This is a genomic window from Pseudomonas sp. PNPG3 (assembly GCF_023093815.1).
In the GTDB taxonomy this organism is placed as follows: Bacteria; Pseudomonadota; Gammaproteobacteria; order Pseudomonadales; family Pseudomonadaceae; genus Aquipseudomonas; species Aquipseudomonas asiatica.
On sequence record NZ_JALLKV010000028.1, the window covers coordinates 1 to 57671 of the forward strand.

Here is a 57671-nt window from a genome sequence, read left to right on the forward strand (position 1 = left end):
AAATATCCGACCCGAAAATGAAAATGCCAGTCAGCTTAACTGACTGGCATTAACCTCGGGGTCGGCTTTTTGCTGCTTGACCAATAGCTGTAGGCTTGCGGCGAACTTGTAGGAGCAGCCTTGTGCTGCGAAAGGGCCGGTCTGGCAAAACACTCTCGTTGCCAGTGATGGCCTCTTCGCAGCACAAGGCTGCTCCTACAGGTACATTGGTTGCCCTGAAGCTTGTACTTATCTCTTCTGCTTAGGCACCCGCACCAGCTGGCTTTCCGAATAGATGTCATGCCAGCCCCTCTGGCGCTTGTCGATCAACGCCCAGAAAAAACCCAGCCCCAGGCACAGCCACGAGGCAATCGACACCACGAAGCGCAGCAGCGCCTGCCACAGGCTGATGGCCGTGCCATCGGCGTTCTGTACCCGCACGCCCCACACCTGCATGCCCAGGGTCTGCCCGCCATGGGTCCAGAACTTGGCAAAGAAACCGAAAAGGACGAACAGCAGCACCGTCGACAGCAGCGGGTCGCCGTCCAGAGCGCCAGCCTCGGTCAGCTCGCGCATGCGGGCTTCGCCGATGATCGCCATCTGGATCATCTTGTAGGCACCTGCGGTCACGATCAGCAACGCCGTGCACAGCAGGAAGTCGTAGAACATTGCCGCCAGGCGCCGGCCCAGGCCGACCGGAGGAAAATCACCCTGGGGTGTGAGCAGAGGCTTGGACATGCAAAACGGCTCCAGAAGACGAAGCCGCTATTCTACGGGCAAAAAAAAGCCCCTGCACTTGGCAGGGGCTTTTCTCGAAGTCGGGTTCGGCTTAGCCGGCGACCTGAACTTTGTCAGCCTGCATGCCTTTCTGGCCCTGGACTGCTTCGAAGGTGACCTTCTGGCCTTCTTTCAGGCTCTTGAAGCCGTTACCTTCGATAGCGCGGAAGTGCACGAACAGATCCGGACCGCTTTCTGGGGTGATGAAGCCGTAACCTTTTTCGTCATTGAACCACTTGACGGTACCGTTCTGACGCTCAGCCATTGTCTTATTTCCTATGAAGCTTGAATTTTGATGACAGTTTCTTTTGCAATAAAGGAAGCAAAAGATTACTGGGCTGGGTTGCAGGAAAGTAAGAGACGTCGAACGGGTTGTAGCAGATTGCGGCTACTGGCCCAGGTCACGAACTGTTGCGACCCATGCAAACACAGTGCAGTGACTCTACGCCAACTCCCGAGCGAAAAACAAGCCCTTGGTCGTATGGAAAATCGGCCGTTTGCCGATAACCGACCGATTTGTCGGAAACGGCATGGCGCCTGGCCTGGCGCCATGTTCAAAAGTTATTGGACAGGTTCGAAAACGAATATGTCGAACCTGCCCGTAACCTTCACAAAACGGCTTCAGCCCCGGTAGTAACGTTGTGCCACAAAAGGCATTTTGCTGACCTTCAAGGCAACCTTCTTGCCACGCACCACGGCAAACAGTGGGGTGTCGATAGCGGTATGTTCACTATCGATATAACCCATTGCTACAGGAGCACCGAGTGTCGGGCCAAAGCCGCCGCTGCACACTTTGCCTACAGGTTTATCGTTTGCATCGACAATATCCGCGCCTTCACGTACTGGGGTACGCTCCTGCGGCAACAGGCCCACACGTTTGCGCGCCACACCATCTCGCTGATGGGCGAAGATGGCTTCGGCACCCGGGAAGCCGGCGGCACGCGCGCCATCGGCACGGCGAACCTTGGAAATAGCCCACAGCAGGCTGGCTTCCACCGGCGTGGTTTCGGTATTCATGTCGTGGCCATACAGGCACAGGCCGGCTTCCAGGCGCAGCGAGTCACGCGCACCCAGACCGATCGGTTGCACTTCGGGCTCTGCCAGCAGGCGGCGGGCCAGGGCTTCGGCGGCATGCGCCGGTACCGAAATTTCGTAGCCGTCTTCGCCGGTGTAGCCTGAGCGGCTGACGAAGCAGTCTTCACCCAGCAGTTTCACCGGGCGGAACTGCATGAAGGTCATGCCGGCCACTTCCGGGGCCAGGCGTTCCAGCACCTTGACTGCCGCCGGGCCTTGCAAGGCCAGCAGGGCGCGCTGCTCGAACAGTGGCTGTACCTCGCAACGGCTGCCGATGTGCGCTTGCAGGTGGGCCAGGTCCTGATCCTTGCAGGCGGCGTTGACCACAAGGAACAGCGTGTCGTCGCCCAGGTTGGCAACCATCAAGTCATCGAGGATGCCGCCTTGCTCATTGGTGAACATGGCATAGCGCTGCATGCCCACCGGCAGGTCGATGATATCCACCGGCACCAGGCTTTCCAGGGCCTTGGCGGCATCGCTGCCGCGCAGGGTGATCTGGCCCATGTGCGAGACATCGAACAGGCCGGCCTGCTCGCGTGTGTGCAGGTGTTCCTTGAGCACGCCCAACGGGTACTGCACCGGCATGTCATAGCCGGCGAACGGCACCATGCGCGCACCCAGTTCCAGGTGCAGGGCGTGCAGTGGGGTCTTGAGCAGTGTTTCGGACATCGGTGACTCCTTGCTGTTGTTGTCGGGTCAACATTCGATGATGTTGACGGCCAGGCCGCCACGGGCGGTCTCTTTGTATTTGCTTTTCATGTCGGCGCCGGTCTGGCGCATGGTGCGGATGACCTTGTCGAGCGACACGTAGTGCTGCCCGTCGCCGCGCAAGGCCATGCGCACCGCGTTGATCGCCTTCACCGAGCCCATGGCGTTGCGCTCGATGCAAGGCACCTGGACCAGCCCGCCAATCGGGTCGCAGGTCAGGCCCAGGTTGTGTTCCATGCCGATTTCGGCAGCGTTTTCCACCTGTTGCACGCTGCCACCCATCACCTCGCACAGCGCCCCGGCGGCCATCGAACAGGCCACGCCGACCTCGCCCTGGCAGCCTACTTCGGCACCGGAGATGGAGGCGTTTTCCTTGTACAGGATGCCGATGGCCGCGGCGGTGAGCAGAAACCGCACCACCCCGTCCTCGTTGGCTCCCGGTACGAAGCGCATGTAGTAATGCAGCACCGCCGGGACAATGCCCGCCGCGCCGTTGGTCGGCGCGGTGACCACGCGCCCGCCGTAGGCGTTCTCCTCGTTCACTGCCAGTGCATAGAGGTTGACCCAGTCGAGCACCGACAGGGCATCGCGCAGGCTGGCTTCAGGGTTGCGGCTCAGCTGGCGGTACAACGCCGGTGCCCGGCGCTTGACCTTGAGCCCGCCCGGCAGGATGCCTTCATGCTGGCAACCGGCTTCGACACAGTCCTGCATCACCTGCCAGATGCGCAACAGCCCGGCACGGGTTTCCGCCTCGGGGCGCCAAGCCGCCTCGTTGGCCAGCATTACCTGGCTGATCGACAGGTTTTGCCCGGTGCAATGACCGAGCAGCTCCTTGGCGGTCTTGAACGGGTAGGTCAGCGGTGTGCTGTCCTCGACGATGCGGTCGTGGCCGGCAGCGTCCTGGTCGACCACGAAACCGCCGCCCACCGAGTAGTACTCGCGGCTGCGGATTTGCAGGCCGGCCTCGTCGAAGGCGCGGAAGATCATGCCGTTGGGGTGATAGTCCAGCGGCTTGCGGATCATCGCCAGGTGCTGCTTTTCGATGAACGCGATGCTGTGCTCGCCGAGCAGGTTCAGCCGACCGCTGTCGCGGATGGCCTGCAGGCGGGCAGGGATGGTGTCGGTGTCGATGACGTCGGGGTGTTCGCCTTCAAGGCCCAGCAGCACGGCCTTGTCGCTGCCGTGGCCCTTGCCGGTGGCGCCGAGCGAGCCATACAGTTCGGCCTTGACGCTGACCGTGCCGGCAAGCAGGCCATCACGACGCAGCCCTTCGGCGAAGCGCGCGGCGGCGCGCATCGGGCCGACCGTGTGCGAGCTGGAGGGGCCGATGCCGATCTTGAACAGGTCGAAGACGCTCAAAGACATGGTGGACCTCCAGCCAGGATATTGGGCAAACGGTGAACTCTGTGGGAACGGGCGTGCCCGCGAATGCGTGGTTGAAGCCAACATCGCATTCGCGGGCACGCCCGCTCCCACAGCGGACCACACCTTGAGTCAGGTGGTGGGCCCGAGGGCTATCAGGCGTCCTGATAACTCTCGATCGACGGGCAGGCGCACACCAGGTTGCGGTCGCCGAACACGTTGTCGACCCGGCCGACCGGCGGCCAGTACTTGCCTTCCACCAGGCTTGGCAGCGGGTACACCGCCTGCTCGCGGCTGTAGCCATGGGCCCATTCGCCAACCAGCTCGGCCGCAGTGTGCGGGGCGTTCTTCAGCGGGTTGTCGTCCTTGTCCAGGCTACCGTTCTCGACCGCGCGAATTTCTTCGCGGATCTGGATCATCGCGTCGCAGAAGCGGTCCAGTTCTTCCTTGGACTCGCTTTCGGTCGGTTCGATCATCAGCGTGCCCGCCACCGGGAAGGACATGGTCGGGGCGTGGAAGCCAAAGTCGATCAGGCGCTTGGCCACGTCGTCGACGCTGATACCGCTGGTGTCCTTCAGCGGGCGCAGGTCGAGGATGCACTCGTGGGCCACCAGGCCATTGCCGCCGGTATACAGAACAGGATAGTGCTCTTCCAGGCGACGGGCGATGTAGTTGGCGTTGAGGATTGCCATCTGCGAGGCACGCTTGAGGCCGGCACCGCCCATCATGCGGATGTACATCCAGGTGATCGGCAGGATGCTGGCGCTGCCGAACGGCGCGGCACAAACCGCGCCCTCGGTGTTTTCCAGCTGCGCGTGGCCGGGCAGGAACGGCGCCAGGTGCGACTTGACGCCGATCGGGCCGACGCCCGGGCCGCCACCGCCGTGCGGGATGCAGAAGGTCTTGTGCAGGTTCAGGTGGGAAACGTCGCCGCCGAACTTGCCCGGGGCGCACAGGCCGACCATGGCGTTCATGTTGGCGCCGTCGATGTACACCTGGCCACCGTTGTCGTGAATGATCGCGCAGATTTCGCCGATCGCTTCCTCGAACACGCCGTGGGTCGACGGGTAGGTGATCATGATCGCGGCCAGGCGCTCGCGGTGCTCGATCGCCTTGGCGCGCAGGTCCTCGACATCGACGTTGCCGCGGGCATCACAGGCGGTGACCACCACGCGCATGCCGGCCATGTGCGCGGTTGCCGGGTTGGTGCCGTGGGCCGACGACGGGATCAGGCAGATGTCGCGGTGGCCTTCGCCACGGCTGCGGTGGTAGGCGCGGATGGCCAGCAGGCCTGCGTACTCGCCCTGGGAACCGGCGTTGGGCTGCAGCGACACGGCGTCGTAGCCGGTGGCGGCGCAGAGCATGGCTTCCAGCTCGGTGGTCATCTGCAGGTAGCCCTGGCTCTGCTCGGCCGGGGCGAACGGGTGCAGGTTGCCGAACTCGGCCCAGGTGACCGGGATCATTTCGCTGGCGGCGTTCAGCTTCATGGTGCACGAGCCCAGCGGGATCATGCTGCGGTCCAGCGCCAGGTCCTTGTCGGCAAGGCGGCGCAGGTAGCGCATCAGCTCGGTTTCGCTGTGGTAGCGGTTGAATACCGGGTGCGAGAGGATGGCCGACTGGCGCAGCAAGGCGGCAGGCAGCAGCGAGCCGGTGCTGGCGGCCAGCGCGTTGAAGTCCGGCTGGGCCTGGTCGCCACCGATCAGTTGCCACAGGGTCTCGACATCGGCCTGGCTAGTGGTTTCGTCCAGCGACAGGCCCACGTGGGTGGCGTCGATCTGGCGCAGGTTGATGCCCTGGGCGCGGGCCTTGTCATGGAGGCTGGCAGTGGCGCTGCCGGTGGCCAGGGTCAGGGTGTCGAAGGCGCTGGCGCCCACTACCTGCACGCCCAGCGTCTTCAGGCCGGCGGCCAGGATCGCGGTCAGGGCATGGGTACGTTCGGCGATGCGCTTGAGGCCGGCCGGGCCGTGGTACACGGCGAACATGCTGGCGATGTTGGCCAGCAGCACCTGGGCGGTGCAGATGTTGCTGGTGGCCTTTTCGCGGCGGATGTGCTGTTCGCGGGTCTGCATGGCCAGGCGCAGGGCGGTCTTGCCGAAGCGGTCGATCGACACGCCGACCAGGCGGCCTGGCATGTCGCGCTTGAATGCGTCACGGGTGGAGAAGTAGGCCGCGTGCGGGCCACCAAAGCCCAGCGGCACACCGAAGCGCTGGGCGCTGCCGATGGCCACGTCGGCGCCAAACTCGCCCGGCGGGGTCAGCAGGGTCAGGGCCAGCAGGTCGGCAGCAACGGCGACCAGGGCGTTGGCGGCGTGGAGGCGCTCGACCACTTCGCGGTAGTCGAACACTTCACCGTTGCTGGCCGGGTACTGCAGCAGGGCGCCGAAGAAAGCGCTGACATCGCCCAGCTCGCGCTCGTCGCCGACCACGATCTCGATGCCCAGCGGCTCGGCACGGGTGCGCAGCACGTCGAGGGTTTGCGGGTGGCAGTGCACGGAGGCGAAGAAGGCGTGGCTGGCCTTGTTCTTCGACAGGCGCTTGCAGAAGGTCATGGCCTCGGCCGCAGCGGTGGCTTCGTCGAGCAGGGAGGCGTTGGCGATCGGCAGGCCGGTCAGGTCGCTGATCAGGGTCTGGAAGTTCAGCAGCGCTTCCAGGCGGCCCTGGGAAATTTCTGGCTGGTACGGGGTATAGGCGGTGTACCAGGCCGGGTTTTCCAGCAGGTTGCGCAGGATCGGTGCCGGAGTGTGGGTGTTGTAGTAGCCCTGGCCGATGTAGCTCTTGAACAGCTGGTTCTTGCCGGCGATGGCCTTGAGCGCGGCAAGCGCGTCGGCTTCGCTCTGGCCGTTGTGTGAGCCGAGCACGCTGGTGCCTTTGATGCTGTCGGGAATGACCGCGGCGGTCATGGCTTCCAGCGAGTCGAAGCCGAGGGCGGCCAGCATGGCTTGCTCGTCAGCGGCGCGCGGGCCGATGTGGCGGGCGATGAATTCGTTGGCGGTGCCGAGGTTGATGGTCATGGCGGGGTTCCTCAGGCGTCGTCGTTGGCTTTGATCAGGCGGTCGTAGGCGTCCTGGTCGAGCAGGGCGGCCACGGCGCTGGCGTCGGCGGGAATGAAGCGGAAGAACCAGCCTTCGCCCATCGGGTCTTCGTTGACCAGTTCCGGCCTGTCTTCGAGCTGGTCGTTGATCTGGACCACTTCGCCGGTCAGGGGCATGTACACACCGCTGGCGGCCTTGACCGACTCGACGGTGGACGCTTCGCTGCCTTTCTCATACTGCTGCAACTCTGGCAGTTGCACGAAAACCACATCGCCAAGGGCATTCTGGGCGTAGGCGGTGATGCCCACGGTAATGCTGCCATCGGCTTCGACGCGCAGCCATTCGTGATCTTCAGTGAAACGCAACTCGCTCATGGGGAATCCTCGGGAAGCAGGGCGTTAGGCGCAGTGGCTCCGCGCTCTTGGGGTTGGGATTCCCTTAGCAAAAATGCGGCCAATCGTTAAAAATCGTTATAAATCAATATGTTAATTATTTTTCGTATTCAGTTTGTCATTCTTTTGGAATGAAAACGCTACAGCGGCAGGGGGATGGAAAAGGGTTTGGGGATCAAACCCTTGCACTGCCGAATCTGTATGGGTGTGTATTGATTTCAATACGATGTACTGAAATCAATACAATCCTCCTGCAGGGCGCGAGTTTCAGCCGTCAGTTCTTCAGGCGGCCCTTCTTGCGATGCCCGTTCTACGTAGTTCTACGTAGATCGCGCCCGTAGTACTGCGAATTTTCTTGTGGACCCGGCATGGCGAAAGTGTCGCCGTCCTTATCCGGACACATACAACAACAAAAGCCGTCGCAGGTTTACCACCCGCGACAGGAGAAAATTCGATGACCACACTGGCTACCCGAATTGCCTGGTTTGCCGTTGCCTTGCTTGGTGCGTTCGCGCTGGGCACCCTTGCACTACGCAGAGGCGAAGCCATCAACGCCCTCTGGATCGTGACTGCAGCAGTCGCCATCTATCTCATTGCCTACCGTTACTACAGCCTGTTCATCGCCAACAAGGTGATGCAACTGGACGCCACACGCGCCACGCCCGCCGTACTCAACAACGACGGCCTGGACTACGTACCGACCAACAAGCACATTCTCTTCGGGCACCACTTTGCTGCCATTGCCGGCGCGGGCCCTCTGGTTGGCCCGGTGCTTGCCGCGCAAATGGGCTACCTGCCCGGAACACTCTGGCTGATCGCCGGTGTGGTCCTGGCGGGCGCTGTCCAGGACTTCATGGTGCTGTTCATCTCCACCCGTCGCAATGGTCGCTCCCTGGGCGAACTGGTACGCGAAGAAATGGGTTCCATTCCCGGTACCATTGCCTTGTTCGGTGCCTTCCTGATCATGATCATCATCCTCGCGGTGTTGTCTCTGATCGTGGTCAAGGCGCTGGCGGAGAGCCCCTGGGGCATGTTCACGGTAATGGCCACGTTGCCGATTGCAGTGTTCATGGGCGTCTACATGCGCTACCTGCGCCCAGGGCGTATCGGTGAGATCTCTGTGATCGGCGTGGTCCTGCTGCTGGCGTCCATCTGGTGCGGTGGACTGGTCGCCGCCGACCCAGTCTGGGGGCCTGCGTTCACCTTCACCGGGTTGCAGATTACCTGGATGCTCATCGGCTATGGCTTCGTTGCCGCGGTACTGCCCGTCTGGCTGATCCTGGCGCCACGGGACTACCTTTCGACCTTCCTCAAGATCGGGACCATCGTCGCCCTGGCAATCGGCATCCTGGTCATCGCCCCCGACCTGAAAATGCCAGCCGTTACCCACTTCATCGATGGTACGGGCCCGGTCTGGAAGGGCGCCCTGTTCCCCTTCCTGTTCATCACCGTGGCATGCGGCGCGGTGTCTGGCTTCCACGCGTTGATCAGTTCGGGTACCACACCCAAGCTGTTGGCCAATGAACGTCATGCCCGTTACATCGGCTACGGCGCGATGCTGATGGAGTCCTTCGTCGCGATCATGGCCATTGTCGCGGCATCGGTCATCGAACCTGGGATCTACTTCGCCATGAACAGCCCGGCCGCTGTGGTGGGTGGCGATGTCGCGACCGTGGCGGCTACCGTGAGCAGCTGGGGTTTCACCATAACACCGGAAATCCTGCAACAGACTGCCACCGACATTGGCGAGCACACCATCCTGGCTCGCGCCGGCGGAGCGCCGACCTTGGCCGTGGGGATTGCCCAGATCCTCCACCAGGCGCTGCCAGGCGAGAACACCATGGCGTTCTGGTACCACTTTGCAATTCTCTTCGAGGCACTGTTCATCCTCACCGCCGTCGATGCCGGCACCCGTGCAGGGCGCTTCATGCTGCAGGATCTGCTCGGCAATTTCGTGCCGGCACTGAAGAAGACCGACTCCTGGACGGCGAACCTGATCGCTACCGCAGGTTGCGTGGCCATGTGGGGCTGGCTGCTGTACCAAGGGGTGATCGACCCGCTGGGTGGCATCAACACCCTGTGGCCGCTGTTCGGCATCTCCAACCAGATGCTGGCCGGGATCGCGCTCATGCTCGGCTGTGTGGTGCTTATTCGCATGAAGCGTCAGCGATACGTCTGGGTTACCTTGATTCCAGCCGTCTGGCTGCTGATCTGCACCACTACGGCCGGTCTTATCAAGCTGCTGGACAAGGACCCCTCGATGGGCTTCCTGGCGCTTGCCAAGAAGTACAGTGATGCTGCCGCTGCAGGCCAGGTGCTGGCGCCTGCGAAGGATCTGATGCAAATGCAGCACGTTGTGTTCAATGCCTATACCAACGCGACGCTGACAGCATTGTTCCTGTTGGTGGTCCTTAGCATTCTTTGCTTTGCCGTGAAGGTGGGGCGCCGTGCCTGGGTCATGCCCGAGCGCACCGACAAGGAATCACCGTTCCAGCCACAGCCGGACGTCTGAGGGGGCGCCCGGAATGTTCAATGACCTGAGCAAGATGGGTAAGTACCTGGGGCAAGCCGCCCGGATGCTGGTCGGCATGCCAGACTACGACGCCTATGTGGAGCACATGCAGCTCAAGCACCCGGAAAAACCGCTGATGTCCTACGAGGCGTTTTTCCGGGAGCGCCAGGAGGCACGTTACGGTGGCGGGAAGGGACGCCCAGTTCGTTGCTGCTGAGCGCTGACTAGCCCAGGCAGGCGCAACGTTCATCATGGTGCTCTCGCATTGGAAGGCCGGCAGCAGGCATAGTGCTGTTGCCGGCCCGCTCCTGCATTGGAAATGACCATGCAACTCAAGCACAAGATCGTCACTCTCAGTGTGCTTCCACTCGTCCTTTCGGTCCTGTTCATCTGTGTCCTCGTGTTTGCCCAGAGTCGCAAGCTGGAGGAGGAACAGGCACGCCTGGTTGAAAGCAGCATCATGGCAGCAAAGAAGGCCGAGTTGAAAAACTACCTAAGCCTGGCGATGAGCCTCATCGCGCCGTTGTATGAAGGCAGCACCGATAATGAAGCAACTCGGCAGCGTGCACTGGAGATCCTGTCCCAAGCCAACTTCGGCCTCGACGGCTACTTCTTCGTGTATGACCAGCAGGGCAAGAACCTGATGCACCCGAGGCAGTCCGAGCTGGTTGGCAAGCAACTCATTACGCTGACCGACAAGAACGGGCTACCGGTCATCCAGGCGCTGCTCAAGAGCGCCAGGGAGGGCGATGGATTCCAGTTGTACGACTGGCAGAAGCCTTCTTCCGGGCAGATTACCGGGAAACTGTCATATGTCGTGATGCTGGACCGTTGGGGCTGGATGCTTGGCACAGGCATATACATCGACGATGTGGAGGTGGCGACCCGCAAGTCCCGGCAAGAGGTCGCTACCGGGGTACTGACCACGGTTCTGGCGATCGCCTCGTTCTCGTTGATTGCCGTACTGGTGATTTTTACCGGTGGCCTGATGCTGAACGTCAGTGAGCATCGCCTGGCGGACCGTAAGCTTTCCACGCTCAACCAGCGGATCGTGAACCTGCAGGAGGAGGAGCGCTCGCGGGTTTCGCGTGAACTGCATGACGGGATCAGTCAGGAGCTGGTGTCGATCAAGTTCCAGTATGAGCTGGCCGCCATCGAACTGGCCAACGGCCGGAGCGAGGGCCTGGAAAACCTGCGCAAAGGTACTTGCAGACTTGGCGCGGCGATCGGTGAGATACGCCGCATTTCCCATGATCTGCGCCCCTCGCTTCTGGACACGTTGGGGTTGTCGCCTGCCATCGAGCAACATGTCCGTGAGTTCGAGCAACGTACCTCGATTCACACCCAGTACGAATGTGGAATGGATGCGGCGGACATCGATACCAGCCTCAGGTTGACGCTGTTCCGCATCATTCAAGAGGCCCTCGCGAACGTGGAGCGTCATGCCAAAGCCACTGCCGCGATCGTTTCCGTCACGCAACAGCAGGGCATGATCGTATTGCGTGTGGAGGACAACGGGGTAGGGTTCGACACCCGCGCAGCAGACGAGTGCCACGGTATCGGCCTGAGGAACATTCGCGAACGAGTGGACCACCACTCGGGTAGCGTCAACATCGCATCCTCTTACGGCCGTACCGAGCTACAGGTGCAGATACCGGTTACGATCAGCTGAGCAGCCTTGCCACGCCAACCCTCGAGGACTCCATGAGCGTAACCCATCCGGTCAGAATCGCCCTGGTCGACGACCACGTCCTTGTGCGTGACGGCGTAAAGGCGCTGCTGTGCGCGATCCCGCACTTCGAGGTTGTCGGCCAGGCCGAGTCAGGAGCCCAGGCAATCGAGTTGGTAGCGACTACTGAACTGGACATTCTCCTGGTCGACGTAGGGCTTCAGGACATGAACGGGTTGGAGCTCACGCGCAAGCTGCGCGAACGCTACCCGGATATCAGGATCCTCATGCTGAGCATGTACGACAACCAGGAGTACGTCCGCACCTCCATCAGTTCCGGAGCGCTAGGTTATGTGCTGAAGAATGCGCCTTCCGCAGAGCTCATCGCGGCCATCGAGGCCATCGCTGCGGGAGGAAGCTTCTACAGCTCGGAAATCACTCGCAAGCTCGCCGTGAGCAACCGGGACGAGCACGAGCTGACGCCCCGTGAGTTGCAAGTGCTGTCAATGATCGCCAAGGGGCACAACAACAAGAAAATGGCCCAAGAGCTGGATATCAGTGTCCGTACAGTGGAAACCTATCGGCTGAGCATCAGGCGCAAGCTCAATATCGATACCCCTGCGGCACTCGTGAAATACGCCCTGGAGCATGGCCTGACCTCGATCTAGGCAATCCAGGGCAACGCCAGATACAGCTTGATGACGATGACATTGATGATGTCGATGAAGAATGCCCCCACCATCGGCACCACCAGGAAGGCAATGCGCGAGGCTCCGTAGCGCTGGGTCACCGCTTGCATGTTGGCGATTGCCGTTGGCGTTGCACCCAGGCCGAAACCACAGTGCCCGGCAGCCAGTACCGCTGCATCATAGTTGCGGCCCATGACCCGGAACGTGACGAATATCGCGAACAGTGCCATGACCAATGTCTGTGCGGCGAGCAATGCAAAGAATGGTAATGCCAGCGCTGAAAGGTCCCACAACTTGAGCGACATCAAGGCAATGGCCAGGAATAACGACAAACTCACATTGCCCAATACCGAGACTTCCCGTTCGAATACTTGATAAAAGCCGAGCGCCGAAAGGCCGTTTCGCAACACCACGCCCACAAACAACACGCAAACGAATGTTGGCAGTTCAAACGCAGTGCCTTTCAGCATACCGTTAAGTAACGAGCCTGCGAGCAAACTGACAGCGATCAGCGCCAATGTTTCGATAAATGAAAACGGCGTGATCAAGCGTTCTTTGTCTGGTTGTTCGAAACCCTTGGGCAGTTGTGGTGCTGGTTCTTCGATACCAGGTGTCGTTACCCGTCTGATCAGCAACCGGGCGACCGGGCCACCAATAAGGCCACCCAGTACCAGGCCGAAGGTAGCTGATGCCATTGCCAGTTCGGAGGCCGACGCCAGACCGAACTTTTCGGTGAAAGTGGCCCCCCACGCGGCGCCTGTACCGTGGCCGCCGGACAAGGTAATAGAGCCGGCCAGCAGGCCCATCAGCGGGTCGAGGCCCAGTGCCGTTGCCAGGCCGATGCCCATGGCGTTCTGGACCAGCAGCAAACCGGTTACCACCAGCAGGAACACGGTAACCACGCGGCCACCTTTTTTCAGGCTGGCGAAGTCTGCACTCAAACCGATGGTGGCGAAGAATGCCAGCATCAGAGGAGTTTGCAGTGAAGTATCGAATTGCACGTGGATATCGAAACTGCGCAACGCCAGGAACGCCAAGGCCACTACCAGGCCGCCAGCGACAGGTTCCGGAATATTGTAAGTGCGCAGGAAACCAATACGCGCGACCAGGCCGCGCCCCAATAACAGTACCAAAGAGGCGGCTACAAGCGTCCCGTAAAAATCGAGTTCAAACATCAGGTGCTCTCGTTATATCCAGTAGCGGACCACTTCCCGCTATGGGGCGGGCAAGTGGGGTGACAGGTGGGAATACACTGTCACCATTCTACGAGGCATACGTGGGAGAGTATCTTTCACTGGCGTAGGAAAAGCCTGAATAACAACCGGATTATTGCAATAACTATCAGGGGCAGCTTTGCGGCCCATCGCAGGCAAGCCAGCTCTCACATGGCACAACACATGACTCATTGGTTCAGCGAGGTTCTGTAGGAGCAGCCTTGTGCTGCGAAGAGGCCGGTACAAGCAACAGACAGGCTTTGTCAGTACCGGCCTCTTCGCAGCACAAGGCTGCTCCTACAAAGGACGCGTCAGACGAGCGATATTTGTTCTCTGCGCGACAGCGCAGCCCAAAAGGGCTGGGCAATCTCCCACAGGTATCGCGCAGAATTCAGCACGTGTGCGATACCTGTGGGAGCTGGCTTGCCTGCGATGGGCTGCGTAGCAGCCCCGTTGACGCTATCTGACAGGTATCAGGCTTTGCCCGGTATTCCATATTTGCGCAGGCGCTGCGCAATGGCGGTATGTGAAGTTTGCAAGCGCCCGGCCAGTTGCCGCGTGGACGGGTAGCTGGCGTACAGGCGTTGCAGCAGTTCGCGCTCGAAATCACTCACGGCCTGTTCCAGGCTGGCCACTTCGCTGTCCTGACCACGGGCCACCGAGGTGCCGGCGATGTCCAGGTCACCAATATCCACCAGGTTGCCCTCGCAGATGGCTGCGGCGCGGAATATCACGTTCTGCAGCTGGCGCACATTGCCCGGCCAAGGGTTGGCCAGCAGTGCCGAATGGGTAGCCGGGGTCAGCCTGCAGGGTGGGCGCTGGATCTGCGTGCAGGCCTGCTGCATGAAGAAATGCGCCAGCATCAGGATGTCCTGGCCGCGGTCGCGCAGCGGTGGCACTTGCAGATTGAGCACGTTCAGGCGGTAGAACAGGTCTTCGCGGAAGCTGCCTTCGGCGACCATGCGCTCCAGGTCGCGGTGGGTGGCGCTGATGATGCGTACATCTACCTTCACTTCGCGGTCGCCACCCACCCGGCGGAAGCTGCCATCGCTGAGAAAGCGCAGCAGCTTGGCCTGCAGGTATGGCGACATCTCGCCGATTTCATCGAGGAATACCGTGCCCTGGTTGGCCAGCTCCATCAGCCCGGGCTTGCCGCCCCGTTGTGCGCCGGTGAAGGCCCCGGGGGCGTAGCCGAACAGTTCGCTCTCGGCCAGGCTCTCGGGCAGCGCGGCACAGTTCAGGGCCAGGAATGGTGCCGCGTGGCGGCTGCTGATGGCGTGGCAGGCGCGGGCTACCAGTTCTTTGCCGGTGCCGGTTTCGCCATGCACCAGCAGCGGTGCATCGAGCGCCGCCACGCGCAGGGCGCGGGCCTTGAGGGTGCGGATGGCCGGTGACTCGCCGAGCAAGGCATCGAAGCCTTCGGCATGGTCGTGGTGCAGGGCCGACAGGCGTTCGCCCATGCGCGTGGGCGGGTACAGCGTAAGCAGGCCACCGGCGTTGGTAATTGGCATGGCGTCCAGCAACAGGCTCTGGCCGTTGAGCTGCATCTCGCGCATGGGCAGGTGGAAGTTGTTGTCCAGCAGGGCCTGCAGCAGCGCCGGGTCGCCGAACAGCTCACCCACCGAGCGCCCGGCCGATTCGCGGCCGCACAGTTCGATCAGCGCCGGGTTGGCCAGCAGCACCTTGCCGGCACTGTCCACGGCCAGCACCGGGTCGCTCATCGCCGCCAGCAGGGCATCGAGCTGCAGGTGCCGGCGTTGGCCAGGGAGGATGTCGACCACGTCCACCGATTGCACGCCATGTACCTCGAACAGCGCGTCGTGCAGTTCTTCGAGTACGGCGGGGCTGAGGGTAGGGGCGTCGATGTAGACGTTCGGCGGTACCATCTCCACGGCGTCCAGGTTGAGGTTGCGGGCACCGAGCAGGGCGAGGACTTCCTGGGTGATGCCGACGCGGTCTATGAAGCTGACGTGGATGCGCATGGGGAGGGTGCGGTTGTGGCTGGGGGAGGGCGGTAGTATGCCTCAACATTGTCGGGGCCGCTTTGCGGCCCCGGTTCTTGAAATCACTCCAGATGTTCAGGCTTGATCGGGTCGCCCGATTTCACATCCAGCTTTTCGCGAATGTCCGCGAACATATGGTCATAAAGCTTGTGCGGCGAGCTCAGGCTCTCGAATTTCTTCGGTGGCTTCAGGTACGACTGCGCCCTTCGGCTCAGTTGCATGAGGAAGCTGGGCAATACCTGATCCTTGGCCAGGAAGAACTTTTCTTCCACTGGCTTGCCTTCGATGCTGCCATGCATCTTGAACTGGATGCCTCTACCTTCCTTGGGGTCCGACACTGCCTCGTATTCGATGTTCAGGTCATAGCTGTGGTCATTCTGGTTCAGCGCGGTGCGCTCGATGTGTACATGACCGGGTTGGTACTGGGCCATGGCAAGCTCCTTTGGAAGGTCGAAAATGGCGGACGCTGGCGCCCGCCTACTGCATTCAACGGTAGCTGATCCCCGGCTTCGCGGTGGAAACGCGCGTGCCGGCGGTGCCTTTGACGATGTCTTCGATGTTCTCCAGCGAACTGATCACTGCCACTTTGCCGGTGTTGCGGGCAAAGTCGCAGGCGGCCTGCACCTTCGGCCCCATGGAGCCAGCGGCGAAGCCAAGGCGTTCGAGTTCGTCGGGGTGGGCCTGGGCAATGGCCTTTTGTGTGGGCTTGCCCCAGTCAACATAGGCCGCATCGACGTCGGTGGCAATGATCAGTAGGTCGGCGTCCAGCTGCTCTGCCAGCAGGGCCGAGCACAGGTCCTTGTCGATCACCGCCTCGATGCCCTTGAGCTTGCGGTTCTCATCGTACATGGTGGGGATGCCGCCGCCACCGGCGCAAATCACGATGCTGCTCTTTTCCAGCAGCCACTTGATCGGGCGGATCTCGAAGATGCGTTTGGGTTTCGGGCTGGCCACCACTCGGCGGTACTTGTCGCCGTCGGCCTTGACCACCCAACCCTTTTCCTTGGCCAGGCGCTCGGCCTCTTCCTTGCCATAGACCGGGCCGATGAACTTGGTCGGGTCCTTGAAAGCGGGGTCGTTGGCGTCCACTTCGACCTGGGTCAGCAGGGTGGCGAACGGCACTTCGAAGGCCAGCAAGTTGCCCAGTTCCTGTTCGATCATGTAGCCGATCATGCCCTCGGTCTCGGCCCCCAGCACGTCCAGCGGGTAGGCCTCGTCGGGCTTGTAGGACAGGCCCTGCAGCGATAGCAGGCCAACTTGCGGGCCGTTGCCGTGGGCGATGACAAGCTCGTTGCCTGGGTGGATCTTGGCGATCTGTTCGGTGGCGGTGCGAATATTGGCCCGCTGGTTGTCAGCGGTCATGGGCTCGCCGCGACGCAGCAGGGCGTTGCCGCCCAATGCAACAACGATACGCATGGGGAATGTCCTTTAACGAAAGAAGGGAGCGCTGCTCTCGACCGGTATCGCCGCCCCCTTGTGGGAGCGGGTTGCCCGGCTTGCCGAGTCAGCCTTTACAGGTCAGCCAGTGTCGACACCAGGATCGCCTTGATCGTGTGCATGCGGTTTTCCGCCTGCTCGAAGGCGATGCAGGCCGGCGATTCGAAGACGTCGTCGGTCACTTCGATACCGTTGGCCAGGTCCGGGTACTGTTCGGCGATCTGTTTGCCTACCTTGGTTTCGGAGTTGTGGAACGCCGGCAGGCAGTGCATGAACTTGGTCCGCGGGTTGCCGGTGGACTTCATCAGCTGTGCATTCACCTGATACGGCTTGAGCAGCTTGATGCGCTCACCCCAGGCTTCGATCGGCTCACCCATCGATACCCACACGTCGGTGTGCACGAAGTCCACACCCTTGACCGCGGCAACCGGGTCTTCAGTGAGGGTGATGCGTGCGCCGCTTTCCTCGGCGTACTTGTGGCAACGTTCGACCAGGTCGTCATGCGGCCACAGCGCCTTGGGCGCGGCGATGCGTACGTCCATGCCAAGCTTGGCGCCGATCAGCAGCAGCGAGTTGCCCATGTTGTTGCGGGCGTCGCCCAGGTAGGCGTAGCTGATGTCGTGCAGGGGCTTGTCGCTGTGCTCACGCATGGTCAGCACGTCGGCGATCATCTGGGTTGGGTGGTATTCGTCGGTCAGGCCGTTGAACACCGGAACGCCGGCGAACTTGGCCAGCTCTTCGACGATTTCCTGCTTGAAGCCCCGGTACTCGATGGCGTCGTACATGCGCCCGAGCACGCGGGCAGTGTCCTTCATGCTTTCCTTGTGGCCGATCTGCGAGGAGGTCGGGTCGATGTAGGTGACATTGGCGCCCTGGTCATAGGCGGCCACTTCGAAGGCGCAGCGGGTACGGGTAGAGGTTTTTTCGAAGATCAGCGCGATGTTGTTGCCTTTCAGGTGCTGCTGCTCGGTGCCGGTGTACTTGGCACGCTTGAGGTCGCGGGACAGGTCCAGCAGGTAGCGCAGCTCACGGGTGGTATGGTGTTCCAGACTGAGCAGGTTGCGGTTGTGAATATTGAACGCCATGACTTTTCTCCTTGAGTTTGGTGAACGCACCGGCCGCCGCTTTATGAGGGCGGCCGGGGGTAATGGTCGTTAGTAGTCGATCGGGTCGCGCACGATCGGGCAGGTCATGCAGTGGCCGCCACCCCGGCCCCGGCCCAGTTCGCCGGCACTGATGGTGATGACCTCGATCCCGGCTTTGCGTAGCAGGGTATTGGTGTAGGTGTTGCGGTCGTAGCCAATGACCACGCCCGGTTCCATGGCCACCACGTTGTTGCCGTCATCCCACTGTTCGCGCTCGGCGGCAAAGCTGTTGCCACCGGTTTCGACCACGCGCAGCTTGACGCCAAGCTGCTCGCCCACCACCTCGATGAACGACTTGTTCTCGCGGCGCACGTCCATGCCGTAAGGCTTGCTTTCGTCCGGGCGGATGATGAACGGCACGATCTCTTTCACCACTTCCGGGAAGACCGTGACCAGGTCGCGGTCGCAGAAGCTGAACACGGTGTCCAGGTGCATGGCAGCACGGGATTTTGGCAGGCCGGCGACGATGACTTTTTCCACCGCGCCCTTGGCGAACAGGTTTTGCGCCAACTGGCCGATGGCCTGGCGCGAGGTGCGCTCGCCCATGCCGATCAGCACGATGCCTTTGCCGATCGGCATCACGTCACCGCCTTCGAGGGTAGCGTTGCCGTGGTCCTTGTCCGGGTCGCCGTACCACACCTGGAAGTCGGCGCCGGTGAACTCCTTGTGGAACTTGTAGATGGCGGTGGTCAACAGGGTTTCCTGGCGGCGCGCCGGCCAGTACATCGGGTTGAGCGTGACGCCGCCATAGATCCAGCAGGTGGTGTCGCGGGTGAACTGGGTGTTGGGCAACGGTGGCAGGATGAAGCTGGAGTGGCCCAGGTAGTCGTTGTACATCTTGACCACGCTGGCGCCTTCGCTTTCCGGCAAGTCCTGGCCTGCCACGCCGCCGATCAGGAACTCGGCCAGATGGCGTGGCTCGAGGCCTTCGAGCCAGCTTCGCACTTCATTGGTCAGGCCGACACCGACGGTGTCGGAGGTGATCTTGCGATCGAGGATCCACTTCAGTGCTTCGGGTTGCTGGACGATGTCGGTCAGCAGGTTGTGCATCTCCAGCACATCCACGCCACGCTCGCGCATCTTGGTGACAAAGTCGAAATGGTCACGCTTGGCCTGGTCGACCCAGATCACGTCGTCGAACAGCAGCTCGTCACAGTTGCTCGGCGTCAGGCGCTTGTGCGCCAGGCCCGGCGAGCAAACCATCACTTTGCGCAGTTTGCCGGCTTCGGAGTGGACACCGTACTTCTGTTTTTCAGCGGACATGATTTCATTCCTCCAGTTGAACGAAGACGTGGGTCAAAGGGTCAGGAAGCCGTCGTACAGGCCAAAGGCTGCCACCAGGGCACCGATGACCACGGCTGCGAAGATCAGTTTTTCCACGTTGGTGAAGACAGGTTGGCCAACCTCACGCTTGGCCTTGGCGAACAGGATCGCGCCAGGTGCGTAGAGCAGGGCCGAGAGCAGCAGGTATTTCACGCCACCGGCGTACAGCAGCCAGACGGCGTACAACAGGGCGATACCACCGATCACCAGGTCCTTCTGCCGTTCGGCCAGGGCCTGCTCGTAGGTTTCGCTACGCAGAGCCAGCAGGAAGGCATAGGCGGCCGACCACAGGTAGGGCACCAGGATCATCGAGGTGGCCAGGTAGATCAGCGACAGGTAGGTACTGCTGGAAAACAGCGTGATCACCAGGAAGATCTGCACCATGGCGTTGGTCAGCCACAGGGCGTTGGCCGGTACCTGGTTGGCATTCTCGCGGCGCAGGAACTCCGGCATGGTATGGTCCTTGGCGGCGGCGAACATGATCTCGGCGCACAGCAGCACCCACGACAGCAGGGCCCCGAGCAGCGAGATGATCAGGCCGACGCTGATCAGTACCGCGCCCCAGTGGCCGACCACATGCTCCAGTACGGCAGCCATCGACGGGTTCTGCAGCTTGGCCAGTTCTGGTTGGGTCATGATGCCCAGCGACAGCACGTTGACCAGCACCAGGAACAGCAGCACGGTGACGAAGCCGATGACCGTGGCCTTGCCCACGTCAGAGCGTTTTTCCGCCCGCGACGAGAAGATGCTCGCACCCTCGATGCCGATGAACACCCACACGGTGACCAGCATCATGTTGCGCACCTGGTTCATCACGCTGCCCAGCTCTGGCGTACCTACCGCCCAGATGTCGGCGGTGAAGATGTCGAGCTTGAAGGCGAACAGGCAGATCAGGGCGAACAGCAGCAGCGGCACCACCTTGGCCACGGTGGTGACCAGGTTGATGAATGCTGCTTCCTTGATGCCGCGCAGCACCAGGAAATGCACGGCCCACAGCAGCACTGATGCGCCGATGATGGCGGCCGGGGTGTTGCCTTCGCCGAAGATCGGGAAGAAGTAGCCCAGGGTACTGAACAGCAGCACGAAGTAGCCGACGTTGCCCAGCCAGGCACTGATCCAGTAGCCCCAGGCCGAGGAGAAGCCCATGTAGTCGCCAAAACCGGCCTTGGCGTAGGCATACACCCCGCCATCCAGGTCAGGCTTGCGGTTGGCCAGGGTCTGGAACACGAACGCCAGGGTCAGCATGCCGACCGCGGTGATCGCCCAGCCGATCAGTACAGCGCCAACCCCTGCGCTGGCAGCCATGTTTTGCGGCAGCGAGAAGATACCGCCACCAATCATCGAACCGACGACAAGTGCAACTAACGCGCCGAGCTTTAGTTTTCCGGATGAATCAGACATTTAACAACTCCTGCCAGGAGAAAGTTGACGACAGAGTAAATCCGACGCCGCTGCCATTCGCTGACTTGGGTCAGTTCATGGCGACGTGAAGTAGGAAAATTCCTTCACGAAGCTCCTGGAGAGTGCCGACAACTTATGCTGCAGGCCTTGCATGCTGGCACCTCCATGTCCATCTAGAGCAAACGCTCTGTTCAGCCTGCGATGCTTGACGCTAGCCGTTTTTGCCGCTTTCGCAAATTTTTCACAAGAATTTCGAGTTTTATCGGATTCTTTTCTAGTTGCTCCGGAGCTGCTAGTTTTTACTCAAAAGCTGGCATAGACAAAGCAGTTATTAGTGCTATAGCTTCATTGGTCAGGATCATTATAAGTAGCAACACTTATATGGACCGCATGGCTGTTTCAAGCCCGTGACAGTGCGCAAAAAAAAGGAAGGCTCATGAGCGAACCGGGACAGAAGCTGCGCCTGGGCGCGCTGATCGCGTTGGTGGTCGGCTCGATGATTGGAGGCGGGATCTTCTCGTTGCCGCAGAACATGGCGGCGCGTGCCGATGTGGGGGCTGTGCTGATCGGTTGGGGTATCACCGCAGTCGGCATGTTGGCCCTGGCTTTCGTATTCCAGACCCTGGCCAACCGCAAACCGGAGCTGGACTCGGGAGTGTACGCGTACGCCAAGGCCGGCTTTGGCGAGTACATGGGTTTTTCCTCGGCCTGGGGCTACTGGATCAGTGCCTGGCTGGGCAACGTCGGCTACTTCGTGCTGCTGTTCAGCACCCTGGGTTTCTACTTCCCGGTATTCGGCGAGGGCAACACGCCAATCGCCATCGGTTGCGCCTCGCTGCTGCTGTGGGCGGTGCATTTCCTGGTGCTGCGCGGCATCAAGGAAGCGGCGTTCATCAACCAGGTGACCACCGTGGCCAAGGTGGTGCCGTTGCTGATTTTCGTGGTGATCGCCGCGTTCGCCTTCCGCGCCGATATCTTCACACGTGACATCTGGGGCCTGAGCAACCCGCAGTTCGGCAGCGTGCTGGAGCAGGTGCGCAACATGATGCTGGTCACCGTGTTCGTGTTCATCGGCATCGAGGGCGCCAGTGTGTATTCCGGGCGCGCCCAGCGCCGCTCGGATGTGGGCAAGGCTACGGTGATCGGTTTTCTGGGAGTGCTGGCGCTGCTGGTGCTGGTCAACGTGCTGTCGCTGGGGGTGATGACCCAGCCGCAACTGGCCGGGCTGCAGAACCCGTCACTGGCTTCGGTGCTGGAGCATATCGTCGGGCCATGGGGCGCCTTGCTGATCAGTATCGGCCTGGCGGTTTCGCTGCTTGGCGCGCTGCTGTCGTGGGCGTTGCTGTGTGCCGAGATCCTCTACGCCACGGCGCGGGACAAGACCATGCCGCGTTTCCTGGCCAAGGAAAACGCCAACCATGTACCGGCCAACGCCCTGTGGCTGACCAACTGCATGATCCGGGGCTTCCTGCTGATCACGCTGTTTTCCGCCGGTACCTATACCAGCCTGATCTACCTGGCCTCGTCGATGATTCTTGTGCCCTACCTGTGGTCGGCGGCCTACGCCGTGCTGTTGGCGGTACGTGCAGAAACCTACGACGAGCAGCCGGCCCTGCGCCGCAAGGACCTGCTGGTGGCGCTGGTTGCCCTGGTATATGCCGTGTGGCTGTTGTACGCCGGCGGGCTGAAGTACCTGCTGCTGTCGGCGCTGCTGTACGCCCCGGGCGTGATCCTGTTCGCCAGGGCCAAGCATGAGCAGGGTAAAACCTTGTTCACCACTTGGGAAAAGCTGATTTTCGCTGCTGTGCTGGCAGGTGCCGCGCTGGCGGCCTATGCCCTGTACTCAGGGCTGCTGAGCTTGTGACGGGGCAGGGCAGGGGGCGTGCTCGGGGCGGGACCAGATCCACAGGTTGCCCAGGGTCATGCCGGCAATGGCCAGGAACACCGGCCAGCGGTGTTCCAGAAGCGTCAGCATCAGGCCCGCGCACAGCAGCATGCTGAGGGTCGCGCTGACCTTGGCCCGGCGCTGGATCACCTTGCCATTGCGCCAGTTGTGCAAGATCGGCCCGAACAACCGGTGGTTTTCCAGCCAGGCAGACAGGCGCGGCGAACTGCGTGTGGCCGCCCAGGCAGCCAGCAGGATGAATTCGGTGGTCGGCAGGCCGGGAATGACGATCGCGACCAGGCCCACGCCCAGGCTCACGTAAGCCAAGGTCGCATACAGCAGGCGGGCGAGTTTCGAACGGGCGGGTCGGGTCATGGTCTCACTGCATGGAAGCGGTTCGGCCACCGGTAGGGTGGCCGGGGTATGGCGTGTCAAACCAGCGCGGCATCTGCAGCATAGGCATGCTTGAGCAGCTTGGTGAAGCGCTCGAAGGCAGCAACTGCGCCGCGTTCGGCAGCGGCTTCCTCTTCGGCCGACAGGGCCAGGCCATCAAGAATGCGGGTGAACTGTTTCCAGCCTTCGGCACGGCCACCGGCCGGTTCGCCCAGATGTCGAGCACCGAAAGTTTCGGACAGTTCCAGGGCCACGGCACGCTTGATCAGAAACGCAGCGCCCAGTTTGGAGCCTTCGGAGACGAAGATCCAGCCCATTGCCTCGCCCAGGCTCGGGTTGCGCAGGGCGCCCGGCACGGCTGGTGGTACTTCGGTGTCAAGGTCGGCGAGGTCCAGGCGGGCCTGTTCGGCACGGCAGCGCTCGGCCAGGTCGGGGACGATGGCGATCAGTTGCGGGTCGTTGTACAGGGCCTGCAGCTCGGCCTGGAACAGGTACTGGGCGACCACGAAGCGGGCGAAGCTTTCGCGGCTGTCGAAGGGCGCGTGGGCTTTGACCAGGGCATCAAGTTCGGCGTGGGGGGCGTGGGTGATCTGGTTGAGGCGCTGGGAGCGCAGGGCTGGGCGGTCGGTCATGGGGCAGTCCTTGGAAGAGGGGGGTCTAGAGACAAGACGAAACAGCGGGGGCGGGACAGTAAAAAAAGCTGGTATTTGTGCTGGTAGTGCTGGCCTCTTCGCGGGTAAACCCGCTCCCACAGGGACATCATAGGCCCGAGGTCTGCGCGATACCTGTGGGAGCGGGTTTACCCGCGAAGAGGCCGGCACTGACGAAACAAACCTGTCAGCGATAATCCAGGTCAGATATCCCAAACCACATTGATGCCGAAGTTGCGCCCCGGCATGGTCAGGCGGTCGATGTTGGCCGGCTGGGTCACGGCCGCTTCACCCTGGCCGTCGTAGCTGCGTACCGAATCCCACTGCCAGTACTTCTTGTCGGTGAGGTTGTACAGGCCGGCGTTGATGGTCACGTCGTCGGTGACCTTGTAGTAACCGGTCAGGTCCAGCACCCCGTAGCCCGGGGTGCGGAACTTGGAGCTCGAGCCGTCGGGCGAGTAGAAGGTACTGTCGTCGACGCGGGTCTTGCGCTTGACCAATGTCCAGCTCAGCAGGCCGCCGTAGTGTTGTTGTTCGTAACCCAGGCCGAACACGCCCTTGAGCGGGTTGACGCTGTTCAGTGGCTCGCCGGTGTCATCGTTGCGGCCATAGGTGTAGGCGATCGAGCCCTGGGTATACAGGCCCTGCGGCGCACCGAAGTGGTCCAGGTTCAGGCGGCCCTTGACCTCGGTACCCTTGATGGTGGCGTGCTTGATGTTGTTGGCCTTGAAGGTCTGCTCCAGGTTGGCGCTTTGTACGGCATCTTCGTCGATGAAGTCGCGGTACTTGTTGTAGAACACCGCCATGTCGAAATTACCGGCGTCGAAGTTGCCACGCAGACCGGTTTCATAGCTTTTGCTCTTTTCGGGTTCGAGACCCGGGTTGCCTTCGACGCGGTAGCCTTGCTCGATGTTCTCAAACTTCCCGTACATGGATTTGGCAGTCGGGGTGCGGAAACCTTCGGCGTACTGGCCATACCAGGTGTAGTTGTCGTTGAAGGCGTAGGTCAGGCCGAGTTTGGGCGAGACGCGGTGCCACTTCTTGTCCGAGTCGTCCTGGGAGGTTGGTGCGGTACCGCTGGACTCCAGGCCACGCAGGAATTCCTCGGTGAACCTGGGCTCCATGCGCGTGTAGTCGTAACGAGCACCAGGCATGAAGGTCCAGTTGTTCCAGCGGATTTCATCCTGCACGAACAGGCTGTAGGTGTTCACGGTCGGGTCCGGGAAGTCGCTGACCAGGGCCTGGCCGTCTGCCGGGCGCTCGGCGCCAGCGGCAGAACAGCCTGAACCAACGGCCAGGCAGGTACCGGTGCCGCTGCGGGAACCGGTGACCTTCTCGTGCTTGAGGGTGGTGCCGTACGTCAACAGGTGGTCGGTGGCGCCGAGGCTGAAGGCCTTGTCCAGCTGGGCGTCGAATACCCACTGGCGGTCCTTGTACAGGGTGTCTCGGGTACGCAGTACCTGACGGCCAGGCGGTGCGTAGACTTCCTCGGTGTGCTGGTCGGTCTTGGCGATCTGGTAGTTCAGGCTCCACTTCACATGGTCGGCGACCAGCGAATCCAGGCCGAACTCATGGTTGATGCCAAGGCGTTCGCGGGTGACGGTGTCGTTGCCGTTACGCGCCTTGTAGTAACCTGGGGCACCAAAGCCAGGAATGAAAGGCCCGCCCACCGCACTGAGGATGTTCTGGTCGCGATCATCCTTGTAGCGCTCGTAGGTGAAGCCCAGGCGCGCTTCGTCGGCGTAGTTCCAGCCCAGCTTGGCCAGCACGTTTGTGGTGCGCACGTCCATCGGGTTGGCTTCGGTACGCGCCAGGCCGTCACCGCTGTGGCCGCCGTGGGTCTCGGTTTCGTGACCGTTGCGCTGGCTCAGGTGCAACAGGCCGTCGAAGTCGCCCTGGCGGCCGGCGACGGTGGCCGAGGTCAGCCAGCTTTCGTCGGCCGAGCTGTAGCCGGTTTTCAGGCGGGCACCGGCGTCCTTGCCAGGCTTGATGATGTCGTCCGGGTCGAGGGTGAAGTAGCTCACCGCCCCGCCGATGGCGTTGCTGCCATACAGCACCGAGGCCGGGCCGCGGAGGATTTCCACACGCTTGACGATCTCCGGGTCAACGTAGTTGCGCTGGGTCTGGGCGTAGGGGCCGAAGAAGAAGCTGTCGGGGATCGACACGCCGTCCACCTGGGTGAGGATGCGCTCGCCATCGATACCACGGATGTTGTAGCCGTTCAGGCCGCTGCGCTGGCCGGTGCCGGCTACCGACACACCTGGTTCGTAGCGCACCAGGTCCTGGATGTTGTTCACGTTCTGCCGGTCCAGTTGCTCGCGGGTCTGCACGCTGACGGTGCTCGGCACCTGGCTGACGTCCTGGGCGCTGCGGGTGGCGCTGACGGTCACCTGCTGCAGGGCAATCACATTGGCGCTGGCCTGGCGTTCGAGCACCACATTGCCGTTGCTGATCTTGCGAAAGCCCAGGCCGGTGCCGTGCAGCAGGCGCTTGAGCGCGGCTTCCGGCGGTAGCGAACCCTGCACCCCTGGTGATGCCACGCCGTCGGCCAGTTCGGCGCTGAAGCCGACCTGCCAGCCGGTGACCTGGCTGAAAGCATTGATGGCCGAAACCAGCGGCTGCTGGCCGATGCTGAAGCGGTAGTCGCCCATGCGCGGGCTGCTGGCCTGTGCCGGTTCGGCGGCCAGTGCCGGCAGGCTGATGGCGCCGCTGGCGAGCAGGGCGAGGTTCAGTAGGGAAAGGCTCAGGAGGGACAGTTGCCCTCCATGGCGAGGAAGGTTGGAGGGGCGGGTAGGACCTGTGGACATCGGAAGCGCTCCCTGACGCGCGGACTGTTATAGGTGATGGCTGTCCTCGCTTTCAAACGAGAATCAGTTGCATTGGCTATAACGAGACGGGCGGGGTAGCGTGACTGCGTAAAAATAAATTCAGGGGGCCATGATCATGTGCTGCCTGCACGGGCCTCATCGCCGGCAAGCCAGCTCTCATAGAACAACACATGACTCATTGGTTCGGCGAGGTTCTGTAGGAGCAGCCTTGTGCTGCGAAGAGGCCGGTACTGACAAAGCCTGTCTGTTGCTTGTACCGGCCTCTTCGCAGCACAAGGCTGCTCCTACAAAGGCCGCGTCAGACGAGCGATATTTGTTCTCTGCGCGCCAGCGCAGCCCAAAAGGGCTGGGTAATCTCCCACAGGGACATCGCATTGCTTGAGGCCAATGCGGTCGGGGTGGGAGCTGGCTTGCCGGCGATGAGGCCGAGACAGGCAAAAGATCAGTTCAGGATAACCAGCGCCGGGTACTCATGCAGCTGTGCCGAGGTGATGTGGGCCAGCGCACGCAGGGTTTCCAGCGGTTGGTCAAGGCGGTAGTTGCCGGTGACCGCCATGTCTTCCAGCTGCGCATTGCGGTTGATGATCCAGCCCGGGTAGTAGCGCTGCACCTCGGCCAGCACCTGGCTCAGCGGGCAGTTCTCGAACACCAGGCGGCCGTCGACCCAGGCCAGGTCCTTGTGCATGTCGGGGCGTTGGCGCTGGCCGAACCCCTGGGGGCCGACGCTGATGCTGTCGCCGGCGCTCAGGCGGATGCGCTGGTCGCGGGCCCCCTGCAGGTCGACATCGCCGCGCTGCACCCGCACCTGTGCCTCGCCGTCGAGGTAGCGCACGGCAAAGTCGGTGTCGCGCACCTGTGCGCGCAACGGCCCGGCCTGCACTTCCAGTGGCAGCAGCGCGCCCTCGGGGACTTGAAAATAGGCCTCACCCTGCAGCAGGCGGGCGACCTGGAGACCATCACGCTGCTCGCTGGCAAATGCCGAATTGGTGTTGAGCAGCACTTTCGCCCCGTCTTCCAGCTGCAGGCGCTGGCGTTCTCCCACCACTGTCAGGTGGTCGGCCTGCAGGCGCATGGGCAGGTTGCCGAGGGTGAACAGCCCGACCAGCAGCAGCGCTGCCGTGGCCAGGGGTTTCCAGTGGCTGCGCAGGCGCCCGCGCCACGAGCGGCGCTGTTGCCGATGCATCTGCACGGCCACCTGGTGCAGCGGTGCGCCGTTCCACAATGCTTCTGCCTCGACATAGGCCTCGGCATTTTCCGGCGCTGCGCTCAGCCAGGCTTCGAAGGCCTGGGTGTCCTCGGCGTCGGCGCATTGCAGGCGTACCAGCCAGTCCAGCGCCTCGTCCATGGCACGAGCACGGGCGCTGGGCCCGGCGGGTGACGGGCGAGGGGCAGGGCTGTCGGTCACGGTGAATCCTTGAATGGTTTTTTTCGAATGATCAAGGCTGAGGCGGGGTGTGGCAAGGGCTTTGGGTTGCCTCACTTGAGGCGGTCGGCGACACCCATGCAGATCGCCATGATCAGTTTCAGTTCCTTCTGTACCGTGCTGGGCGAAACATTCAGTTGTCTGGCGATTTCCAGGTAGGTGGCGCCATGCAGCCGGCTTAGTATGAAGATGCGCTGCTGACGTTCGCTCAGCTGTTTGAGGCTGATACTCAGGTGCTTGAGCAACTGCTCGGCATGGGCCGCATCCTCGCTGCTGGTGGCCGGCGCGGCCACGCTGTGCAGGACCTCGTCGGGCACGTCGTCGACCAGCATGCGCGATTGCACCCGGCGCGCGCGCAGATGGTCGAGGGCCAGGTTGCGCGCGGTCTGGAAGACGAACGGCTCGATGTGTCCTATGGGCCGCTCACCGAGCGCGCGGGAAACCCGCAGGTAGGTTTCCTGCAACAGGTCTTCGGCAGTGTTGGGGTTGCCCACCATGCGTTGCAGGGTGCGCAGCAGGGTAAGACGCTGGACGAGGAAGACAGAGTTGAACCGGGACTGACTCACAGGGGGACCTGGCCGACGAAAGTTTAATGATAATGCTTATCATCCGCCTGAGAGGTCAAGCCTGGAAATGTTAGGAAAAGGTAAAGATTGTGAGTATTGGGCGCAGAGGCGCTCGCCGCGGCATTATCAGCGCCTGTGAGATCGAGCGCCGCCCGCGCGGCGCTTCGCAGCACAAGGCTGCTCCTACATCTGTTTCAGGCCAGTCACGCCTGTGCCAACGCACGCGACCGCCTTGTTTGTCCGTCACGATATCGAGGTGAAAGCCAAGGGGCCGCGCGCCTTGGCCTCAGGAATAATTGGCCCGAAACAGATGTAGGAGCAGCCTTGTGCTGCGAAGCGCCGCGCGGGCGGCGCTCGATCTCACAGGCGGTAAAAATGCCATGTCATGCTCAGCCGGCGCGGCACAACGCCAGGCAGTTATCCAGCATGCGGTTGGAGAACCCCCACTCGTTGTCATACCAGGCCAGCACCTTGAGCATGCGCCCGTTGGCCCGGGTATGGTTGGCATCGAAGATCGACGACAGCGGGTTGTGGTTGAAATCGCAGGAAACCAGCGGCAAGGCGTTGTAGCCAAATACCCTGGAATGCTTGCTGGCCTCGAGGAACAGCTGGTTGACCTGTTCGGCCGTGGCCTCGCGCTTGAGATTTACCGTGAGGTCCACCAGCGACACGTTGATCACCGGCACCCGTACCGCCATGCCGGTCAGCTTGCCGGCCAGCTCCGGTAATACCAGGCCCACGGCCTCGGCAGCGCCGGTCTTGCTCGGGATCATCGACTGGGTTGCCGAACGCGCACGATACGGGTCGCCGTGGTACACATCGGTCAGCACCTGATCGTTGGTATAGGCATGGATGGTGGTCATCAGGCCCTGTTCGATGCCGAACTCGCGGTGCAGCACCTGGGCAATCGGTGCCAGGCAGTTGGTAGTGCAGGAGGCATTGGAGATGATCTGGTGCGAGGCCCGCAGGATGTCATGGTTGACCCCGTACACCACGGTGGCATCGGCGCCTTTGGCCGGTGCCGAGACAATCACCTTGCCAGCCCCCGCAGCCAGGTGGGCGGCGGCCTTGGCACGCTCGGTGAACAGCCCGGTGCATTCGAACACCACGTCGATCGCCTCGGCCTTCCAGGGCAGTTCGGCCGGGTTGCGGATGGCACTGACCGCGATACGGTCACCATTGACCGTGAGGCTTTCGTGGTCGGCCTCGACGCTGGCGTCGAAAGTACCGTGCACGCTGTCGTACTTGAGCAGGTGGGCATTCATGGCGCTGTCGCCCAGGTCGTTGATGGCGACGACCTGCAGGTCCTGGCGGTAGCCTTGGGTATACAGTGCGCGCAGGACGTTGCGCCCGATGCGGCCGAATCCATTGATGGCGATGCGTAGGGTCATGGCAGTACCTCTGGCAGTCCGAGTGAAAGCTGTGGCACAAAGGAGCTTCACTGAAACGGTTTTGTTGTTGGAATTACAAGATTATTCACCTGCCGATAGAAAACAAGCCTTTTTAGTGGCAGTATTTTGTTTAAATATACAACGAGTGGTTGGGCGACGTGCCTCCACCGATGCAGCGGGCTCCTCTACCTTGAGCCTAGGCCGCAATCGTTTGGAGGGGAAATGCCCGGCAAACCGCCCTTACAATTAGCCTGGAGTCCAGTACATGCATCCGCGCATCCTTGAGGTTACCCAGCGGCTGGTCGAACGTAGCCGTGCCACCCGCGAACGCTACCTGCAACTGATTCGCGGCGCGGCCAGTGACGGCCCCATGCGTGCCAGCCTGCAGTGCGCCAACTTCGCCCATGGCGTGGCCGGTTGCGGCAGCGACGACAAGCAGACCCTGCGCCTGATGAACGCGGCCAACGTGGCCATCGTCTCGGCCTACAACGACATGCTTTCGGCGCACCAGCCGTATCAGCACTTCCCCGAGCAGATCAAGCAGGCCTTGCGTGAGGTCGGCTCGGTCGGCCAGTTCGCCGGTGGCGTGCCAGCCATGTGCGATGGCGTGACTCAGGGCGAGCCGGGCATGGAGCTGGCCATCGCCAGCCGCGAAGTGATCGCCATGTCCACTGCCGTGGCCCTGTCGCACAACATGTTCGACGCCGCGCTGATGCTGGGCATCTGCGACAAGATCGTTCCCGGCCTGATGATGGGGGCGCTGCGCTTCGGCCACCTGCCGACCATCTTCGTTCCGGGCGGGCCGATGGTCTCCGGCATTTCCAACAAGCAGAAGGCCGATGTGCGCCAGCGCTACGCCGAAGGCAAGGCCAGCCGCGAAGAGCTGCTGGAGTCGGAGATGAAGTCCTACCACAGTCCTGGCACCTGCACCTTCTACGGCACTGCCAATACCAACCAGTTGGTGATGGAGGTGATGGGCCTGCACCTGCCGGGCGCCTCGTTCGTCAACCCGTACACACCGCTGCGCGACGCGCTCACCGCCGAGGCCGCGCAGCAGGTCACGCGCATGACCAAGGCCAGCGGCAGCTTCATGCCGCTGGGTGAAATCGTCGACGAGAAGGCGTTGGTCAACTCCATCGTCGCCCTGCATGCCACCGGCGGCTCGACCAACCATACCCTGCACATCCCGGCGATTGCCCAGGCTGCGGGTATCCAGCTGACCTGGCAGGACATGGCCGACCTGTCCGAGGTGGTGCCGACCCTGTCCCACGTCTACCCCAACGGCAAGGCCGACATCAACCACTTCCAGGCCGCTGGCGGCATGGCCTTCCTGATCCGCGAGCTGCTCGATGCCGGGCTGCTGCACGAAGATGTCAACACCGTGGCCGGCCATGGCCTGCGCCGCTACACCCAGGAGCCGTTCCTCGACAACGGCAAGCTGGTGTGGCGCGAAGGGCCGCAGCACAGCCTGGACGAAAGCATCCTGCGCCCGGTGGCGCGGCCGTTCTCGGCCGAAGGCGGCCTGCGGGTGATGGAGGGCAACCTCGGCCGCGGCGTGATGAAGGTGTCCGCTGTTGCCCCCGAGCACCAGGTGGTCGAGGCCCCGGCGCGGGTGTTCCACGACCAGCAGTCGCTGGCCGATGCGTTCAAGGCCGGCGAGCTGGAGCGTGACTTCGTCGCCGTGGTGCGCTTCCAGGGCCCGCGCTGCAACGGCATGCCGGAGCTGCACAAGCTCACACCATTCCTCGGCGTGCTGCAGGACCGTGGCTTCAAGGTGGCGCTGGTCACCGACGGTCGCATGTCCGGTGCCTCGGGCAAGATCCCGGCGGCCATTCACGTTTGCCCCGAGGCTTATGACGGCGGCCCGCTGGCACGGGTGCGCGATGGTGATATTGTGCGGGTCGATGGTGTCGAAGGCACGCTGCGGGTAATGGTGTCGGCTGAAGAATTGGCCAGCCGCGACCTGCCGCCAGCGCCACAGGGCAACGACCTGGGCTGCGGGCGCGAGCTGTTCGGCTTCATGCGCATGGCGTTCAGCCCGGCAGAGCAGGGCGCCAGTGCGTTCACCTCGGCCCTGGAGAACCTCAAATGAAGGACCTGCTGGTTGGCGACATCGGCGGCACCAATGCCCGTTTTGCGTTGTGGCGTGACAACCAGCTGCATGAAGTGAAGGTATTTGCCACCGAGGACTACACCAGCCCGGAACAGGCCATCGAGGCTTACCTCGAAGGCTTGGGCATTCCCCGCGGCGGCGTGACTGCTGCCTGCCTGGCGGTGGCCGGGCCGGTCGATGGCGATGAGTTCCGCTTCACCAACAACCACTGGCGCCTCAGCCGCGTGGCCTTCTGCCAGACATTGCAGGTCGAGCGGCTGCTGCTGATCAACGATTTTACCGCTATGGCGCTGGGCATGACCCGCCTGCGCCCCGGCGAATTCCGCGAAGTATGCCCAGGCCAGGCGGACCTGTCTCGGCCGGCATTGGTCATTGGCCCGGGTACCGGGCTGGGCGTTGGCGCGTTATTGCGCCTGGGCGAACAGCACTGGCATGCCTTGCCGGGAGAGGGCGGGCACGTCGACCTGCCGGTGGGCAATGCCCGCGAAGCGGCGATTCACCAACAGATTCACGGGCAGATCGGCCATGTCAGCGCCGAGACCGTGCTCAGTGGCGGTGGCCTGCTGCGCCTGTACCAGGCAATTTGCGCGCTGGACGGCGACACACCCCGACACAAGACCCCGGCACAGATCACCGATGCCGCGCTCGGCGGCGAGCCGCGGGCGCTGGCGGTGATCGAGCAGTTCTGCCGGTTCCTCGGCCGAGTCGCTGGTAACAATGTTCTGACGCTGGGCGCACGGGGTGGGGTCTATATTGTCGGCGGCGTGATCCCGCGCTTTGCCGAGCTGTTCCTGCGCAGCGGGTTTGCCGCGAGTTTTTCCGACAAGGGCTGCATGAGTGGCTATTTCGCTGGCGTGCCGGTTTGGCTGGTGACGGCGGAGTTTTCCGGGTTGCTGGGGGCCGGGGTGGCTTTGCAACAGGCGCAGGTTCACTGACTGGGGCCGCAAAGCGGCCCCAATAAAAACAGGCAACAAAGACCTGTAACTAACAAAAGGACGGACCACCTTGAGCACTGCCGGCAAATCAATCCTGATGGTCGACGACGACCAGGAAATCCGCGAACTGCTGCAAACCTACCTGAGCCGCTCCGGCTTCCAGGTGCATGCCGAAGCCGACGGAAAGGGCTTTCGCCGCGCGCTGGAAACCACCCCCTGCGACCTGGTCATCCTCGATGTCATGCTGCCCGACGAAGACGGCTTCAGCTTGTGCCGCTGGGTACGCCAGCACCCGCGACAGGCACGGGTACCGATCATCATGCTCACCGCCAGCTCCGACGAAACCGACCGGGTCATCGGCCTGGAGCTGGGCGCCGACGACTACCTGGGCAAGCCATTCAGCCCCCGCGAACTGCAAGCGCGGATCAAGGCCCTGCTGCGCCGCGCCGAGTTCGGCCAGGCGGCGCCGGGCAGTGCGGTGCTGGCCTTCGACGACTGGCGCCTGGACACGGTCAGCCACCGCCTGTTCCATCGCGACGGTGAGGAAGTGATTCTCTCCGGCGCCGACTTCGCCCTGCTCAAGCTGTTCCTCGACCACCCACAGCAGATCCTCGACCGCGACACCATCGGCAACGCCACCCGTGGTCGCGAGCCGATGCCGCTGGACCGCATCGTCGACATGGCGGTCAGCCGCCTGCGCCATCGCCTGCGCGATACCGACAAACCACCCCGGCTGATCCGCACCGTACGCGGCAGCGGTTACCTGTTGGCTGCCCATGTCTGCAATGCGCCCTGAGCGGCGCTGGCGTCTGCTGCCGCGTTCGCTACTGGGGCGCATGCTGCTGCTGACTCTGCTGGTAGTGCTGCTGGCCCAGGGGTTGTCGAGCGTCATCTGGGTTGCCCAATTGCGCGCCAGCCAGTTGCAGGGCCTGCGTGCCAGCGCCAGCAGCCTGGCTCATTCGATGAGTGCCAGTGTCAGCTACTTCCGCTCGTTGCCGGTGGCCTACCGGCCGATGGTCCTCGACCAGCTGCGCAGCATGGGCGGCACGCGCTTTTTCGTGTCCCTCAACGCCAAACCGCTGGACATGCCGCTACTGCCCGTTACCCCGCGCAAGCAGGCGGTGATCGATGTGTTCCAGCAAGTGCTGCATGAGCGCCTGGGTTCGCAGATGGAAATTTCCGTGGAGTTCGTGGGGCCGGACGACCTGCGTATCTTCAACAGCGGGCTGAAGCTCGACGAACTGCCACGGTCCTGGGCGCATTACTCGCTGACCCTGGAGCCACTCAACCCGCCGGTGCTGGTAACCCAGATCCGCCTGGGCGAGGGTGAGTGGCTGTACATCGCCTCGCTGCTGCCCGAACCCTACACCAGCCTGGAGGCCGAGCGCCTGCCGCGTCAACAGATCGGCTTCATCGTGCTGACCACGGCCTTGCTGCTGTTGTTCATCGGCTTGCTGGTGCACTGGCAAAGCTGGCCGCTCAAGCGCCTGGCGCGGGCTGCGCGGGAGATGTCGCTGGGCGCCGATGTAGCGCCGGTGGCCGAAGGCGGTGGCAGCGAGGTGGTCGAGGTGGGGCGTGCGTTCAACAGCATGCGCGAGCGCATCAGCCGCTACCTGACCGAGCGCAGCCAGCTGTTCAGCGCCATTTCCCACGACCTGCGCACACCGATCACCCGCTTGCGCCTGCGCGTCGAGCTGCTGGAGGACGAGCGCCTGCAGGCCAAGTTCAGCCAGGATCTGGACGAGCTGGAACTGCTGGTCAAAGGCGCGTTGCAGTGCGTGAAGGACACCGACATCCACGAGAACATCGAGCCGGTCGACCTCAACCAGGTGCTGGAAATCCTGGCCGAGCCTTACCTCGGCGATGGCCGCATAACGCTCGAAGGCCGGGCGCTGGCGCCGTACCCGGGCAAGCCGCTGGCGTTGCGGCGCTGCATCGGCAACCTGATCGACAATGCCATCAAGTACGGCGAGCGGGCACGGTTGCGCATCATCGACAATGCCGAGGGGTTTGTCCTGCAGGTGGATGACCAGGGGCCGGGGGTGCCGCAGCAGCAGCTGGAGCAGGTGTTCGAGCCGCACTTCCGTCTGGCCGGGCAGCAGCAGGGGTACGGGCTGGGGTTGGGGATTGCGCGCAACATTGCCCATAGCCATGGCGGGGAGGTGAGCTTGCTGAACCTGCGTGAGGGCGGGTTGCGGGTGACCTTGTATCTGCCGCGGGGCATGGACTGAAGGGTTGTATTGCCTCTACCGGCCCCTTCGCGGGTAAACCCGCTCCCACAAAGACCTCACAGGTCCATACAGACTCCGAGGCTAACGCAAAAACTTGTAGGAGCGGGTTTACCCGCGAAGAGGCCGGCACAGGCAACACAAATGTCACTGGCTGGTGACAAAGCCACCCTCCTTGGTGACATTCCCATCCAGGCCCGCTCACTAGAATTCGCAGACGACTGGCAAGGATCAAGCTGGCCCATGAGCACCTCCAACCTGGCTTCCACCCGCTGGCTCGACGCCCCGGCCCACAACGCCTGGCGCATGGCAGAAGGGCAACGCCTGCTGGCCTTCGCCACGGCTTCGAAACTGCCCGGTGGCTTCGGTAGCCTCGACGCCGCAGGCCTGCTTGCCCCCGGTGCCCGCGCCGAAACCCTCATCACCACCCGCATGACCCACTGTTTTGCCCTGGCCCACCTGCAAGGGGTGCCCGGCTACCTGGCCTATGCCGAACACGGCGTGGCCGCACTGCGTGGCGCGCTGCAGGATGCCACCTACGGCGGCTGGTTCGCCCACCCCGGTGGCCATGACGACAGCGGCAAGGCGGCTTACCTGCATGCCTTTGTCGCCCTGGCCGCCAGCTCGGCGGTAATGGCAGGTGCTGGTGGTGCACCAGCCCTGCTGGCAGACGCGGTGCAGGTGCTCGAAGCGCATTTCTGGAGCGAAGAGGAGGGTGCCCTGCGGGAAGCCTTCTCCCGCGCCTGGCAGCTGCCCGAGCAGTACCGTGGTGCCAACAGCAACATGCATGCGGTCGAGGCCTTCCTGGCCCTGGCAGACGTAACTGGCGACAACCTGTGGCTGCAACGTGCCTTGCGCATCGCCGAACGCATCATCCATACCCATGCCGCCGCCAACGGCTACCGGGTCATCGAGCATTTCGACGCCCTCTGGCAGCCGCTGCCGCACTACAACCAGGCGCACCCGGCAGACCACTTTCGGCCTTATGGCTCCACGCCCGGGCATGCCCTGGAGTGGGCGCGCTTGCTGCTTCACCTGGAGGCCAGCCTGGAACGGTCCGGCCTGCAAGCCCCGCGGTGGCTGCCAGACTGCGCCCGCGCATTATTCGACACAGCCTGCCAGCAGGCCTGGAACGTCGATGGCGCGCCCGGTTTCGTCTACACCCTGGACTGGGACGATCGCCCGGTGGTGCGCGCACGCCTGCATTGGGTACATGCCGAAGCCTGCGCCGCCGCAGCAGCACTGTTGCAGCGCACGGGCGACAGGCACTACGAACAGTGGTACCGCCGTTGCTGGGACTTCATCGCCAACCATTTCATCGACCATGGCGCTGGCAGCTGGCACCACGAACTCGATGCGCACAACCAGCCGGCCGCGACCATCTGGCCAGGCAAACCCGACCTCTACCATGCCTATCAGGCGCTGCTGCTGCCGGGCTTGCCACTGGCACCCAGCCTGGCCTGCAGCTTTGCCGGCAATGTAACCAAACGATGACATTCACGCATCGCTTCGTTACCTGGCGAGGCGAGCACGCTGTTTAGACTTCATGCAACGCAAGCGATCGACTTGCACGGCATAACAACAAGAAAGGTGCTTCGATGAATTCCACGCTCCGTCTCGCTGCCGCAATCTCACTGGCCTCCTTGTTCCCGCTGAGTGCCTTGGCTGCCGATGCCAAAGGCAGTGTCGAGGTCGTGCACTGGTGGACCTCCGGTGGTGAAAAAGCGGCGGTCGATGTGCTCAAGGCCCAGGTCGAAAAAGATGGCTTCACCTGGAAGGACGGCGCCGTCGCCGGTGGTGGTGGTGCCACCGCCATGACCGTGCTCAAGAGCCGCGCCGTGGCCGGCAACCCGCCGGGTGTCGCGCAGATCAAGGGCCCGGACATCCAGGACTGGGCTGCCACCGGCCTGCTCGACGCCGATGTGCTCAAGGATGTGGCCAAGGAAGAAAAGTGGGACTCACTGCTCGACAAGAAGGTCGCGGATACCGTCAAGTACGACGGTGACTATGTCGCCGTGCCGGTGAACATCCACCGCATCAACTGGCTGTGGATCAATCCCGAGGTCTTCAAGAAGGCCGGGATCGACAAGGCGCCAGCCACCCTCGACGAATTCTACGCCGCCGCCGACAAGCTCAGGGCCGCCGGCTTCATCCCGCTCGCCCATGGCGGCCAGCCGTGGCAGGACAGCACCGTGTTCGAAAGCGTGGTGCTGGCGGTGATGGGGGCCGATGGCTACAAGAAGGCCCTGGTCGACCTCGACAGCACGGCCCTGACCGGCCCGCAGATGGTCAAGGCGCTGACCGAACTGAAAAAGGTCGCCACCTACATGGACCCGGATGGCAAAGGCCAGGACTGGAACCTGGAAGCGGCCAAGGTCATCAACGGCAAGGCCGGCATGCAGATCATGGGCGACTGGGCCAAGAGCGAATGGACCCTGGCGAAGAAGACCGCCGGCAAGGACTACCAGTGTGTGCCGTTCCCCGGCACCGAAAAGGCCTTCCTGTACAACATCGACTCGCTGGTGGTATTCAAGCAGAACGACGCCGGCACGTCTGCCGGCCAGCAGGACATTGCCCGCAAGGTGCTGGGTGAGGACTTCCAGAAGGTCTTCAGCAGCAACAAAGGCTCGATCCCGGTGCGCAACGACATGCTGGCCGACATGGGCAAGTATGGTTTCGACGCCTGCGCGCAGACCTCTGCCAAGGACTTCCTGGCCGATGCCAAAAATGGCGGCCTGCAGCCGAGCATGGCGCACAACATGGCCACCACGCTGGCCGTGCAGGGCGCGTTCTTCGATGTGGTGACCAACTACATCAACGACCCCAAGGCCGAACCGGCCGATGCGGCGAAGAAGCTGGCGGCGGCGATCAAGGCTGCCCAGTAAGCAGCTCGGAGGCTAACGCAGCCTGACTGTGGGAGCGGCCTTGCGTCGCGAAAAGGACCGCAAAGCGGTCCCAGAACCAGGCAGCGCAGTCCTTCCAGAACAGTTTCGTTCATCAGGCCCCCGGGGCTGCTTCGCAGCCCTTTCGCGACACAAGGCCGCTCCCACAAAAGCGGGCCGTTGTGCCTTTGAGGTGAACCATGACCACAGCAACCGCCCAACTGCGGGCCTCACCCCTGGACGCGCTACAGCGCTGGCTGCCCAAGCTGGTGCTGGCGCCTAGTATGTTCATCATCCTGGTGGGCTTCTACGGCTACATCCTCTGGACCTTCGTTCTGTCCTTCACCACCTCGACCTTCCTGCCGACCTACAAATGGGCCGGCCTGGCGCAATACGCCCGGCTGTTCGACAACGACCGCTGGTGGGTGGCAAGCAAGAACCTGCTGCTGTTCGGCGGCCTGTTCATCGCCATCAGCCTGGTCATCGGCGTAGTGCTGGCGGTCTTGCTGGACCAGCGCATCCGTCGCGAAGGTTTCATCCGCACCATCTACCTGTACCCCATGGCGCTGTCGATGATCGTCACCGGTACCGCCTGGAAGTGGCTGCTCAACCCCGGCATGGGCCTGGACAAGCTGCTGCGTGACTGGGGCTGGGAGGGCTTTCGCCTGGACTGGCTGATCGATCCCGACCGGGTGGTGTACTGCCTGGTGATCGCCGCCGTGTGGCAGGCCTCGGGTTTCATCATGGCAATGTTCCTTGCCGGCCTGCGTGGCGTCGACCCGTCGATCATCCGTGCCGCGCAGATCGACGGCGCCAGCCTGCCGCGCATCTACTGGCGCGTGGTACTGCCCAGTCTGCGCCCGGTGTTCTTCAGCTCGCTGATGATCCTCGCGCACATTGCCATCAAGAGCTTCGACCTGGTGGCGGCCATGACTGCCGGCGGCCCAGGCTACTCGTCCGACCTGCCGGCGATGTTCATGTATTCGTTCACCTTCAGTCGCGGCCAGATGGGCATGGGCTCGGCCAGCGCCATCCTGATGCTCGGGGCGATCCTGGCGATCCTCGTGCCTTACCTGTACTCGGAGCTGCGGAGCAAACGCCATGCATAGCCCTCTCGACAAAGCGGTGCTGAGCCCGAGCCGCATCGCCATCCACGCCGTGCTGTTGCTGGCGGTGCTGCTGTACCTGGTACCGCTGGTGGTGATGCTGCTGACCAGCTTCAAGACCCCGGAAGACATCAGCACCGGCAACCTGCTGAGCTGGCCGGCAGTATTTACCGGCATCGGTTGGGTCAAGGCCTGGAGCACGGTCAGCGGTTACTTCTGGAATTCGATCATGATCACCGTGCCAGCGGTGCTGATCTCCACTGCCATCGGCGCGCTGAACGGCTATGTGCTGTCGATGTGGCGCTTCCGCGGTTCGCAGCTGTTCTTCGGCCTGCTGCTGTTCGGCTGCTTCCTGCCGTTCCAGACTGTACTGCTGCCGGCCTCGTTCACCCTCGGCAAGCTCGGCCTGGCCAGCACCACGACCGGCCTGGTGCTGGTACACGTGGTCTACGGCCTGGCCTTCACCACGCTGTTCTTCCGCAACTTCTACGTAAGCATCCCCGATGCGCTGGTCAAGGCCGCGCGTCTGGACGGTGCCGGGTTCTTCACCATCTTCCGCCGCATCATCCTGCCGATGTCCACGCCGATCATCATGGTCTGCCTGATCTGGCAGTTCACCCAGATCTGGAACGACTTCCTGTTCGGCGTGGTGTTCTCCAGCGGCGATTCGCAACCGATTACCGTGGCCCTGAACAACCTGGTCAATACCAGCACCGGGGCCAAGGAATACAACGTCGACATGGCGGCGGCGATGATCGCCGGCCTGCCAACCCTGCTGGTCTACGTGGTGGCAGGCAAATATTTCGTCCGCGGGCTGACTGCTGGCGCGGTAAAGGGGTAAGTCATGGCAACGCTCGAACTTCGCAATGTGAACAAGACCTACGGCAGCGGTTTGCCGGACACCCTCAAGGACATCCAGCTGTCGATCAAGGATGGCGAGTTCCTGATCCTGGTCGGCCCCTCGGGCTGCGGCAAGTCGACCTTGATGAACTGCATCGCCGGGCTGGAGCAGATCACCGGCGGCGCGATACTCATCGACCAGCAGGACGTCAGCGGCATGAGCCCCAAGGACCGCGACATCGCCATGGTGTTTCAGTCCTACGCGCTGTACCCGACCATGAGCGTGCGCGAGAACATCGAGTTCGGCCTGAAGATCCGCAAGCTGCCGCAAGCTGCAATCGACGAGGAAGTGGCGAGGGTGGCCAAGCTGTTGCAGATCGAGCACTTGCTGGCACGCAAGCCGGCGCAGCTGTCCGGTGGCCAGCAACAGCGCGTGGCCATGGGCCGGGCGCTGGCACGGCGGCCGAAGATCTACCTGTTCGATGAACCGCTGTCCAACCTCGATGCCAAGTTGCGCGTCGAGATGCGCACCGAAATGAAGCTGATGCACCAGCGCCTGAAGACCACCACCGTGTACGTCACCCATGACCAGATCGAGGCCATGACCCTGGGCGACAAGGTGGCGGTGATGAAGGACGGCATCATCCAGCAGTTCGGCACCCCGCAGCAAATCTACAACGATCCGGCCAACCAGTTCGTCGCCAGCTTCATCGGCTCGCCGCCGATGAATTTCATCCCGGTGCGCCTCACGCAACAGGACGGGCGCCTGCTGGCCGTGCTCGACAGCGGCCAGGCGCGTTGCGAGCTGCCCTTGGGAATGGCCGCGGACGAGATGGATGGCCGCGAGGTGATCCTCGGCATCCGCCCCGAGCAGATTGCCCTGGGCGCAGCCGAGGGCAATGGCCTGCCCGGCATTCGCGCCGAGGTGCAGGTGACCGAGCCCACCGGGCCAGACCTGCTGGTATTCGTCACCCTCAACCAGACCAAGGTCTGCTGCCGCCTGGCGCCGGATGTGGCGTGCCGGGTCGGCGATAACCTGAACCTGCAATTCGACCCAGCCCGGGTGCTGCTGTTCGACGCCGCCAGCGGCGAGCGCCTGCACCTGGCCACCACTGCTGCAACCATGAAAGACAACGTGGCGCACTTCAAGGGCCGATAACTCGTCTACACCATCAAATAAGAAAAAGAGGACGCAAAGGGATGGAACAGCGCAAACGCATCAGGACATTGGGCTCGCTGGCCTTGCTCGCGCCACTGGCGATGGCTGTTGGCAGCAGCGTTCAGGCTGCCGAAGCTTTCTCCAGCGAATCGAAGTGGATGACCGGCGACTGGGGCGGCACCCGCACCGAGTTGCTGGAAAAGGGCTATGACTTCACCCTCGATTACGTCGGCGAGGTTGCCGGTAACCTGCACGGTGGATACAACGACGACAAGACTGCGCGCTACAGCGACCAGTTCGCCCTCGGCGCGCACCTGGACCTGCAGAAAATCTTTGGCTGGCACGACGCCGAGTTCAAGCTGGCGATCACCGAGCGCAGCGGCCGCAACCTGTCCAACGACCGCATCAGCGACCCGCGCGCCGGGCAGTTCAGCTCGGTGCAGGAGGTGTGGGGCCGCGGCCAGACCTGGCGCCTGACCCAGATGTGGGTCAAGCAGAAGTACTTCGACGGTGCGCTGGACGTGAAATTCGGCCGCTTCGGCGAGGGCGAGGACTTCAACAGTTTCCCCTGCGACTTCCAGAACCTGGCCTTCTGCGGCTCGCAGGTGGGCAACTGGGTTGGCGGCATCTGGTACAACTGGCCGGTCAGCCAGTGGGCGCTGCGGGTGAAATACAACATCACTCCGGAATTCTTCGTTCAGGTCGGTGCCTTCGAGCAGAACCCTTCCAACCTGGAGACCGGCAACGGCTTCAAGCTCAGTGGCAGCGGCACCAAAGGCGCGATCCTGCCGGTGGAAGCGGTGTGGTCACCCAAGGTCAATGGCCTGCCGGGCGAGTACCGCCTGGGTTATTACTACAGCACGGCCAAGGCCGACGATGTGTTCGATGACGTCAACGGCAACCCGCAGGCGCTGACGGGCGAGGCCTTCAAGTCGCACTCCAGCAAGCATGGCTGGTGGGTGGTGGCACAGCAGCAGGTCACTGCCCATGGCGGCGATGTAAACCGTGGCCTGAGCCTGTTCGCCAACTTCACCGTGCACGACAAGGCCACCAACGTCGTCGACAACTATCAGCAACTGGGCTTGGTCTACAAAGGCGCATTCGACGCCCGGCCCAAGGACGATATCGGCTTCGGCGTGGCGCGCATTCATGTGAATGACGATGTGAAGAAACGCGCCGAACTGCTCAACGCCCAGAGCGGCATCAGCGATTACGACAACCCAGGCTTCGTGCCGCTGCAGCGTACCGAGTACAACGCCGAGCTCTACTACGGCTTCCACGTCACCAACTGGCTGACCGTGCGGCCCAACCTGCAGTACATCAAGAGCCCCGGCGGCGTGGATGAGGTGGACAACGCGCTGGTCGCAGGGTTGAAGATTCAGTCGTCATTCTGAGAGCAATTGTTGTAAATTTACGCCAATCCACTTCGGTACCCGGCAACCACTGGTCTTCAGTGGTTGTCGGGGATAGGCCGAGACAGCGCTATCTCAAACAACAAGAGCTCTGAACCATGCCCGAACATCCGCTCCATCGCTTCTTCACCTCGCAGCGGCCCCGGCCGACATTCGAGTGGGAGCGTTACCAGCAGCGCGATGTGCTGATCATCGACCATCCCCGTTGTCAGGCGGTGTTCAGCCGCCAGGGTGCGCAACTGCTGCATTTTCAACCAGCGGGTGAACGGCCCTGGCTGTGGTGCGCCGAGCAGTGGCCGCAGGTGGGGGCGATCCGCGGTGGCGTGCCGGTGTGCTGGCCATGGTATGGCCGCCACCCCAGCGAGGACTTGTGGCCCGCCCATGGCTGGGCGCGCCTGCTCGACTGGAAGCTGGTGGACAGCCGTGAGGACGAGGAGGGCGTAACCCTGAAATGGCGGCTGGACCTGTGCGACTGGCAGGTCGACCTTCATGCCCGGTTGGGTAGCCGCATGGAGCTGAGCCTGAGCACCGAGCACCAGGACAGCGAACCCTGTCAGCTGAGCCATGCCCTGCTGGCCTACTGGCGCATCAGTGACGTGTCCGAGATAGCGCTGTCCGGGCTGGAGGATATCGAAGGCTACGACCGTCTGAACCGCCAGGCCTGCCGTGAAGATGGCGCGCTGAAGCTCAAGGGCGGTTGCCAGAAGGTCTACCCCGGCACGCCGCGGGTGCAATTGCAGGACCCGGCCTGGCAGCGCGAGCTGTGCATCGATACCGGTGACAGCGACGACACGGTGGTGTGGCACCCGGGCAACCGCCCGCTGATGGGCGTGACCGGGCGTGAATGCCAGCGCTTCGTCTGTGTCGAGGCCGCCAGCGGCAGTGGCGAGGGCCTGAGCCTGGCGCCGGGGCAGCGTGCACACCTGCGCCTGCAGGCACACCGGCTCAGTTGAGCTCGTCGTCCTCGATCGGGTAGCGGCTGGCGTTGAGGCTTTCCTTGATCTTGCGCAGGTGAGGCTGGAAGTCCACGCCGCGACGCAGGGTCATGCCGGTGGCCAGCACATCGAGCACGGTCAGCTGGATGATCCGCGAGGTCATCGGCATGTAGATGTCGGTGTCTTCCGGCAGCGGAATGTGCAGGCTCAGGCTGCAGGCATTGGCCAGTGGCGAACCGGCAGCGGTCAGGCCCAGTACCGAGGCGCCGTTTTCCCGGGCCAGGCGGGCCACCTCGACCAGTTCGCGGGTGCGCCCGGTGTAGGAGATGATCACGAACAGGTCGCCGGTGTGCGCCACCGAGGCCAGCATGCGCTGCATCAGCACGTCGGCGTGGGCCGATACTGCCAGGTTGAAGCGGAAGAACTTGTGCTGGGCGTCCAGCGCCACCGGGGCCGAGGCGCCCAGGCCGAAGAAGTGGATCTGCCGGGCCTGGATCATCATGTCCACGGCACGGCTGACCTGTTGCGGGTCGAGCTGCTGGCAGGCGCTGTCGAGCGAGGCGATGGCACTGGCGAAGATCTTCTGGGTGTAGGCTGCCGGGTCATCGTCAGCCTCCACCGCGCGGCTGACGTAGGCGGCGCCGCTGGCCAGGCTCTGCGCTAGCTGCAGCTTGAGCTCGGGGTAGCCGCTGACGCCGAATGAGCGGCAGAAGCGGTTGACGGTCGGTTCGCTGACCTTGGCCGCCTGGGCCAGCGCAGCGATGCTGAAACGGGTGGCTTGTTGCGGATTGAGCAGGATGACTTCGGCGACTTTGCGTTCGGCCTTGTTCAGCTCGTCGAGGCGGCCCTGGATCTGTTCCAGGAGGTTTCGCGCGCGGTCCATGGGTGTGTCCTTGGGTCGGGAAGACAGCCGGCTGTTGGAGCAGCAGGCTTTTTGCACGGTCGTCTATCGTACTGTCGGCGCGGTTGACGTACCACTTGTCTGTAACACTTGTGTGTAATGTTGTGGTTTTTACTACATTATCCCTTGAAAACCGTATGTGAAAGCGGTATTCCTAGACCAACTTTAGGAAAGAACCAACATCATGGCTGCGATCAGTGTCGAACCTTGCACCTTTGCCCTGTTTGGCGCCTTAGGCGACCTGGCATTGCGCAAGCTGTTTCCTGCCCTCTATCAGCTCGACCGGGCCAACCTGCTGCACCCGGAAACCCGCCTGCTGGCGTTGGCCCGCGAGGCCGGTAGCGCGCAGGGTCACCTGGACAGCATCGAGGCGCACCTGCGCCGGCATGTGCCCGAGGCCGATATCGAGCCCGCCGCACTGGGCCGTTTCCTCGCCAGGCTGAGCTACCAGCACCTGGATTTCCTCCAGCCCGAGGGCTATCAGGCCCTGGCCGAGCAGTTGCCGGACGAGCTGCCGCTGATTGCCTACTTCGCCACCGCTGCGGCGGTGTACGGGGCCATCTGCGAAAACCTCGACAAGGCCGGGCTGGCCGCACGCACCCGAGTGGTGCTGGAGAAGCCCATTGGCCACGACCTGGAGTCGTCGCGCCGGGTCAATGATGCTGTGGCTCGGTTCTTCCCAGAGAGCCGGGTCTACCGCATCGACCACTACCTGGGCAAGGAAACAGTGCAGAACCTGATCGCCCTGCGTTTCGCCAACAGCCTGTTCGAAACCCAGTGGAACCAGAATTCCATCTCCCATGTGGAGATCACCGTCGCCGAGAAGGTCGGTATCGAAGGCCGCTGGGGCTACTTCGACAAGGCCGGCCAGCTGCGCGACATGATCCAGAACCACCTGCTGCAGCTGCTGTGCCTGATCGCCATGGACCCGCCCAGCGAACTGTCGGCCGACGCCATCCGTGACGAGAAGGTCAAGGTACTCAAGGCCCTGGCACCGATCACCGGCGAAGGGCTGAGCACCCGTGTGGTGCGCGGCCAGTACATCGCCGGCTACAGCGATGGCAAACCTGTGCCCGGTTACCTGGAAGAAGACAACGCCAACGCCCAGAGCGACACCGAAACCTTCGTCGCACTGCGTGCCGACATCCGCAACTGGCGCTGGTCGGGGGTGCCGTTCTACCTGCGTACCGGCAAGCGCATGCCGCAGAAACTGTCGCAGATCGTCATCCACTTCAAGGAAACGCCTCACTACATCTTCGCTCCGGAACAGCGTTTGCAAATCGGTAACAAGCTGATCATCCGCCTGCAACCGGACGAAGGCATTTCTTTACGGGTTATGACCAAGGAGCAGGGCCTGGATAAAGGCATGCAACTGCGCAGCGGCCCGTTGCAGCTGAATTTCTCCGATACCTGGCGCAGTGCAAGGATCCCGGATGCCTACGAGCGGCTGTTGCTCGAAGTGATGCGCGGTAACCAGAACCTGTTCGTGCGCAAGGATGAAATCGAGTATGCCTGGAAGTGGTGCGACCAGCTGATTGCTGGCTGGCGTAACGCAGGCGATGCGCCCAAGCCGTACGCCGCAGGCTCCTGGGGGCCGATGAGCTCGATTGCACTGATCACACGCGATGGGAGGGCGTGGTATGGGGATATCTGAACTGAAACTGCCAGCGACTGTGACGGTACATGAGCTGGCGGATGCCAAGGCTCTGGCCGCAGCCCAGGCCCATGACGTGGCCGAGCGCCTGCGCGCAGCCATTGCCGCCAAGGGCCAGGCCTGCGTGGTGCTATCCGGCGGCCGTAGCCCGGTACCGTTTCTCGAGAAGCTGGCCAGCGAAAACCTCGACTGGGCCAAGGTCACCGTCAGCCTGGCCGATGAGCGCTGGGTGCCGGTGGAGCATGCCGACAGCAATGCCGGCCTGCTGGCGCGCCACCTGTTCAAGGGCGCGGCGGCCAAGGCCCGCTTCGTTGGTCTTTACCAGCAGGCGGAGAACCTTGATGCCGCTGCAGGCAAGGCCGATCAGGCCTTGGCCGAGCTGCCGCCAATTGACGTACTGGTGCTGGGCATGGGGGATGATGGCCATACAGCTTCGCTGTTCCCCGCCAGTCCCAACCTGGAAGCAGGCCTCGACCTGGCCAACCCACGCCGCTGCCTGCCTTTGCTGGCACCGAGCGTACCGCGCCAGCGCCTTTCGATGACCCGCTCGCTGCTGGCCAGTTCCGCCTTTACCGCGCTGTCCCTACAAGGGCAGGGCAAACTCGCTACCCTGCGCGCCGCGCTGGCTGGCACCGACCTTTCCGAAATGCCGATACGCGCTTTTCTTCACGCCCCCCTGGACATCTACTGGTGCCCATGAGCCAAGGATCCACAGTCATGACCACCCTCGAACGCCCACAGCCCAAGCTCTCGATGGCCGACAAAGCCGCACGGATCGACGCCATTTGCAAAGAGGCGCGCATCCTGCCGGTGATCACCATCGCCCGTGAGGAAGACATCCTGCCGCTGGCTGACGCCCTGGCCGCCGGCGGTATCCGTACCCTGGAAGTGACCTTGCGCTCGCAATATGGCCTGAAGGCCATCCAGGTGTTGCGCGAGCAGCGCCCGGAGCTTTGTGTCGGTGCCGGCACCGTGCTCGATCGTGGCATGTTCGCCGCGGTTGAAGCTGCGGGTGCGCAATTCGTCGTTACGCCAGGCATTACCCAAGACATTCTCGAAGCTGGTGTGGACAGCGAGATCCCGCTGCTGCCAGGCATCAGCACGCCGTCCGAAATCATGATGGGCTACGCCCTGGGCTACCGCCGCTTCAAGCTGTTCCCGGCGGAGATCAGCGGCGGGGTAGCGGCGATCAAGGCCTTTGGCGGCCCGTTCGGCGATATTCGTTTCTGCCCTACGGGCGGGGTGAACCCGGCCAACGTGCGCAACTACATGGCGTTGCCCAATGTGATGTGCGTGGGTGGTACCTGGATGCTCGACAGCAGCTGGATCAAGAACGGCGACTGGGCGCGGATCGAAGCGTGCAGTGCGGAAGCGATGGCGCTGCTGGACGCCAACTGAATTTGTTGTGTGCTTTACGGCTTGTGGGGCGCTTGGTCGGCGCCCCTTTTTTTTGCCTGGAGATCTTGCAGCGCCTGTACCGGCCCTTTCGCGGGTGAACCCGCTCCCTCAGGTACTGTACAGATGCTAAGTGCAGCGCGATCCCTGTAGGAGCGGGTTCACCCGCGAAGAGGCCGGCACAGGCCAACAAAAAAGCCCGCATCAAACGATGCGGGCTTTCTCATTCATTGCGGTACGGCTCAGGCCGCCTTGGCTTCCTGCTGGCTCAGCGAGCGATTCAGCGCGCTGAACAATGCCTTGAAGCTGGCCGTGGTGATGTTTTCATCGATACCCACACCATGCACCGGGCGGCCACCGGCCACGCGCAGTTCGATATAGGCCGCGGCCTTGGCATTGGTGCCGGCGCCAATGGCATGCTCGTTGTAGTCCATGATCTCCACGGCAATCGGCAGGCCGGCCACCAGTGCTTCCAGTGCACCGTTGCCCTTGCCGCGCCAGTGCAGGGTGGTTTCGCCTTCACCAGCGACTTCCACTTCCACGGCGCTGTGGCCGTTCTCTTCCTGCAGACGGTGGCTGACCAGCGCATACGGGGAGTTGGCCTGCAGGTATTCCTTGTGCAGCAGGCTGTAGATCTGCTGGGCGGTCATTTCCAGGCCCAGGCGGTCGGTTTCGCCCTGTACTACCTGGCTGAATTCGATCTGCATGCGGCGCGGCAGGCTGATGCCGTATTCCTGCTCGAGCAGGTAGGTGATGCCGCCTTTGCCCGACTGGCTGTTGACGCGGATTACCGCCTCGTAGCTGCGACCGATGTCGGCCGGGTCGATCGGCAAGTAAGGTACTTCCCACAGTTCGCCTTCCTGCTGCTTGGCGAAGCCCTTGCGGATGGCGTCCTGGTGCGAGCCGGAGAACGCGGTGTGGACCAGGTCGCCCACGTACGGGTGGCGTGGGTGCACCGGCAGCTGGTTGCACTCTTCGACCACCTTGCGCACGCCGTCGATGTCGGAGAAGTCCAGCAGTGGGTCGATGCCCTGGGTGTAGAGGTTCAGCGCCAGGGTCACCAGGTCGACGTTACCGGTACGCTCGCCGTTGCCGAACAGGCAGCCTTCGGCACGATCGGCGCCGGCCATCAGGCCCAGCTCGGTGGCGGCAATGCCGGTGCCACGGTCGTTGTGGCAGTGCAGGCTGATGATCACGCTGTCGCGACGGCTGACATTACGGCAGAACCACTCGATCTGGTCGGCGTAGATGTTCGGGGTGGACACTTCCACGGTGGCCGGCAGGTTGAGGATGATCTTGTGCTCGGGGGTCGGGTTCCACACCTCGATGACCGCGTCGCAGACTTCCTTGGCGAACTCCATCTCGGTGGCGCTGAAGGTTTCCGGCGAGTACTGGAAGGTCCACTGGGTTTCCGGCTGCTGGGCGGCGTACTTGACGAACAGCTTGGCCGCGTTCACCGCGATGTCCTTCACGCCTTGCTTGTCCTGATTGAAGACAATACGGCGGAACGACGGGCTGGTGGCGTTGTACAGGTGGACGATGGCCTTCTTCGCCCCGCGCAGCGATTCGAAGGTACGGGCGATGAGGTCTTCACGGGCCTGGGTGAGCACCTGGATGGTGGTGTCGTCCGGGATGTGGCCGTCTTCGATCAGCATGCGCACGAAGTCGAAATCGGTCTGCGAGGCGGATGGGAATGAGGCTTCGATTTCCTTCACGCCAACCTGCACCAGGGTCTTCCAGAAGCGCAGTTTCTTCTCCGAATCCATCGGCTCGATCAGCGACTGGTTGCCATCACGCAGGTCGGAGCTGCACCAGATTGGCGCGGCGGTGATGGTCTTCGACGGCCAGGTACGGTCAGGCAGGTCGATGGTCGGGAAAGCGCGGTATTTCTTCGAAGGGTCTTTGAGCATGGTCATGGAAGCAATCCTTTTGTGTGCGGCCGAGATCGGGCCTGCCGAGCGATAACGAGATAAAAGGCGAGGCGACGCGATTCAGCCTGGTAGTCGGGCGCTGACCAGGCAGAGGCTGCGATGTTGTCGGAGCAGGATGAGGGTGCTGTAGGTTTTCATGCCTTCAACCCTAACCAGTGGGGTGGGTGATGGCAAGCGTTCAGAAAAAATTGAGAGGAATGCTTAAAAAAAGCTGAAAGGCGAGATTTTATGGCATGAAAGAAAGGCTGGCTTATTGATTGTTGCGCAGTATTTTTCGATGGCGCAACACAGTTGAACTGATGTCGACTGTGCTGGCCCTTTCGCGGGTGAACCCGCCCCCACAGGTGCAGCGCCATCCCTGTGGGAGCGGGTTTACCCGCGAAGAGGCCGGCACAGGCAGTACCGCTCTCAGGGTTGGAACGCACCAATGAAAATCGCCGGATCCACCCGTGCATCGTTCAGGCTGACGTTCCAGTGCATGTGCGGCCCGGTAGCCCGCCCGGTCGAGCCCACGCGCCCGACCACCTCGCCCCGGCGCAGTTGCTGCCCCACTTGCACATCGATCTTCGACATATGGCAGAACATGCTGATAAAGCCCTGCCCGTGGTCGACGAACACCGTGCGGCCGTTGAAAAAGTAATCGCCCACCAGGATCACCTTGCCATTGGCCGGGGTCTTGATTGGCGTGCCGGCCGGCACCGCGAAGTCCAGCCCGGCATGCGGGTTGCGTTCTTCGCCATTGAAGAAACGGCGCACGCCGAACTTGCTCGACAGCGGGCCACTGACCGGCTTGTCGAGAATCAGATTGCTGGGCAGGGTCGGGCTGAAGCTGCGGTAAGCCTTGATCTGCTCGGCCAGCTCACGATCGATGCGCTTGAGGTCGGCCGGGTTCGGGTTGACCTGGCGGGTGTTCTTCAGGGTGATGCGCTGCTCGGGGTATTTCTTGCTACCGACCGTGAAGGGCAGGGTACGGCCGCCCTGGCTCAGCGTCGCGGTGCCGGGCTTCTGGGTCAGCGGGATGCCGACGATGGCCAGCCAGTTGTCCTGCTCCTTCACCACCAGCACCGGTTTGCCGTCGAAGCGGGCGCTGGGCGCGCTGGCGGCGGGGCCGAGGTCGACCACCGCCACGCCGCCGGGTACCGGCTTGTTCAGCGTGCGGGTGATGTAGCTGGCCTGGGCGCCGCCGGCCAGCAGCAGGATGCAAAGGGCAAGCAGGGGCGCGAGCAGGCGGGGCATGTGTCAGTCCAGAAGTGAGAGGGTGACCGGGGTCAGGTGGTTGTCTTCGACCCGCACCAACAGCTCGCCTTCGTTCAGGCGGGCGGTCAGGCGCTGGCCATTTCGGGTCTGTTCGGCGCTGCGGATGGCCTGGCCCTGTTCGTCCAGCAGGATGCTGTAGCCGCGGGCGAGGGTGGCCAGCGGGCTGACCACCTGCAGCGTCTGCAACTGGGCCTGGAAGCGCTGGCGGCGGTCCTTGAGCACCTCGCGCATGGCCCGTGGCAGGCGCTCGGCCAGGCTGTCCAGGCGTTGGCCCAGCAGTTTCAGGGTTCGCCCCGGGTGCTGCGCGGCGAGGCGGGTGTCCAGGCGTGCCAGGCGCTCGTGTCGCTGGTTGAGGTTGAGCATGAACGCGCGGCGCAAGCGCATGTCCAGGTCGTCCAGGCGTTGGGCCTGCTGGCGCAGGCGCTCGCCCGGGTGGCGCAGGCGCCGGGTCAGCGACTCCAGGCGCAGGCGGTCGTGGGTCAGGCGGTTCTGCATGCGCAGCAGCAGGCGCCGTTGCAGGCCATCCAGACGTTGCTGCAGGCCACTGTTGTCGGGGGCCAGCAGCTCGGCGGCAGCAGACGGTGTAGGCGCGCGCACGTCGGCGACAAAGTCGCTGATCGAGACATCGGTCTCATGGCCCACGGCGCTGACAATCGGCGTGACACAGGCGGCCACGGCCCGCGCCACGGCTTCTTCGTTGAAGCACCACAAGTCTTCAAGCGAGCCGCCGCCCCGGGCCAGGATCAGCGCATCGAACCCCAGGCTATCGGCCAGGCGGATCGCGCGCACGATCTGTGCAGTGGCTTCGCGGCCCTGTACTGCGGTGGGGATCAGGTTCAGTTCCACTTGCGGGGCGCGGCGACCGAACACACTGATGATGTCGCGGATCACTGCGCCGGTGGGCGACGTAATGATGCCGATGCGCTGCGGGTGGGCCGGCAGCGGCTGCTTGCGTTCGGCGCTGAACAGCCCCTCGGCACCGAGCTTCTCTTTCAATGCCTCGAAGGCCAGGCGCAAGGCGCCATCACCGGCCGGCTCGACGGTGTCGAGAATCAGCTGGTAATCGCCACGCCCTTCGAACAGCGAAACCTTGCCGCGTACCCGCACCGCCAGACCGTCGCGCAGGGCCTGGCGCACCCGCGTGGCGTTCTGCCGGAACAGCGCGCAGCGTACCTGTGCGCCGCTGTCCTTGAGGGTGAAGTACATGTGGCCGGACGCCGGGCGGGCGAGGTTGGAAATCTCGCCTTCCACCCACACGCTGCGGAACACGTCTTCCAGCAGCACGCGGGCGCGGCCGTTGAGTTGGCTGACGGTAAGGACCTCGCGGTCCAGGCCGAGTCGTTCGAAAGGGTCTCTGATCATGGCGGGCATCATAAAGGACATCGGCCCCGGTTGTCTGTCCCGGCCCTATCGCCGGCAAGCCGGCTCCCATAGGTATCGCGCTGGCTTGGGCCTCATGCTGTCCCTGTGGGAGCCGGCCCAGCCCTTTGGGCTGCGCTGTCGCGTAGATAACTGAAAGTGCAAGCAGTCCGCATACCCTGTGGGAGCGGCTTTAGCCGCGAAGAATCCAACGCGGTGCATGGCACCGGCTGCGCCGGTGTTCGCGGCTAAAGCCGCTCCCACAGGGCCCCTGCTAATTCAATGAGTTAAGTGCAGTTCTATGGGGGCCGGCCTTTCAAGCCTGCATCGCCGTCACGAACTGGCGCACCATCGAACCTGCGTCACGCCTGCAAGCCATCGCCACAGTACTCTCACACCCTCCTTCCAGTGCCACGAAGCTGACTGAGGCTGGCGCAATCTCTCGCATGCATTCCGGCAACAACGCCACCCCAAACCCCGCCTGAATCAACTGCAACTGGGTGGTCTTGCGCGACAGCACCTGCGCTGCTCGCGGGAAAAAGCCTGCCTCCATGCACATCGAGGCCGACAGGTAGCTCAGCCCGCCACGGTCCCGGTGCGGAATGGAAATGAAGCGCTCTTCCCGCAGTTGTTCCAGTTTCACCTGTGGCGCGCTGGCCAAGGGATGCGCGGCGGCGACCGCCAGTAGCAGGGGTTCGCTGAACAGTTCATGCAGCACCACCCCTTCATGCTGGCGCAGCACCGGCAAGCGCAGCAGGCCGATATCCAACCGCCCGGCAGCGATATCCTCCAACTGCGCCTCCGACGACTGCTGGGCAATTTCCAGCGAAACACCTGGGTTGTCGCGCAAGTAACCGCCCAGGCGAGCCAGCAGCGGGCCGGTCAGCGGCACTGTACTGGAGTGGTTCAGGCGCAGACTGCCCTGCAGCCCTTCGCCAATGTCGCGGGTTACACGCTCGGCCTGCGCCAAGTCGGCCAGCAAGCGCCGCGCCCGTTCCAAAAAGGCCTGGCCAGCCAGTGTCAGGCGCGGGAGGCGCGCGGTGCGTTCGAACAGCGGCGTGCCCAGTTGCTGCTCCAGTTCCTTGATCTGCCGGCTCAGCGCCGACTGGGCGATGTACAGCCGCTCGGCGGCAGCGCTGAAGCTGCCGCATTCGGCGATTTCCACGAAGTAACGCAATTGGCGGATCGACGTCATGTCATGCCTTTTCGAGATGAGTGTGGCGACAAAGGCATATTAGTCGGCATGGCTCATGGCTGGCTAACCTTTGCCTGTCTTCCCAGGAACTGCTGTCATGCTCGCCCAACTGTCGTTTTCCGGCCTCGACTGGCTGCCTATCCTGCTTGGTGTCGGCGCTGCCTACATCGTCTTCGGCATCGCCGGTTTCGGCACCGCGCTGGTGGCCGGCCCAGTGCTGATCCACTTCATGCCGCTGTCGCGGATCATTCCGCTGCTGGTGCTGCTGGACTTCGTCGCCGCCTTCGGCAACCTGCTGCCCTCGCGCCGCGATGTCGTGCGCGGCGAACTGTTGCGGCTGCTGCCGTTCATGGCCATTGGCTGCGCGCTGGGTGTGGTATTCCTGCTACAGCTGAAGTCAGACCTGTTGCTGCTGCTGATGGGGCTGTTCGTCACGGCGTATGCCCTGTACGGGCTGGCGGTGAAGGTACGGCCGGCCAGTCTGTCGGGTTTCTGGGCAATGCCGATGGGCACGGCAGGCGGGCTGTTCGGCGCCTTGTTCGGCAGCGGCGGCTTCCTTTATGCGCTGTACCTGAGCGCGCGGCTGGAGGTGAAGGAGCAGGTGCGCGCTACCCAGAGCGCGCTGATCAGTTGCAGTACGGTGGTGCGGCTGACGCTGTTCCTTATCGCAGGCGTCTATGCCGACCAGAGCCTGCTGTTGCTCGCCGCCTGCCTGTTGCCGGTCATGCTCGTCGGCCTCTGGGCAGGGCGCAGGCTTATCCATCGGCTGTCTCGCGAAGCCTTTGTGCGCCTGGTCACCTGGCTGGTGCTGGCCAGCGGCCTGGCGCTTATCGGTCGCTACCTGAGCGCCTGAGCAGGCGGTAGAATTGCGCTATTACCGCGTTTTTCAGGCTTGTCCCGTTCATGAACACCCAGAGCATCATCGTTCCCAAGCTGTCTACCGTCCCGGTGCACGAAGCCCGTGCCCGCGCCATCCTGCGCTGGCTGGTGCGCGAGAAAGTCGTCGAGGAACAGCTGACCACCTGTGGCCGCACCGGCAACCGCATGGGCCATGCCCTGGCCGAAGGTGCCCGCAAAGTGGCCCTGCATCCGGAGAAACTGCCCTTCGGCGAACAGGTCAACGGCCTGGAGGTGATGCTCAAGCGCTGCATCTATACCCCTACCGAAGGTTTCCTCGAAGAGGCCGGTTGCCCCGAGTGCCGGCGCGAGGTGGGTGAGCCGCTGTTCGAAAGCCTGGAAGAATGGATGCCGGCAGTTAGCGACAACTTCACCTGCCCGTTGTGCGGCTTCGAAGATGACATCAATGGCTTCATTTACCTGCAGCCATGTGCCTTTTCCAACCTGGGGTTCATCTTCAACAACTGGGGCGAGGCCGGGTTCACCCAGGCCTTTCTCGACAGCTTCGCCGACTGGCTCGACCAGCCGGTGGCCGTGGTACAGGTAAAACTGCCACAAGGCTGACCGAAGGCCCTTATTTTGCATTGAGCGGCGCGCCGTGCATGAGTATAATGGCGCGCTTCCATTTTTCCCGCCCGGGAGCCCCCGCGATGCTGCGTATCAGCCAAGAAGCCCTGACCTTCGACGATATCCTCCTTGTACCTGGCTATTCCGAGGTACTGCCTAATGAAGTCAGTCTCAAGACCCGTTTGACCCGTGGCATCGAGCTGAACATTCCGCTGGTATCCGCTGCCATGGATACCGTGACCGAAGCGCGCCTGGCCATTGCCATGGCCCAGGAAGGCGGCATCGGCATCATCCACAAGAACATGACCATCGAACAACAGGCCAGCGAAGTCCGCAAGGTCAAGAAGTTCGAGGCTGGCGTGGTCAAGGACCCGATCACCATCGACGCCGACGCCACCGTGCGCGACCTGTTCGACCTGACCCGCCTGAACAACATCTCCGGCGTTCCGGTGCTGGCGAATGGCGACCTGGTCGGCATCGTCACCTCCCGTGACGTGCGCTTCGAAAGCCGCCTGGACGCCAAGGTCCGCGACGTGATGACCCCCAAAGAGCGTCTGGTCACCGTCCGCGAAGGCGCCGACAAGAACGAAGTCCGCGAGCTGCTGCACAAGCACCGCCTGGAAAAAGTCCTGATCGTTGACGACAAGTTCAACCTCAAGGGCATGATGACCGTCAAGGACATCGAAAAGGCCAAGGCCTACCCGCTGGCCAGCAAGGACGACCAGGGTCGCCTGCGCGTCGGCGCCGCGGTCGGCACCGGCAAGGACACCGGCGAGCGCGTTGCCGCCCTGGTGGCTGCTGGCGTTGACGTGGTGGTGGTCGACACCGCCCACGGTCACTCCAAAGGTGTGATCGACCGCGTTCGCTGGGTCAAGGAAACCTACCCGCAAGTGCAGGTGATCGGCGGCAACATCGCCACCGGCGCTGCCGCCAAGGCTCTGGCCGAAGCAGGCGCTGACGCGGTCAAGGTCGGTATCGGCCCAGGCTCGATCTGCACCACCCGTATTGTTGCCGGTGTCGGCGTGCCGCAAATCAGCGCCATCGCCAACGTTGCCGCTGCACTGGAAGGCACTGGCGTGCCACTGATCGCCGACGGCGGCATCCGCTTCTCGGGTGACCTGTCCAAGGCCATCGTTGCCGGTGCTTCCTGCGTGATGATGGGTTCGATGTTCGCCGGTACCGAAGAGGCTCCGGGTGAAGTCGAACTGTTCCAGGGCCGTTCCTACAAGGCCTATCGCGGCATGGGCTCGCTGGGGGCCATGGCACAGGCGCAAGGCTCGTCCGACCGCTACTTCCAGGACTCCTCGGCCGGCGCCGAGAAGCTGGTACCGGAAGGCATCGAAGGCCGTGTTCCCTACAAGGGCGCGCTGGCCGCGATCATCCACCAGCTGATGGGCGGCCTGCGTTCGTCCATGGGCTACACCGGCAGCGCAACCATCGAAGAGATGCGCACCAAGCCGGAATTCGTGCGCATCACCGGTGCCGGCATGGCCGAGTCCCACGTGCATGACGTGCAGATCACCAAAGAAGCCCCTAACTACCGCGTAGGCTGAGGCTTCCAGCTACAACAGAAAGCGGGGCTGTCATGACAGCCCCGCGTCGTTTCCGATTTCCACTGACGAGATTGAGTCATGGCCCTCGACATTCACGCTCACCGCATCCTGATCCTCGATTTCGGTTCCCAGTACACCCAGCTGATCGCCCGCCGCGTGCGCGAAATCGGCGTGTACTGCGAGCTGCATCCGTTCGACATGGACGATGAAGCGATCCGCGAATTCAACCCGCGCGGCATCATCCTCGCCGGCGGCCCCGAGTCGGTCCACGAAGCCAACAGCCCGCGCGCCCCGCAGGCGGTGTTCGACCTGAACGTACCAGTGCTGGGCATCTGCTACGGCATGCAGACCATGGCCGAGCAGATGGGCGGCAAGGTCGAAGGTTCCGACCTGCGTGAATTCGGTTATGCCCGCGTGGATGTAGTCGGCAAGAGCCGCCTGCTCGACGGCATCGAAGACCACATCGACGCCGACGGCGTGCTGGGCCTGGACGTGTGGATGAGCCACGGCGACAAGGTCACCCAGATGCCGGGCAACTTCCACGTGCTGGCCAGCACCCCGAGCTGCCCGATCGCTGGCATGTTCGACGACGCGCGCGGTTACTACGGCGTGCAGTTCCACCCGGAAGTGACCCACACCAAGCAGGGCGGTCGCATCCTGTCCCGCTTCGTGCAGGACATCTGCGGCTGTGAAGCCCTGTGGACTCCGTCCAACATCGTCGAAGACGCCATTGCCCAGGTGCGTGAGCAGGTCGGTTCGGCCAACGTCCTGCTGGGCCTGTCCGGCGGCGTCGACAGCTCCGTCGTTGCCGCACTGCTGCACCGCGCCATCGGCGACCAGCTGACCTGCGTATTCGTGGACAACGGCCTGCTGCGCCTGCACGAAGGTGACCAGGTGATGGCCATGTTCAAGGAGAACATGGGCGTCAAGGTCATCCGCGCCGACGCTGAAAAGCAGTTCCTCGACAACCTGGCCGGCGAAGCCGACCCGGAGAAGAAGCGCAAGATCATCGGCCGCACCTTCATCGACGTGTTCGATGCCGAAGCCAGCAAGCTGGAAAACATCCAGTTCCTCGCCCAAGGCACCATCTACCCGGACGTGATCGAGTCGGCGGGCGCCAAGAGCGGCAAGGCCCACGTGATCAAGTCGCACCACAACGTCGGTGGCCTGCCGGAGGAAATGAACCTCAAGCTGGTCGAGCCGCTGCGTGAACTGTTCAAGGACGAAGTGCGCAAGATCGGCCTGGAGCTGGGCCTGCCGTACGACATGGTCTACCGCCACCCGTTCCCGGGCCCGGGCCTGGGCGTGCGTATCCTGGGTGAAGTGAAGAAGGAATACGCCGACATCCTGCGTCGCGCCGACCACATCTTCATCGAAGAGCTGCGCAAGGCCGACTGGTACCACAAGACCAGCCAGGCATTCGTGGTGTTCCAGCCGGTCAAGTCGGTAGGCGTCGTCGGCGACGGCCGTCGCTACGCCTGGGTCGTGGCCCTGCGTGC

General features: G+C 62.9%; 47 protein-coding genes (1 of these 47 running past the window's edge). 23 read left to right on the plus strand and 24 right to left on the minus strand.

Annotated features, from left to right (window positions below; translation table 11 throughout):
• Positions 1–228: 228 nt before the first annotated feature.
• The 6 genes from MJ643_RS18235 to gcvH all read right to left on the minus strand — a co-directional run bounded on the left by MJ643_RS18235 (position 229) and on the right by gcvH (position 7306).
• Positions 229–717 carry an RDD family protein gene (locus MJ643_RS18235; RefSeq protein ID WP_015269077.1) on the minus strand — a complete coding sequence of 163 codons (489 nt, stop codon included), beginning with the start codon at positions 715–717 and terminating at the stop codon, positions 229–231.
• Positions 718–808: 91 nt separating this feature from the next.
• Positions 809–1021, minus strand: coding sequence for a cold-shock protein (locus MJ643_RS18240; RefSeq protein WP_003257941.1), 213 nt, complete (start codon positions 1019–1021; stop codon positions 809–811).
• A 356-nt stretch (positions 1022–1377) separates the two neighbouring features.
• On the minus strand, positions 1378–2499 hold the full coding sequence (gene gcvT / locus MJ643_RS18245; protein WP_024086348.1) for a glycine cleavage system aminomethyltransferase GcvT: 1122 nt from the start codon (positions 2497–2499) through the stop codon (positions 1378–1380).
• 27 nt (positions 2500–2526) lie between these two features.
• A complete protein-coding gene (locus MJ643_RS18250) occupies positions 2527–3903 on the minus strand; it encodes an L-serine ammonia-lyase (protein WP_024086349.1) in 1377 nt (458 codons plus the stop codon).
• A gap of 152 nt (positions 3904–4055) precedes the next feature.
• A complete protein-coding gene (gene gcvP, locus MJ643_RS18255; RefSeq protein WP_024086350.1) occupies positions 4056–6911 on the minus strand; it encodes an aminomethyl-transferring glycine dehydrogenase in 2856 nt (951 codons plus the stop codon).
• 11 nt (positions 6912–6922) lie between these two features.
• On the minus strand, positions 6923–7306 hold the full coding sequence (gene gcvH / locus MJ643_RS18260) for a glycine cleavage system protein GcvH (RefSeq protein WP_024086351.1): 384 nt from the start codon (positions 7304–7306) through the stop codon (positions 6923–6925).
• Between the two features lie 472 nt (positions 7307–7778).
• On the opposite strand from gcvH, the gene MJ643_RS18265 reads away from it, so the two are divergent.
• From MJ643_RS18265 to MJ643_RS18280, 4 genes are all read left to right on the plus strand, one after another.
• Complete coding sequence (locus MJ643_RS18265) at positions 7779–9836, plus strand: carbon starvation CstA family protein (RefSeq protein WP_024086352.1); 2058 nt, start codon at positions 7779–7781, stop codon at positions 9834–9836.
• A gap of 13 nt (positions 9837–9849) precedes the next feature.
• Complete coding sequence (locus tag MJ643_RS18270) at positions 9850–10053, plus strand: YbdD/YjiX family protein (protein WP_003257949.1); 204 nt, start codon at positions 9850–9852, stop codon at positions 10051–10053.
• A gap of 108 nt (positions 10054–10161) precedes the next feature.
• Positions 10162–11508, plus strand: coding sequence for a cache domain-containing protein (locus tag MJ643_RS18275; RefSeq protein ID WP_024086353.1), 1347 nt, complete (start codon positions 10162–10164; stop codon positions 11506–11508).
• Between the two features lie 32 nt (positions 11509–11540).
• Complete coding sequence (locus MJ643_RS18280; RefSeq protein ID WP_024086354.1) at positions 11541–12173, plus strand: response regulator transcription factor; 633 nt, start codon at positions 11541–11543, stop codon at positions 12171–12173.
• Here the strand turns inward: MJ643_RS18280 and gltS are convergent.
• The 7 genes from gltS to arcD (MJ643_RS18315) all read right to left on the minus strand — a co-directional run bounded on the left by gltS (position 12170) and on the right by arcD (MJ643_RS18315) (position 20717).
• Positions 12170–13369, minus strand: a complete 1200-nt coding sequence (gene gltS / locus MJ643_RS18285) for a sodium/glutamate symporter (RefSeq protein ID WP_024086355.1) — start codon at positions 13367–13369, stop codon at positions 12170–12172. The genes MJ643_RS18280 and gltS overlap by 4 nt on opposite strands.
• Before the next feature lie 512 nt (positions 13370–13881).
• Positions 13882–15390 carry a sigma-54-dependent transcriptional regulator gene (locus MJ643_RS18290; RefSeq protein WP_024086356.1) on the minus strand — a complete coding sequence of 503 codons (1509 nt, stop codon included), beginning with the start codon at positions 15388–15390 and terminating at the stop codon, positions 13882–13884.
• Positions 15391–15473: 83 nt separating this feature from the next.
• On the minus strand, positions 15474–15842 hold the full coding sequence (locus MJ643_RS18295; RefSeq protein ID WP_013971111.1) for a DUF5064 family protein: 369 nt from the start codon (positions 15840–15842) through the stop codon (positions 15474–15476).
• A 55-nt stretch (positions 15843–15897) separates the two neighbouring features.
• A complete protein-coding gene (gene arcC / locus MJ643_RS18300; protein WP_003257953.1) occupies positions 15898–16827 on the minus strand; it encodes a carbamate kinase in 930 nt (309 codons plus the stop codon).
• 95 nt (positions 16828–16922) lie between these two features.
• Complete coding sequence (locus tag MJ643_RS18305; protein ID WP_013971112.1) at positions 16923–17933, minus strand: ornithine carbamoyltransferase; 1011 nt, start codon at positions 17931–17933, stop codon at positions 16923–16925.
• 69 nt (positions 17934–18002) lie between these two features.
• On the minus strand, positions 18003–19256 hold the full coding sequence (gene arcA / locus MJ643_RS18310; RefSeq protein WP_003257954.1) for an arginine deiminase: 1254 nt from the start codon (positions 19254–19256) through the stop codon (positions 18003–18005).
• Between the two features lie 33 nt (positions 19257–19289).
• Positions 19290–20717, minus strand: a complete 1428-nt coding sequence (gene arcD, locus MJ643_RS18315) for an arginine-ornithine antiporter (protein WP_024086357.1) — start codon at positions 20715–20717, stop codon at positions 19290–19292.
• 436 nt (positions 20718–21153) lie between these two features.
• Here arcD (MJ643_RS18315) and arcD (MJ643_RS18320) point away from each other — a divergent pair, with 436 nt between their 5' ends.
• The gene (arcD, locus tag MJ643_RS18320) at positions 21154–22581 is read left to right on the plus strand and encodes an arginine-ornithine antiporter (protein WP_208209685.1); all 1428 of its coding nucleotides are present in this window, start codon (positions 21154–21156) and stop codon (positions 22579–22581) included.
• Here arcD (MJ643_RS18320) and MJ643_RS18325 read toward each other — a convergent pair.
• The 6 genes from MJ643_RS18325 to gap form a co-directional block, all read right to left on the minus strand.
• Positions 22561–22977: a YbaN family protein gene (locus MJ643_RS18325; RefSeq protein ID WP_024086358.1), complete on the minus strand. Its 417-nt coding sequence runs from the start codon at positions 22975–22977 to the stop codon at positions 22561–22563. The genes arcD (MJ643_RS18320) and MJ643_RS18325 overlap by 21 nt on opposite strands.
• A gap of 56 nt (positions 22978–23033) precedes the next feature.
• Complete coding sequence (locus MJ643_RS18330) at positions 23034–23627, minus strand: biliverdin-producing heme oxygenase (protein WP_024086359.1); 594 nt, start codon at positions 23625–23627, stop codon at positions 23034–23036.
• Positions 23628–23848: 221 nt separating this feature from the next.
• Positions 23849–26452, minus strand: a complete 2604-nt coding sequence (locus MJ643_RS18335) for a TonB-dependent receptor (protein WP_024086360.1) — start codon at positions 26450–26452, stop codon at positions 23849–23851.
• A 463-nt stretch (positions 26453–26915) separates the two neighbouring features.
• Entirely contained in the window at positions 26916–27878 is a 963-nt protein-coding gene (locus MJ643_RS18340) for a FecR domain-containing protein (protein ID WP_024086361.1), read from the minus strand.
• 71 nt (positions 27879–27949) lie between these two features.
• Positions 27950–28462, minus strand: coding sequence for a sigma-70 family RNA polymerase sigma factor (locus MJ643_RS18345; RefSeq protein ID WP_024086362.1), 513 nt, complete (start codon positions 28460–28462; stop codon positions 27950–27952).
• Between the two features lie 389 nt (positions 28463–28851).
• Positions 28852–29853 carry a type I glyceraldehyde-3-phosphate dehydrogenase gene (gap, locus tag MJ643_RS18350; RefSeq protein WP_024086363.1) on the minus strand — a complete coding sequence of 334 codons (1002 nt, stop codon included), beginning with the start codon at positions 29851–29853 and terminating at the stop codon, positions 28852–28854.
• A 265-nt stretch (positions 29854–30118) separates the two neighbouring features.
• Between gap and edd the strand changes: the two genes are divergently transcribed.
• From edd to MJ643_RS18405, 11 genes are all read left to right on the plus strand, one after another.
• Positions 30119–31945 carry a phosphogluconate dehydratase gene (edd, locus tag MJ643_RS18355; protein ID WP_013971120.1) on the plus strand — a complete coding sequence of 609 codons (1827 nt, stop codon included), beginning with the start codon at positions 30119–30121 and terminating at the stop codon, positions 31943–31945.
• The gene (locus tag MJ643_RS18360; protein ID WP_013971121.1) at positions 31942–32901 is read left to right on the plus strand and encodes a glucokinase; all 960 of its coding nucleotides are present in this window, start codon (positions 31942–31944) and stop codon (positions 32899–32901) included. Before edd ends, MJ643_RS18360 begins: the two co-directional genes overlap by 4 nt.
• Positions 32902–32971: 70 nt before the next feature.
• Positions 32972–33697, plus strand: coding sequence for a two-component system response regulator GltR (gltR, locus tag MJ643_RS18365; protein ID WP_024086364.1), 726 nt, complete (start codon positions 32972–32974; stop codon positions 33695–33697).
• Entirely contained in the window at positions 33678–35132 is a 1455-nt protein-coding gene (locus MJ643_RS18370; protein WP_024086365.1) for an ATP-binding protein, read from the plus strand. Before gltR ends, MJ643_RS18370 begins: the two co-directional genes overlap by 20 nt.
• A 240-nt stretch (positions 35133–35372) precedes the next feature.
• A complete protein-coding gene (locus MJ643_RS18375; protein WP_024086366.1) occupies positions 35373–36623 on the plus strand; it encodes an AGE family epimerase/isomerase in 1251 nt (416 codons plus the stop codon).
• 104 nt (positions 36624–36727) lie between these two features.
• Complete coding sequence (locus MJ643_RS18380; RefSeq protein WP_024086367.1) at positions 36728–38014, plus strand: ABC transporter substrate-binding protein; 1287 nt, start codon at positions 36728–36730, stop codon at positions 38012–38014.
• A 197-nt stretch (positions 38015–38211) separates the two neighbouring features.
• Positions 38212–39120, plus strand: a complete 909-nt coding sequence (locus tag MJ643_RS18385) for a sugar ABC transporter permease (RefSeq protein WP_013971125.1) — start codon at positions 38212–38214, stop codon at positions 39118–39120.
• Positions 39113–39958, plus strand: coding sequence for a carbohydrate ABC transporter permease (locus MJ643_RS18390; RefSeq protein WP_003257967.1), 846 nt, complete (start codon positions 39113–39115; stop codon positions 39956–39958). The genes MJ643_RS18385 and MJ643_RS18390 overlap by 8 nt, the downstream gene beginning before the upstream one ends.
• 3 nt (positions 39959–39961) lie before the next feature.
• Positions 39962–41116: a sn-glycerol-3-phosphate ABC transporter ATP-binding protein UgpC gene (gene ugpC, locus MJ643_RS18395; protein WP_013971127.1), complete on the plus strand. Its 1155-nt coding sequence runs from the start codon at positions 39962–39964 to the stop codon at positions 41114–41116.
• A 101-nt stretch (positions 41117–41217) separates the two neighbouring features.
• On the plus strand, positions 41218–42510 hold the full coding sequence (locus MJ643_RS18400; RefSeq protein ID WP_230397116.1) for a carbohydrate porin: 1293 nt from the start codon (positions 41218–41220) through the stop codon (positions 42508–42510).
• A 116-nt stretch (positions 42511–42626) separates the two neighbouring features.
• Positions 42627–43481: a D-hexose-6-phosphate mutarotase gene (locus MJ643_RS18405; protein WP_013971129.1), complete on the plus strand. Its 855-nt coding sequence runs from the start codon at positions 42627–42629 to the stop codon at positions 43479–43481.
• Here the strand turns inward: MJ643_RS18405 and hexR are convergent.
• Complete coding sequence (gene hexR / locus MJ643_RS18410; RefSeq protein WP_208209440.1) at positions 43474–44346, minus strand: DNA-binding transcriptional regulator HexR; 873 nt, start codon at positions 44344–44346, stop codon at positions 43474–43476. The two genes, MJ643_RS18405 and hexR, sit on opposite strands and share 8 nt — an antisense overlap.
• A gap of 202 nt (positions 44347–44548) precedes the next feature.
• Between hexR and zwf the strand changes: the two genes are divergently transcribed.
• From zwf to MJ643_RS18425, 3 genes are read left to right on the plus strand one after another with little or no spacing between them, the layout of a single operon-like run.
• Positions 44549–46018 carry a glucose-6-phosphate dehydrogenase gene (gene zwf, locus MJ643_RS18415; RefSeq protein WP_013971130.1) on the plus strand — a complete coding sequence of 490 codons (1470 nt, stop codon included), beginning with the start codon at positions 44549–44551 and terminating at the stop codon, positions 46016–46018.
• Positions 46005–46718 (plus strand): 6-phosphogluconolactonase, encoded by a 714-nt coding sequence (gene pgl, locus MJ643_RS18420; protein WP_024086368.1) that lies wholly within the window; start codon positions 46005–46007, stop codon positions 46716–46718. The genes zwf and pgl overlap by 14 nt, the downstream gene beginning before the upstream one ends.
• Positions 46719–46735: 17 nt before the next feature.
• Entirely contained in the window at positions 46736–47416 is a 681-nt protein-coding gene (locus tag MJ643_RS18425) for a bifunctional 4-hydroxy-2-oxoglutarate aldolase/2-dehydro-3-deoxy-phosphogluconate aldolase (RefSeq protein WP_015269102.1), read from the plus strand.
• Between the two features lie 239 nt (positions 47417–47655).
• Here the strand turns inward: MJ643_RS18425 and leuA are convergent, their stop codons facing one another.
• The 4 genes from leuA to MJ643_RS18445 form a co-directional block, all read right to left on the minus strand.
• On the minus strand, positions 47656–49329 hold the full coding sequence (gene leuA, locus MJ643_RS18430; protein WP_013971133.1) for a 2-isopropylmalate synthase: 1674 nt from the start codon (positions 49327–49329) through the stop codon (positions 47656–47658).
• A gap of 423 nt (positions 49330–49752) precedes the next feature.
• Complete coding sequence (locus tag MJ643_RS18435; protein WP_013971134.1) at positions 49753–50580, minus strand: M23 family metallopeptidase; 828 nt, start codon at positions 50578–50580, stop codon at positions 49753–49755.
• A gap of 3 nt (positions 50581–50583) precedes the next feature.
• A complete protein-coding gene (xseA, locus tag MJ643_RS18440) occupies positions 50584–51963 on the minus strand; it encodes an exodeoxyribonuclease VII large subunit (RefSeq protein WP_024086369.1) in 1380 nt (459 codons plus the stop codon).
• A 313-nt stretch (positions 51964–52276) separates the two neighbouring features.
• Positions 52277–53155 (minus strand): LysR substrate-binding domain-containing protein, encoded by an 879-nt coding sequence (locus MJ643_RS18445; RefSeq protein ID WP_013971136.1) that lies wholly within the window; start codon positions 53153–53155, stop codon positions 52277–52279.
• A gap of 97 nt (positions 53156–53252) precedes the next feature.
• Between MJ643_RS18445 and MJ643_RS18450 the strand changes: the two genes are divergently transcribed.
• From MJ643_RS18450 to guaA, 4 genes are all read left to right on the plus strand, one after another.
• Complete coding sequence (locus MJ643_RS18450) at positions 53253–54008, plus strand: sulfite exporter TauE/SafE family protein (RefSeq protein WP_208209441.1); 756 nt, start codon at positions 53253–53255, stop codon at positions 54006–54008.
• A 50-nt stretch (positions 54009–54058) separates the two neighbouring features.
• Positions 54059–54616, plus strand: a complete 558-nt coding sequence (locus MJ643_RS18455) for a hypothetical protein (RefSeq protein WP_003257977.1) — start codon at positions 54059–54061, stop codon at positions 54614–54616.
• 86 nt (positions 54617–54702) lie between these two features.
• Positions 54703–56172 (plus strand): IMP dehydrogenase, encoded by a 1470-nt coding sequence (gene guaB / locus MJ643_RS18460; RefSeq protein WP_013971138.1) that lies wholly within the window; start codon positions 54703–54705, stop codon positions 56170–56172.
• Between the two features lie 78 nt (positions 56173–56250).
• On the plus strand, positions 56251–57671 hold the 5' portion of the coding sequence (gene guaA, locus MJ643_RS18465) for a glutamine-hydrolyzing GMP synthase (RefSeq protein WP_013971139.1). The gene runs 157 nt beyond the window's last position; only the first 1421 of its 1578 coding nucleotides appear in the window; it begins with the start codon at positions 56251–56253; its stop codon lies beyond the right edge, outside the window.

Excerpts from the sequence above, each read along its gene's own strand:
- edd (WP_013971120.1), top strand. The coding sequence starts at position 30,119 with ATGCATCCGCGCATCCTTGAGGTTACCCAGCGGCTGGTCGAACGTAGC.
- pgl (WP_024086368.1), top strand. The coding sequence starts at position 46,005 with ATGGGGATATCTGAACTGAAACTGCCAGCGACTGTGACGGTACATGAG.
- MJ643_RS18360 (WP_013971121.1), top strand. The coding sequence starts at position 31,942 with ATGAAGGACCTGCTGGTTGGCGACATCGGCGGCACCAATGCCCGTTTT.
- arcC (WP_003257953.1), bottom strand. The coding sequence starts at position 16,827 with ATGCGTATCGTTGTTGCATTGGGCGGCAACGCCCTGCTGCGTCGCGGC.
- gcvP (WP_024086350.1), bottom strand. The coding sequence starts at position 6,911 with ATGACCATCAACCTCGGCACCGCCAACGAATTCATCGCCCGCCACATC.
- MJ643_RS18295 (WP_013971111.1), bottom strand. The coding sequence starts at position 15,842 with ATGGCCCAGTACCAACCCGGTCATGTACACATCGAGCGCACCGCGCTG.
- gcvT (WP_024086348.1), bottom strand. The coding sequence starts at position 2,499 with ATGTCCGAAACACTGCTCAAGACCCCACTGCACGCCCTGCACCTGGAA.
- MJ643_RS18270 (WP_003257949.1), top strand. The coding sequence starts at position 9,850 with ATGTTCAATGACCTGAGCAAGATGGGTAAGTACCTGGGGCAAGCCGCC.
- MJ643_RS18375 (WP_024086366.1), top strand. The coding sequence starts at position 35,373 with ATGAGCACCTCCAACCTGGCTTCCACCCGCTGGCTCGACGCCCCGGCC.
- MJ643_RS18265 (WP_024086352.1), top strand. The coding sequence starts at position 7,779 with ATGACCACACTGGCTACCCGAATTGCCTGGTTTGCCGTTGCCTTGCTT.
- MJ643_RS18290 (WP_024086356.1), bottom strand. The coding sequence starts at position 15,390 with ATGCGCATCCACGTCAGCTTCATAGACCGCGTCGGCATCACCCAGGAA.
- MJ643_RS18445 (WP_013971136.1), bottom strand. The coding sequence starts at position 53,155 with ATGACGTCGATCCGCCAATTGCGTTACTTCGTGGAAATCGCCGAATGC.
- MJ643_RS18335 (WP_024086360.1), bottom strand. The coding sequence starts at position 26,452 with ATGTCCACAGGTCCTACCCGCCCCTCCAACCTTCCTCGCCATGGAGGG.
- MJ643_RS18390 (WP_003257967.1), top strand. The coding sequence starts at position 39,113 with ATGCATAGCCCTCTCGACAAAGCGGTGCTGAGCCCGAGCCGCATCGCC.
- gcvH (WP_024086351.1), bottom strand. The coding sequence starts at position 7,306 with ATGAGCGAGTTGCGTTTCACTGAAGATCACGAATGGCTGCGCGTCGAA.
- MJ643_RS18305 (WP_013971112.1), bottom strand. The coding sequence starts at position 17,933 with ATGGCGTTCAATATTCACAACCGCAACCTGCTCAGTCTGGAACACCAT.
- gltS (WP_024086355.1), bottom strand. The coding sequence starts at position 13,369 with ATGTTTGAACTCGATTTTTACGGGACGCTTGTAGCCGCCTCTTTGGTA.
- MJ643_RS18325 (WP_024086358.1), bottom strand. The coding sequence starts at position 22,977 with ATGACCCGACCCGCCCGTTCGAAACTCGCCCGCCTGCTGTATGCGACC.
- MJ643_RS18400 (WP_230397116.1), top strand. The coding sequence starts at position 41,218 with ATGGCTGTTGGCAGCAGCGTTCAGGCTGCCGAAGCTTTCTCCAGCGAA.
- MJ643_RS18450 (WP_208209441.1), top strand. The coding sequence starts at position 53,253 with ATGCTCGCCCAACTGTCGTTTTCCGGCCTCGACTGGCTGCCTATCCTG.
- MJ643_RS18425 (WP_015269102.1), top strand. The coding sequence starts at position 46,736 with ATGACCACCCTCGAACGCCCACAGCCCAAGCTCTCGATGGCCGACAAA.
- arcD (WP_208209685.1), top strand. The coding sequence starts at position 21,154 with ATGAGCGAACCGGGACAGAAGCTGCGCCTGGGCGCGCTGATCGCGTTG.
- MJ643_RS18235 (WP_015269077.1), bottom strand. The coding sequence starts at position 717 with ATGTCCAAGCCTCTGCTCACACCCCAGGGTGATTTTCCTCCGGTCGGC.
- MJ643_RS18455 (WP_003257977.1), top strand. The coding sequence starts at position 54,059 with ATGAACACCCAGAGCATCATCGTTCCCAAGCTGTCTACCGTCCCGGTG.
- MJ643_RS18330 (WP_024086359.1), bottom strand. The coding sequence starts at position 23,627 with ATGACCGACCGCCCAGCCCTGCGCTCCCAGCGCCTCAACCAGATCACC.
- hexR (WP_208209440.1), bottom strand. The coding sequence starts at position 44,346 with ATGGACCGCGCGCGAAACCTCCTGGAACAGATCCAGGGCCGCCTCGAC.
- MJ643_RS18275 (WP_024086353.1), top strand. The coding sequence starts at position 10,162 with ATGCAACTCAAGCACAAGATCGTCACTCTCAGTGTGCTTCCACTCGTC.
- MJ643_RS18250 (WP_024086349.1), bottom strand. The coding sequence starts at position 3,903 with ATGTCTTTGAGCGTCTTCGACCTGTTCAAGATCGGCATCGGCCCCTCC.
- ugpC (WP_013971127.1), top strand. The coding sequence starts at position 39,962 with ATGGCAACGCTCGAACTTCGCAATGTGAACAAGACCTACGGCAGCGGT.
- MJ643_RS18280 (WP_024086354.1), top strand. The coding sequence starts at position 11,541 with ATGAGCGTAACCCATCCGGTCAGAATCGCCCTGGTCGACGACCACGTC.
- MJ643_RS18240 (WP_003257941.1), bottom strand. The coding sequence starts at position 1,021 with ATGGCTGAGCGTCAGAACGGTACCGTCAAGTGGTTCAATGACGAAAAA.
- arcA (WP_003257954.1), bottom strand. The coding sequence starts at position 19,256 with ATGTCCGCTGAAAAACAGAAGTACGGTGTCCACTCCGAAGCCGGCAAA.
- xseA (WP_024086369.1), bottom strand. The coding sequence starts at position 51,963 with ATGATCAGAGACCCTTTCGAACGACTCGGCCTGGACCGCGAGGTCCTT.
- arcD (WP_024086357.1), bottom strand. The coding sequence starts at position 20,717 with ATGTCTGATTCATCCGGAAAACTAAAGCTCGGCGCGTTAGTTGCACTT.
- MJ643_RS18435 (WP_013971134.1), bottom strand. The coding sequence starts at position 50,580 with ATGCCCCGCCTGCTCGCGCCCCTGCTTGCCCTTTGCATCCTGCTGCTG.
- leuA (WP_013971133.1), bottom strand. The coding sequence starts at position 49,329 with ATGACCATGCTCAAAGACCCTTCGAAGAAATACCGCGCTTTCCCGACC.
- gap (WP_024086363.1), bottom strand. The coding sequence starts at position 29,853 with ATGACCCTACGCATCGCCATCAATGGATTCGGCCGCATCGGGCGCAAC.
- guaB (WP_013971138.1), top strand. The coding sequence starts at position 54,703 with ATGCTGCGTATCAGCCAAGAAGCCCTGACCTTCGACGATATCCTCCTT.
- MJ643_RS18405 (WP_013971129.1), top strand. The coding sequence starts at position 42,627 with ATGCCCGAACATCCGCTCCATCGCTTCTTCACCTCGCAGCGGCCCCGG.
- MJ643_RS18385 (WP_013971125.1), top strand. The coding sequence starts at position 38,212 with ATGACCACAGCAACCGCCCAACTGCGGGCCTCACCCCTGGACGCGCTA.
- zwf (WP_013971130.1), top strand. The coding sequence starts at position 44,549 with ATGGCTGCGATCAGTGTCGAACCTTGCACCTTTGCCCTGTTTGGCGCC.
- MJ643_RS18370 (WP_024086365.1), top strand. The coding sequence starts at position 33,678 with ATGTCTGCAATGCGCCCTGAGCGGCGCTGGCGTCTGCTGCCGCGTTCG.
- MJ643_RS18380 (WP_024086367.1), top strand. The coding sequence starts at position 36,728 with ATGAATTCCACGCTCCGTCTCGCTGCCGCAATCTCACTGGCCTCCTTG.